The organism is Microbacterium sp. KNMS, from assembly GCF_053851835.1.
This window is the reverse complement of record NZ_JBSQBP010000001.1, coordinates 113355-170664: the sequence shown is the minus strand read 5'-3', so window position 1 is coordinate 170664 and position 57310 is coordinate 113355. Positions and strand designations below refer to the sequence as shown.

Genomic DNA, 57310 nt, shown 5'->3' with positions numbered 1-57310 from the left:
CGAGCTCGAGGATGAGATCGGCCGCCTGCTTCTCGCCCTCAGCGAGCGCCGCGCCGAGCTCGTCGATCGCGGTGCCGAGGCGCCGCGCCTGGGCGATCGCCTGCTCGGCATCGCGGATGGCGACGGCGGCCTCGCCGCCCTCGCCCGAGCCGATCGCGCGCTGCGCGACGGCGAGCTGCTCGTCGGCGAACGCCAGCCGTGCCTGAGCCTGCTCGGGGTTGTCGGCCACGGTCGTGAGCGCCTCGGGCGCGTACCGGGCGCCCAGCGCCTCGAGCGCGCGGCGCGCCTCGTCGGACACGGACGCCGCCTGCGCGCGCTTCTCCTGCACCTGCGTGAGCGCCTCCGGCGCGTTCTGCTCGAGCTGGCGCAGCTGCGCGAATCCCTGCGCCTTCTCCTCGAGCGACGCCGCCGCCTGCTCGCAGAGGGCGACGATCTCGGTGTTCCACGCGCGCACGTCGGCCTCGGTGTCCTCCGTGGCGTCGTCGAGCCGCTGCTTGAGCTCGAACGCGCGCGCGAGCGACGCGCGCGCATCCGACAGCGCGGTGCGGAACTCGCCGGTCGCTTCCTCGCCGAACTGCGCGACCGCGAAGCCGAGCTCCTGCTCGCTCGAGCGGATGGCGTCGTCGGTCGCGATGAGGGCGGAGGCCGCCCGGCGCTGCAGCTCGGCGGTCGGGACCTCGGGCTCGGCGGGGGTGTCACCGGCCCCTGCCCTCTCCGCGGGGCTGCGCTTGCGCGAGAGCAGCACGACGACGATCACGATGCCCGCGATCACGACGAGGCCGATGATCCACGGCCATGCGCTGGCGCCGCCCTGTCCGCCGCCCTCGAACCCGTCGGCGGCGACGTCGACCGCGCTCGCCCAGTCGTCGTCCGCGAGGGCGTCGAAGAGGTCCTGCTCGATCGCCGCGAGACGGTCCTCGCTCACGGGGCCGTCCGCGGCGGAGGAGATGTAGAGCTGACGGCCCTCGGTCGCGATCGCGAGGAGGTACTGCGTGCTGCCGAGGTGGTTCCGGTCCGCCGTCGCGTCGGCCCACTCGATGGCGTCGGAGGGGTTCTCGAAATCGTCGACGTAGACGACCCAGAGCGAGACGTCGGTGTCGGCGACGAGCTGAGCGAGGCGCTCGTCGGCGGCGCGCTCCTCGCTCGGGGTCAGCACATCCGAGCCGTCGTAGACGTACGCGTCGCCGAGCTCGACCGGGCTCTCCGCCGAGGCCGCCATCGGGGCGCCCCCGAGGAACAGCGTCAGGCCGGCGCACAGCGCCACGGTCCACCTTGCCCGCATGGCGACTTCCCCTCCGCGGGCGCCATGGGCCCGCGAGACCGATCCTATGCACGCGGCGGCATGCGGCGGAAGACGAGGCCGCCGCGCACAGGAGATTCATCGACCGCGTCGAGCGCGCGCCGCTCCGCGACGGGTCGGCGGCCCGTGGTGGGATGGAGGGCGGGAGGACCCTCATGGACGACAGATACGGCACCGACGTGCTCGCGGCGGGATGGCGCGAGAAGGGCAGGAAGACGTCGAAGCCGGTCCCCGCGGAGCTCGACCTCGTCGTCGAGGTCGCGGGAGACGGGTACTGCGGCGCGATCACGCGCGTCGAGAACGGCAGCGTCGAGCTCGAGGACTGGAAGGGGCGCACGCGCGTCTTCCCGCTCGGCGCGGGCTTCCTCATCGACGGCGAGCCGGTCGCCCTCGTCCCGCCGAAGGCGGCACCGCAGGGCCGCCGCCGCACGGCATCCGGATCGTTCGCGGTCGAGGATCAGCGGGCGCGGGTCGCGCTGCCGAGTCGCATCCTCGTGGAGGGGAAGCACGACGCCGAGCTCGTGGAGAAGGTCTGGGGCGCCGATCTGCGCGTCGAGGGCGTGGCGGTCGAGTTCCTCCAGGGCATCGACCTCCTGCATGAGCTCCTCGAGGAGGAGCCGCCGTCGGCAAAGCGCCGCTACGGCGTGCTCGTCGACCACCTCGTCCCGGGGTCCAAGGAGTCGCGCATCGCCGAGCAGATCGCGCGCGGGCGCCACGGTGCGCACGTCCGCATCGTCGGCCATCCGTTCGTCGACGTGTGGCAGTGCGTCAAGCCGCAGGCGGTCGGCATCGCGCGCTGGCCCGTCGTGCCGCGAGGCACCGACTGGAAGACCGGCATCTGCCGCGGCCTCGGCTGGCCCGCCGAGACCAAGGAGGACCTCGGCCTCGCGTGGCAGCGCATCCTCTCGCGCGTGACGACGTACCGCGACCTCGAGCCCGAGCTGCTCGGCAGGGTCGAGGAGCTCATCGACTTCGTCACGGCCCCGTGACCCGCGGCGCCTGACCCACGGGGAGGGCACGGCGGCGGAAAGTACCCTGGAGGCATGCCCGAGCCCCGCACCTTCCGCGACCATCCCGTCTCGTTCGTCCGCCGCAGCGGGCGCATGTCGGAGGCGCAGGAGCGCGCGTGGGCCGAGCTCGCGCCGACGTACTTCTTCGACGTGCCGCGGGCGATCGCGTCGACATCGGTCCACCCCGACGCGCGGTTCGTCCCCGCGCAGGAGTACGGCCGCGTGGCGCCGCTCATCGTCGAGATCGGGTCGGGGCAGGGGCACGCGATCGTGCACGCCGCGTCGACCCGGCCCGACGTCGACTTCCTCGCCGTCGAGGTGTTCCGCGCGGGGCTCGCGCGGACGATGCTCGACGCCGACGCCGCCGGCGTGCGCAACCTCCGTCTCATCGAGGCGAACGCGCCCGAGGTGCTCGAGACGCTCCTGCCGGAGGGCGGCGCCGACGAGGTCTGGATCTTCTTCTCCGACCCGTGGCACAAGAAGCGGCACACGAAGCGTCGGATGATCCGCCCCGGGTTCGGCGCCACGGCGGGCCGAGCCCTGCGCGACGGCGGCCTCCTGCGCCTCGCGACGGACTGGGAGGACTACGCCCTGCAGATGCGCGAGGTGCTCGACGACGCGCCCGAGTTCGAGCGCGCGTTCGACGGGGACTGGGCCGACCGCTTCGACGGACGGGTGATGACGGCCTTCGAGCGCAAGGGCATCGAGAAGGGGCGCGAGATCCGCGATCTCGTCTACCGCCGCGTCGCGCGGAGCTGACGGGTGGCCGTGCCCGGTGCGCGCGCCGTCGCGCCGCTCCCGCTCGCCGCCGCGCTTCTCACGTGCCTCGCGGCTCCGGCGTTCTTCGTGCTGCTCGTGCCGTGGCTCGGATGGCTGCTGCTCGCGGCCGGCATCGCCCTCGCGATCGCGGCGGACCGGTCGCGCGGTGTCGCGCCCTGGGCCCTCGCGCCATCCGCGCCATCCGCGCCCGGGCCATCCGCGCCCATGCCCTCCCTCGCGCGGGATCTGTCGCTCATCGCGATCGGGCTGCTCATCGTGAGCGCCATCCCGCTCGCGGCCGAGCTCGACGACGCCGCGATGATCCGCTTCACGATCGCGCTCGGCGGCGCGGTCGCCGTGCCGTACGCGGTCTCGCGGTTCGTCTACCGCGACCGCGCGATCGCGTTCCCGTGGCGGACGGGCCGGCGCTGGACGCGCCTGCAGTGGGGGTGGCTCGTCGCGGTGCTCGCGCTCGGATGGCTGATCCTGCCGTTCTACTTCATCACGTCGGGCGTGTACCGCAACTGGCCGGTGGTCGACACCGCCGACCTCATCGCGCGGCTCTTCGTGGGCGTGGGCGCCGTGGGCATCTGGGACGAGCTCTTCTTCGTGTGCACGGTGTTCGCGCTGCTGCTGCGGCACTTCCCGACGACGGCCGCCAACGCGCTCCAGGCGATCGTGTTCGTGTCGTTCCTGTGGGAGCTCGGCTACCGCGCGTGGGGTCCCGTGCTGACGATCCCGTTCGCGCTGCTGCAGGGGTGGATCTTCCTGCGCACGCACTCGCTGGCCTACGTCGTGACCGTGCACCTGCTCTTCGACGCCGTCGTGTTCCTCGTGCTCGTGCACGCGCACAACCCCGGAGCCGTCCCGTTCTTCCTGGTGTGAGGAGACCCGCATGACCGATCGGATGGACGTCGAGACCGTCGTCGTCGGAGGCGGCGTCGTCGGCGCCGCGACCGCGTGGGCGCTCGCCCGCGAAGGGCGCGAGGTCGTGCTGCTCGAGGCGCACGAGGCCGCCCACGCGCTCGGCGCCTCACACGCGTCGACCCGCAACTTCAACCCGTCGTACGCGGAGCCCGCGTACCTGCGGCTGCTCACGCGTGCGCTGCCCCTGTGGCGCGAGCTCGAGGCGGAGTCGGGCGAGACCATCCTCGAGCAGACCGGCATCGTGAACCGCGGGCCCGTTCCCGATGCCGAGCGCCTGCGCGAGAACGCGCCGCGCGCCGGGTTCGCCGTGGAGACGGTTCCCGCGGGCGAGGCCGCGCGCCGCTGGCCGGGGATGCGGTTCGCGAGCGACGCGCTCTTCCTGCCGGACGGCGGGCGGATCTGGGCCGAGCGCGCCGTCCGCGCGTTCCACGCCCTCGCTGCGCGCTTCGGCGGAGACATCCGACACGGCGTGCGCGTCGACGGGATCCGCGTCCTCGGCGACGGGACGGCCGAGGTGCGCGCCGGCGATCTCGTCGTCCGCGCGCGCCGTGCGGTCGTCGCGGCGGGCGCGTGGTCGTCGGAGCTGCTCGCGGGCGTCGTCGGCCTGCCGCGCCTGCGGGTCACGGAGGAGCATCCCGCCCACTTCGCGCTCGCCGCGGGCGACGACGGCGCGGGCTGGCCGAGCGTCAACCACTTCGCCGAGCCGTCCGGGTTCGGATGGCTCGGGCCGATCTACGGGCTCGTGTCGCCGGGCGAGGGCCTCAAGGTCGGATGGCACGGCGCGGGCCCCGAGGTCACACCCGCGACGCGCACGTTCGCGCCCGAGGAGCACGTCGTCGCCGCACTGCGCGCGTATGTGCGCGAGTGGATGCCCGGCGCGGACCCCGATCGGCTGGAGCCGATCAGCTGCACGTACACGTCGCGCGAGGGCGAGGACTTCATCCTCGACGCGGCGGGGCCGATCATCGTCGCCGCGGGCTTCGCGGGGCACGGGTTCAAGTTCGCCCCCGCGCTCGGCGAGCACCTGGCTTCCCTCGCGACCGGCGCGGGCCATCCGGATCCGTTCTTCGCCCTGCGACGGTGATCCGTGCGCCGATCCCGCGACGTGAGCGGGGTTGGCCCGGTGTCCTCGTGTGCGTGTCTCGGTGTGGGTGGGTATGGGCGCCGGTTAGCCGCGCGTGGTGAGACATGCGGGTCCGGTGGGGCGAGAGGTGCGTCCGACCTGCCGGGTCGGCGCGGGAGGACCAGGCCGGCTGTCGGATGCCCGTGCGAGGCTGGGAGCATGAGCGACGACACCCTGCGGACCTCCGCGCTCGCGGCCCTCCGGAAGCTCGTGGGGCGGGATGACGCCGACTTCCACGAGGGGCAGTTCGAGGCGATCGAGGCGCTCGTGGGCGGACGCCGCCGCGCGCTCGTCGTGCAGCGGACCGGGTGGGGCAAGTCGGCCGTGTACTTCGTGGCGACGAGGCTGCTCCGAGACGCGGGAGCCGGGCCGACGGTGCTCGTGTCGCCCCTCATCGCCCTCATGCGCGACCAGATCGCAGCCGCGCAGCGGGCCGGCGTCCGCGCCGTGGCGATCAACTCGACGAACGCGCACGAGTGGACCGACGTCCTCGCGCAGCTCGACGCCGACGAGGTCGACGTGCTGCTCGTGTCTCCTGAGCGGCTCAACAACCCGACGTTCCGCGACGAGCAGCTGCCCGCCCTCGTGCGGCGGATCGGCATGCTCGTCGTCGACGAGGCCCACTGCATCAGCGACTGGGGTCACGACTTCCGCCCCGACTACCGGCGCCTGCGCGACCTCATCGCGCAGATGCCGCCGTCCGTCCCTGTGCTCGCGACGACGGCCACCGCGAACAGCCGCGTGGTCGCCGACGTCGTCGAGCAGCTGGGTGCGGAGGGCGTGACGACGATCCGCGGCCCGCTCGCACGCGCGTCTCTGCGCCTCGGCGTGCTGCGGCTCCCCGACGCGACGGCGCGTCTCGCGTGGCTGCTCAGCCACCTCGATGAGCTGCCGGGGTCGGGCATCATCTACACGCTCACGGTCGCCGCCGCGAACGACACCGCCCGGCTCCTGCGCGATCACGGCCACGCCGTGCGCGCGTACACCGGGCAGAGCGACGCCGACGAGCGCGCGGAGTCGGAGGCGATGCTCAAGCGGAACGAGGTCAAGGCGCTCGTCGCGACGAGTGCGCTCGGCATGGGCTTCGACAAGCCCGACCTCGGCTTCGTGCTCCATCTGGGTGCCCCGTCGTCGCCCGTGGCGTACTACCAGCAGGTCGGCCGTGCGGGCCGCGCGACGGCGTCCGCGGATGTCGTGCTGCTTCCGGGCCCCGAGGACCGCGACATCTGGCACTACTTCGCGACCGCGTCGATGCCCGACCAGGAGCGCGCCGAGCGCGTGCTGTCGGCCCTCGGAGCGGCCGATCGTCCGCTGTCGACGGCTGCGCTCGAGGCGGTCGTCGACATCCGGCGCACGCCCCTCGAGCTGCTCCTCAAGGTGCTCGACGTCGACGGCGCGGTGCGGCGCGAGAAGGGCGGATGGGCCGCGACCGGCATCCCGTGGACGTACGACGCCGAGCGGTACAGCCGCATCGCCGCCGAGCGTCGCATCGAGCAGGAGCACATGCTCGAGTACGAGACGACCACCGGGTGCCGCATGGAGTTCCTGCAGCGCCGTCTCGACGACGACACCGCGGCGCCGTGCGGGCGCTGCGACAACTGCGCGGGACCGTGGCTCTCCGCCGAGATCGGCCAGGGCGTCTCGGCGTCCGCCGCCTCCGCCCTCGACCGCGTCGGCGTGCCCATCGAGCCGCGGCGCCAGTGGCCGTCCGGTCTCGATCGGCTCGGCGTGCCCCTCAAGGGCCGCATCCCGGCCGAGGAGCAGGCGGCCGAGGGTCGCGCGCTCGCCCGCCTGACCGATCTCGGCTGGGGCGGTGCCCTGCGCGAGATCTTCGCCGCGGGCGCGCCCGACCAGCCCGTGCCCCCGCGCCTGCTCGACGCCTGCGTGCGCGTGCTCGCCGACTGGGGCTGGGACGAGCGCCCCGTCGCCGTCGTCTCCGTGACCTCGCGCTCCCACCCGCAGCTCGTCGCCTCGACCGCCCAGGGGCTCGCGCGGGTCGGGCGCCTGCCCTACCTCGGCGAGCTGGCCCTCGATCCCACCGCGCCGGTCGGCCGCCCCGGCGGCAACAGCGCGTTCCGCGTCGCCGACCTGCACGGTCGCCTCGACGCGTCCCCGCTCGCGGTGCCGGCGGGGCCGATCCTGCTCGTCGACGACCTCGCCGACAGCCGGTGGACGCTCACGCTCGCCGCGCGCGAGCTCCGCAGGGCCGGCGCCACGGCCGTCCTGCCGTTCGCCCTCGCTCTCCGGAGCTGAGCGGCGCCGAGCAGGCTCAGCGCCCCGCGTCGAGTGCGCCCGGCGCCGACAGCGGGCTCAGCGCCCGGCCGCGCGGTTCGTCTTCGCGGTCGCGGGCGCCGTCCACGGATCCTCCGGCCACGGATGGCGCGGGTAGCGCCCGCGCATCTCCCTGCGCACCTGCTGGTACGGGCCGTTCCAGAAGGACGCGAGGTCGTCGGTCACGGCGAGAGGACGCCGCGCGGGGGAGAGCAGATGGAAGAGCACGGGCACGCGCCCCTCGACCAGGCGCGGCGTCTGCGCGAGGCCGAAGACCTCCTGCAGCTTCACGGCGACGACGGGCCGTGCATCCACATCGCCGGCGTAGTCGATGCGCACGCGCGACCCGGATGGCACGGCGAGCCGCTCGGGCACGAGCTCGTCGAGGCGCGCGGCCTCCGGCCAAGGGAGCAGGCGCCGCAGCGCCGCCTCGACGTCGATCCCGTGCAGGGACGCGTCGGCGCGCAGGCGGGAGAGGTCGGGCCCCAGCCAGTCGTCGATGCGCGCGAGCAGGGAGGCATCGTCGACCGCGGGCCACGGGCGGCCGATCTCCCGGTGCACGAGCGCGAGGCGCGCGCGCAGGGCGAGCGCCTCGGGACGCCACGCGAGCGCGTCGATGCCTCTCTCGCGGACGTGCGCGGCGAAGGCGGGGCCGACGTCCTCGGGGGTCGCCGCGATGGGCGTCTCGGCGAGCAGGATGGCGCCGAGGCGGCGGGTGCGGCGGACGCGCACGCGACCGCCCTCGATGCGTGCGGCGCGCTCGTCGCTCGTGAGCCCCGCCCCGATCGCGAGCGCGTCCTCCTCGGCGAGCGCGGCGGCCATCCGGATGACGGCGCCGGTGCCCTCGGCAGCGCGGCCCTCTGCGCGCTGGACCTCCCAGACCGCGAGCCACTCCGACGCGCTCAGCGCACTGCCCGGGGGAAGCGCGGCGCGCGTGCCGCTCGCGAGGAGGTACGTCCGGTCGTGCGGGCCCGTGCGCCGAGCGATCCAGTCGGGCCGCGCGAGGGCGACGACGGCTCCCGGCGCGGATGCTCCCGGCGCGGATGGCCCGGGATCGGACCCGCCCGGCGCGGATGGCCCGGAACCGGACCCGCGGGGCGCCGCGTCGGATGCCGCGATCCGGGCGAGCCGGGTCGTCTCGCGCCGCCAGCGCGCGGCGCCCGGGCCGCGGCCATCCCTGAGCTCGCGGAGCATCCGCCCGAGGTCGGCGTCGGCATCGCGGTGGTCGTCGGAGATCGCCGCGACGACCTCGGCGGCCGCGCGCGCATCGCCGAGCATCGCGGCGCCCTCGAGGAGGGCCCGCGCCTCGCGAGCGCCGACGGGAAGCGGTGCGATGCGGCGCCCGAGATCCGTCGGCCGTCCGCTCGCGTCGGTCAGCTCGAGCGCGTGCAGCACGGAGAGCGCCTGAGCGACCGCGGCGCGCGGGGGAGGGGTGAGGAGGGCGAGGCCCTCGCCGCCCGGCGTGCCCCACGCTCCCGCGAGGAGCATGGCGTCGACGAGGTCGGCCGAGGCGATCTCGGGTGCAGCGGCAGCCGGCATCCGCGCGAAGTCGACCTCCGCGTAGGCGCGCACCGCTCGGCCGGGGCCCTGCCGTGCCGCGCGCCCGGCTCGCTGGTCCGCGCTCGCTCGCGACGAGCTGACCGTCACGAGGCCCGTCATGTCGCGGCCGCGGTCTCGGCGCACCTCGCGCGAGAGGCCCGCGTCGACGACGAGCCGCACACCGGGCACCGTGAGCGAGCTCTCGGCGAGCGCCGTGCTCACGACGATGCGGGGCGGCTCCCCGGCGCGGCGCCCCTGCGTGGCGCGATCCTGCTCGCGGGCGGGCAGCCGGCCGTGCAGGGGGAGGACCTCGATGTCCGCCGCGCGGTCGCGGATGAGCCGCACGAGCTCGTCGACATCGCGCGCCGAGGGCACGAAGACGAGGGCATCGCAGCCGTCCTCGCGCTGTGCGGACGTCGCGACGCGGGCGAGGTGCGCGAGGTGCGCGCGCGTGACGCCGCGCTCGTCGAGGCGCGGTGCATCTCCCGGCGCGTACTCGATCGCGAGCGGATGGAGGGGCGACGGCACGTCGACGACGGGCGCGGGATGATCGGCGCCGCCGAGCAGGCGGGCGACGGCGTCCGCATCGAGGGTCGCCGACATGGCCGTCACGACGAGGTCGTCGCGGAGCGCGCGTGCCTCGGCGAGCATCCCGAGGAGGAGGTCGCCGTCGAGCGAGCGCTCGTGCACCTCGTCGAGGATGACCGCGTCGACGCCGTCGAGACCGGGATCGGCGAGCAGTCGGCGCAGCAGCACGCCGGGGGTGAGGACCTCGATGCGCGTGCGCGGGCCGACCTCGCGCTCGCCGCGGACGCTGAAGCCGACCGGGCCGCCGAGCTCCGACCCGTCCAGCTGCGCGATGCGGCGGGCGGCCGCGCGCACGGCGACCCGCCGCGGCTGCGTCACGAGCACGCGGCCCTCGACCGCGTTCGCGAGCAGCGGTGGCACGAACGTGGTCTTGCCCGTTCCGGGCGGCGCCGTCACGACGAACGCGCCGTGCCGGGCTGCCGAAAGCAGCGCGTCGCGCGCCGTCGACACCGTGAGCCCCGCGCCGAGCGCGGCGAGGTCGAAGCGGTGCGGGTCGGCCATCGTCCGATTCTCTCAGGGGGCGGGAACGGCGAAGGCCCCGCTCGCAGACGAGCGGGGCCTTCGCACCGGGTGCCCCCGGAGGGATTCGAACCCCCGACCTTCGGTACCGGAAACCGGCGCTCTATCCCCTGAGCTACGGAGGCGTGCTGATCGAGCTTATCAGCGCGGCGAGGGTGTCTCGTACACGTCGGGCGCCGCCGGGAGCGCCGGCTCGGGCTGGTTCTCCGCGGCCTCGACCTGCACGGGGGCCGTGATCTCCGCGATGGCCGCGACGAGGCGCTCCGCGAGATGGGCGTGTCCGGCGTCGGAGGGGTGCCGCGCGCCGCGCTCCGACGTGTCGATGAGCCGCAGGTAGTCGGCGGCCGTGATCCACTCGTCCTGCACGGGCGAGATGTACGGCCATCCGCGGTCCGTCGCGAGCGCCGAGAGCCTGCGGTCGAGCTCCGCCGTCGTGTCCTCGACCGGAAGGATGTGCGGCGCGGGGCCGAGGATGACGATCGCGGCGTCGGGGTAGAGCTCCGCGAGCGCGTCCCATGCCGCATTCACCGCGCCCGCGTAGCGCGACAGGTCCTGTCGGCGGTCGTTGATCGAGCCCTGGACGATGACGAGATCCGGATCGAGCGCGGGATCGAGCGCGGCGATGCGCTCGCCGAAGGCCGGGCCGTCGATCCCCGGCTTGAGGTACCCGCTGCCCCGCACGCCGTCGACGACGGTCTCCCAGCCCTCGAGCTCCCCGAAGCGGTACGCGTACCCGCCCGTCGGGGTCGTCGCCGCCGAGCCGTAGGTCCACGAATCGCCGAAGACGAGCACCGTCGGGTCGTCGGGCAGCGCGATCGTCGCGGTGCTCTCGGCGGAAGCCGCCTCGCGATCGGACGCGCCCGCCGCGTCGGGCACGGGAAGCGGCGCCCAGGGCCGCCAGACCCCGAGCACGAGGGCGGCGGCGAGCAGGAGGAAGCCGATCGCCGCGGCGAGCACGACGGGCCGGCGGGTCGGGTGCGCCGCGGTCATGCGAACGAGGATAAGCACTCGGCGTGGCCACACCGTGCGTCGTCATAAACTTGTGACGCTATGAACCCGGATTCCCTCGCCGCCGCCCTGCTCGCCGTCCTCTCTCCGATCGCCGAGCGTCGCCGCCCCGAGGAGTCCCTCGACCTGGCCGCCGCCGACGTCGTCTTCGAGCGCCCGAAGAACCGCGATCACGGCGACTGGGCCACGAACATCGCCATGAAGCTCGCCAAGCGCCTCGGCGCGAACCCGCGCGAGCTCGCGCAGGAGATCGCCGACGCCCTCGGCTCGGTCGACGGCATCGCGTCGGTCGAGGTCGCGGGCCCCGGCTTCATCAACATCCGCCTCGACGCCGCCGCGGCTGGGGCCCTCGCGAAGACGATCGTCGACGCGGGCGCGGCATACGGGCGCAACGAGACGCAGGTCGGCAACACGATCAACCTCGAGTTCGTGAGCGCGAACCCCACGGGCCCGCTCCACATCGGCCACACGCGCTGGGCCGCGCTCGGCGACTCGATCGCGCGCGTGCTCAAGGCGAGCGGCGCCGACCTCGTCAGCGAGTACTACATCAACGACGCGGGCGCGCAGATGGACAAGTTCGGCGCGAGCGTGCTCGCGGCGGCCAAGGGGGAGCCGACGCCGGAGGGCGGCTACCCGGGCCAGTACATCGCCGATCTCGCTGCGCACGTCCTCGAGCAGCGCCCCGATCTGCTCGAGCTCGACGACGACGCGCAGCTCGCCGTCGCCCGCGAGCTCGGCTATGCGCGCCAGCTCGAGGAGATCAAGCAGTCCCTCGAGACGTTCAACGTGCACTTCGACGTCTTCTTCAGCGAGCGCACGCTGCACGAGAAGGGCGCCGAGGGCGCCAGCGCGATCGACCAGGCCATCGACCGCCTGGCCGAGCAGGGACACGTGTTCGAGGACGGCGGTGCCGTCTGGGTGCGCACGACCGCGTTCGGCGACGACAAGGACCGCGTCGTCCGCCGCTCCGACAGCGAGATCTACACGTACTTCGCTGCCGACGCGGCGTACTACCTCTCGAAGTCCGACCGCGGCTATCAGCACAAGATCTACCTGCTGGGCGCCGACCACCACGGCTACGTCCACCGTCTCAAGGCCCTCGCGGGCGCGGCGGGCGACGACCCCCAGAAGGACATCGAGGTGCTCATCGGGCAGCTCGTCTCGGTGAACGGGGCGCGCCTGTCCAAGCGCGCGGGCAACATCATCGAGATGGACGACCTCATCTCGTGGATCGGGACGGACGCGCTGCGGTACTCGCTCGCGCGGTATCCCGCCGACTCGCCGCTCGCGCTCGACCCCGAGCAGCTGCGCAGGCGCACGAACGACAACCCGGTCTTCTACGTGCAGTACGCGCACGCGCGCACGGTGAACGTCGCGCGCAACGCCGTGGACGCGGGAGTCGACCGCTCGACGTTCGCGCCCGAGCTGCTCGACCACGAGACCGAGAGCGCGCTGCTCGGCGCCCTCCAGGAGTTCCCCCGCGTCGTGGCGTTCGCCGCCGAGCTGCGCGAGCCGCACCGCATCGCGCGCTACCTCGAGGAGCTCGCCGGCCTGTACCACCGCTGGTACGACAGCTGCCGCGTCACGCCCAAGGGCGACGAGTCCGTCGAGCCCGTGCACGGCACGCGCCTGTGGCTCAACGACGCGACCGGCCAGGTGCTCCGCAACGGGCTCGACCTCCTCGGTGTGAGCGCGCCCGAGCGGATGTGACGTGGCGCGCCGCCGTCGTCCGCTGCGGGCGCTCGTCGCCGTCGGCGTGATCGTCGCGGTCGCGGTCGCGGCGTTCCTCGTCGGCGAGGCGGTCGCGCGCGAGCTCGTGAAGCAGCAGGTGCGCGACGTGATCGTGTCGGAGCTCGCGCTGCCGGCCGACCAGCCCATCGAGGTCGGGGTCGGCGGGCTCGTCATCCCGCAGCTCATCGCGGGCCGGCTCGACGACCTCGCCGTCGCGAGCGACGACGTCGCGGTCGGCGGGCTGTCCGGCGACGTCGCGGTGCGCGCGCACGGGGTGCCTGTGCGGGGAGACGACCTGAGCGCGCTCGGCGGCACCGCCGCCATCCGGATGGACGCGGCGGATGTCGACGCGCTGCTCGCCGCGGTCGGCGGCAGCTGGGCGACGTGGGGGGATGCCGCCGTGCAGCTCCCCGGGCCCGCCGCGCGCCTGTCGACGCACGTGAGCCTGCTGGGCGCGGACATCCCGCTGTCGTTCACCGCCGTGCCGAGCGTGTCGGACGGCGACGTCGTGCTCACCCCCGAGGCGATCTCGATCGGCGACCTCGAGCTGACCGCGGACACGCTCGCGCAGGCGCCGGTCGACCTCAGCGCCCTCGCGCGGCCGTTCACACTGTGCCGCGTCGACGCGCTCCCCGACGGCCTCGAGGTGACCGCGGCCGACATCGACGATGAGCATCTCGTCGTCCGCCTCGCGTTCGCCGACGGCGTCCTCTCTGACCCCGACGCCCTCGCCGCGGCGAGCTGCGGCTGATGCGTCGTCGTGCGTCGTCCCGCGGCACGGGTCGCGCGCGGCGTGCCATAGACTCTCAGTCACCGCGGCGACGTGACCATCCCGCGCCGCGGCGAACCCCCATCCACTGATTGGTGCCCCGTGTCCTCGTCCGCCCTCGCGCCCGAATGGCTCACGTCTCCCGCTGACCCGAACGACCTCGCGCCCGGTGTCTGGCCGGCATCGGCGTCGCGCGACGCGAACGGGGTGCTCGTCATCGGCGGGGTGCCCGCCACGGCGCTCGCGCGCGAGTTCGGGACCCCGGTCGTCGTGATCGACGAGGACGAGGCGCGCTTGCGCGCCGTGCGCACGCGCGAGGCGTTCGCGTCCGCTGCGGCTCGCCGCGGCGGCGACGCGCGCGTCTACTACGCCGGCAAGGCGTTCCTGAGCGCCGAGATCGCGCGGTGGATGGTCGACGCGGGCCTGCGGATCGACGTCTGCTCGGGCGGCGAGCTCGCGGTCGCCCTGGCCGCCGGCGTGGCGCCATCGCACATCGGCTTCCACGGCAACAACAAGCAGGTGTGGGAGCTCGAGCGCGCCGTCACCGCCGGCGTGGGCACGATCATCGTCGACTCGCTCATCGAGATCGAGCGCCTCGCGGCGATCACGGAGCGCCTCGATGTCACGCAGAGCGTGCTCGTGCGCGTCAACAGCGGTGTGCACGCCGAGACGCACAGCTTCCTCGCGACGGCGCACGAGGACCAGAAGTTCGGGTTCCCGCTCAGCGCGGCCGAGGAGGCGGTGGCCCGCATCCGCGAGCTGCCGCACGTGCGCTTCGCCGGCCTGCACTGCCACATCGGCTCGCAGATCTTCGGCGTCGCCGGCTTCCGCGAGTCGGCCTCGCGGCTCGTCGAGCTGCACGAGCGCCTCCTCGCGGGCGGGGAGATCCCGCTGCTCAACCTCGGCGGGGGCTTCGGGATCGCCTACACGCGAGCCGACGATCCCTCGCCCATCGAGGAGCTCGCGGAGGGCATCGTCGGGGCCGTCGCGGACGAGTGCGACGCGCGCGGCATCCCGCTGCCGACCCTCGCCTTCGAGCCGGGCCGCAGCATCATCGGCACCGCGGGCGTCACGCTCTACGAGGTCGGCACCGTGAAGCCGGTCCGCGTGCAGACGCCCGACGGAGAGCGCGACCGCCTCTACGTGAGCGTCGACGGCGGCATGAGCGACAACGCGCGCGGCGCGCTGTACGGCGCTCAGTACTCGGCGCGGCTCGCGTCGCGCGAGGGGATGGACGCTCCCGCGCTCGTGCGCGTCGTCGGCATGCACTGCGAGTCGGGCGACATCGTCGTCGACCACGAGTACCTTCCGGGCGACGTCACGCCCGGCGACCTGCTCGCCGTCCCCGCGACGGGCGCGTACACCGTGCCGCTCGCGAGCAACTACAACCACGTCCCGCGTCCGCCCGTCGTGGCGGTCCGCGGGGGGAGCGCCCGCGTGATCGTGCGCGGCGAGACGATCGACGATCTGCTCGCCCGCGACGCCGGGCTCGACACCGAGACCGGCCTCGCGGCCGGAGAGGGAGAAGGATGATCGACCACCGCACGCTGAGGGTCGCCCTGCTGGGCGCCGGTTCCGTCGGCTCGCAGGTCGCGCGCCTGCTTCTCGAGCACGGCGACGACCTCGCCGAGCGCAGCGGCGCGAGCCTCGAGCTCTCGGGCATCCTCGTCCGCGACCTCGACGCCCCTCGCGACGTCGAGCTCCCGCGCGAGCTGCTCACGACCGACGCCGAGAACCTCATCGTCGGCGCCGACATCGTCATCGAGCTCATGGGCGGCATCGAGCCCGCCCGCACCCACATCCTCACCGCCCTGAACTCGGGCGCCGACGTCGTGACGGGCAACAAGGCCCTCCTCGCCGCTCACGGCGCCGAGATCTTCGACGCCGCCGACCAGGTCGGCGCGTCCGTCTCGTACGAGGCCGCCGTCGCAGGCGCGATCCCGATCATCCGCCCCCTGAAGGACTCGCTCGCAGGCGACCGGATCGTCCGCATCTTCGGCATCGTCAACGGCTCGACGAACTTCATCCTCGACAAGATGGACCGCGAGGGGCTCTCCGCCGAGGAGGCGCAGCGCATCGCGACGGACCTCGGCTACCTCGAGGCCGACCCGACCCTCGACCTCGAGGGATACGACGCGGCCCAGAAGGCGGCCATCCTCGCGAGCCTCGCGTTCCACACCGAGGTCGCGATGGAGCACGTGCACCGCGAGGGCATCGAGTCGATCACGGCCGACATGATCGAGGGCGCGCGCCGCGCGGGCTTCGTCATCAAGCTCCTCGCCGTGTGCGAGCGCCTGCCCGGCGCCGAAGGGGAGGACGAGTCGATCTCGGTGCGCGTGTATCCCGCGCTCATCAGCCGCGACCATCCCCTCGCGACGGTGCACGGCGGCAACAACGCCGTGTTCGTCGAGGCCGAGGCGGCGGGCCCCCTCATGTTCTACGGCGCGGGAGCGGGCGGCGTGCAGACCGCGTCGGCCGTGCTCGGCGACGTCGTCTCGGCCGCCCGCCGCCACATCGCCGGCGGCGTGGGCGTGGGGGAGTCGGCGCGCCAGAGCCTGCCGACCGCCGAGATCGGGCGCATCACGACGCGCTACCAGATCACCCTCGAGGTGTCGGACGAGCAGGGCGTGCTCGCGACGATCGCGGGCATCCTCAACGACGGCGGCGTCTCCGCGGCGACCGTCGAGCAGACCGTCGATGACGAGGGCACCGCCCGCATCGTGATCGGAACCCACAGGGCTCGGGAGCAGGCGCTCAGCGACACCGTCGCCCGCCTCGCTCAGAGCGATGTCGTCGAGCGCGTGGCCTCGGTGCTGCGCGTGGAAGGAGAATGACCATGGCCCACGTCTGGCGCGGAGTGATGCGCGAGTACGCCGACCGTCTGGGCGTCACCGACGCCTCGACCGTCGTGACCCTCGGCGAGGGCGGCACGCCGCTCATCCCGGCACCCGCCCTGTCGCAGCGCACGGGCGCGGATGTCTGGATCAAGTTCGAGGGCATGAACCCGACCGGCTCGTTCAAGGACCGCGGCATGACCGTCGCGCTCTCGCGCGCCGTCGAGCACGGCGCGAAGGCCGTCATCTGCGCGTCGACCGGCAACACGTCGGCCTCGGCCGCGGCGTACGCCGCACACGCGGGGATCACCGCGGCGGTCCTCGTGCCCGAGGGCAAGATCGCCATGGGCAAGCTCAGCCAGGCCGTCATCCACGGCGGCCAGCTCATCCAGATCCGCGGCAACTTCGACGACTGCCTCGAGATCGCGCGCGAGCTCAGCGAGAGCTACCCCGTGCACCTCGTGAACTCGGTCAACCCCGACCGCATCGAGGGCCAGAAGACCGCGGCGTACGAGATCGTCTCGCAGCTCGGCGACGCCCCCGACTTCCACTTCATCCCGATCGGCAACGCCGGCAACTACACCGCCTACTCGCGCGGGTACGTCGAGGACGCCGAGGCCGGCACGTCGACGCGCGTGCCGCGCATGTTCGGCTTCCAGGCCGAGGGCTCGGCGCCGATCGTCCGCGGCGAGGTCGTGAAGAACCCGGAGACGATCGCCACGGCCATCCGCATCGGCAACCCCGCCTCGTGGGAGCTCGCCCTCGCGGCGCGCGAGAAGACCGACGGGTACTTCGGCGCGGTCTCCGACTCGGCCATCCTCGCCGCGCAGCGGCTCCTCGCGAGCACGGCCGGCGTGTTCGTCGAGCCGGCGTCCGCGATCGGCGTCGCCGGTCTCCTCGAGCGCGCCGAGGCGGGCGCGATCCCCGCGGGCTCGCGCGTCGCGATCACCGTCACGGGGCACGGGCTCAAGGATCCGCAGTGGGCGCTCAAGCAGGAGGACGGCTCGGAGGTGACCCCGACGGTCGTCGACGCCTCGACCTCCGACGTCGCCGACGTGCTCGGGCTCGCTCCCGTCGGAGCGCCCGCGTGACGCCAGCCCGGCGCTCGGTGCACGTCCGCGTGCCGGCCACGAGCGCCAACCTGGGCCCCGGGTTCGACACCCTCGGCCTCGCGCTGTCGGCGTACGACGAGCTCACCGTGACGGCCCTGCCGGAGGGCGAGCTCGAGATCGAGGTGACCGGCTCGGGCGCGGAGGAGATCCCCCGCGACGAGTCGCACCTCATCGTGCGCGCCATCCGCCACGTCTTCGCCGATGCGGGGCGCCCCGCGCCGGGCCTGCGGCTCGTCGCGCACAACGGCGTCCCGCACGGGCGCGGACTCGGCTCCTCGGGCGCCGCCGTCTCGGCCGGCGTGCTCGCCGCGAAGGGGCTCCTCGAGGGCGACGTCGAGCTCTCCGAGAACGACCTCCTCCGCCTCGCGACCGAGCTCGAAGGACACCCGGACAACGTCGCACCCGCCCTCTTCGGCGGGCTCACGATCGCGTGGGTCGACGAGCGGGGCCCGCAGCACAAGAAGCTCCTCGTGCATCGCGGCGTCGCGCCCGTCGTCTTCGTGCCGGAGACGACCATGTCGACGTCCCTCGCACGCAGCCTGCAGCCCCTGCAGGTGCCGCGCGAGGACGCCGTGTTCAACGTCTCGCGCTCGGCGCTCCTCATCGCAGCGCTCACGCAGAGCCCCGAGCTGCTGCTCGCCGCGACAGAGGACAAGCTCCACCAGAACTACCGCGCCGAGGCGATGCCCGAGACGCACCGGCTCGTGCAGGCGCTGCGCGCGGCGGGCTTCGCGGCCGTCGTCTCGGGCGCGGGCCCGAGCGTCCTCGTCCTCGCCGACGGCCCCGGCCGCCGCGTCGAGGCAGCCGAGCTCGTCGCCCGCGTCGCGGACACCCCGTGGGACGCCCTCATGCTCGCCGTCGATTTCAAAGGTGGTACAGTGAGGGACATCCCGGTGGGTGCTGAATAGCACGTTCGAAGCCACCGTCGCAATTCTGCGAAGCCCCCGCACGATCCCCGCCGTCTCCGAGACCGGCCGAGATCCACGCGCGTCGTGGCGCGCGTCACGCGAATCCCGCCAGTGCGGTTCGGGTCATGCCACGCAATACCGACAGGAGTACTCGTGGAGCCGATCTCCGAGATCCAGAACGACGCCGTCGGCGGAGAAGAGACCCTCTTCGACGCGCAGCCCGAGGCGCAGGCGACCGAGACGTCGCCCGCCGAGAGCCCGCAGGCCGACGCCCAGCCCGCCGCAGATGCGGCACCCGCCGAGGAGGCGCCCGCCAAGCCCGTGCGCAAGCGCGCGCCGCGCCGCGTGAAGTCGGCCGGCACGGCCGACGCGGCCGTCGAGGCGCCCGGCGAGGAGGCCCCCGCGGCCGAGGAGGCACCCGCCGCTGACGAGGCGCCCGCGGCTGAGGAGGCGCCCGCGAAGCCGGTGCGCAAGCGCGCGCCGCGCCGCACGAAGAAGGCCGACCCCGTCGTCGAGACGCCGGCAGAGGAGGCCCCGCAGGCCGACGCGGCGGCATCCGCCGACGCCGCGGAGGTCGTCGAGGTCGCCGAGCAGGCGGTCGAGACCGCTCCCTCGCCCGAGGCCATGGACGAGGCGCCGACCGCGGAGGAGACCCCCGCCGACGAGGCGACGTCCGCTGAGGGGACGCCGGCCGCCGACGAGACGGCCGCTGACGAGACGGCCGCCGCGGAGGACGCCGTCGAGGTGCCCGCCGAGGACGCCGAGAAGCCCGCCGAGCAGGCCGACGCCGCCCCGGCGGAGCAGGCCGAGGGCGAGCAGGCCGAGGGCGGCCGTGGCCGTGGCCGCAACCGCCGTCCGGTCCGCAAGGCCGAGCCGGCCGCCGAGGAGGCGCCCGCCGACGCGCAGGGCGACGCCGACGAGGCGTCCGACGCCGCACGCGCCGAGGGCGGCCGCGAGAGCGAGCGCTCGGAGGAGAGCACCGGCCGCCGAGGCCGCAACCGCAACCGCCGAGGCCGCAACAAGGGCAACGGCGAGGCACAGGGCGACGACGCCCGCGCGACGCAGGACGACGCCAACGACGAGGGCGACCGCGGGGACCGCGGCGGTCAGCGCCAGGGGCGCGGCCAGGCACAGGCCCAGGCGCAGAACGAGGGCCGTGGTCGCGCGCGCAACAAGCGCCGGGGCGGCGCCGACGACGAGTTCGACACCGAGATCGGCGAGGACGACGTCCTCATCCCGATCGCGGGCGTTCTGGATGTGCTCGACAACTACGCGTTCGTCCGCACCACGGGCTACCTCCCGGGGCACCAGGACGTCTACGTCTCGCTCGGCCAGGTGAAGAAGTACCACCTCCGCAAGGGCGACGCGATCGTCGGCGCGATCAAGCAGCCGCGCGAGGGCGAGTCGACGGGCCGGCAGAAGTACAACGCGCTCGTCAAGGTCGACTCGATCAACGGCCTGTCCGTCGAGGACGCCGCGAACCGCGTCGAGTTCGGCGACCTCACGCCGCTCTACCCGCAGGAGCGCCTCCGCCTCGAGACCGCGCCCGAGAAGCTCACGCAGCGCATCATCGACCTCGTCGCGCCGATCGGGAAGGGCCAGCGCGGCCTCATCGTCGCGCCGCCCAAGGCCGGCAAGACGATCGTCCTCCAGCAGATCGCGAACGCGATCTCGCAGAACAACCCCGAGGCCCACCTCATGGTCGTGCTCGTCGACGAGCGCCCCGAGGAGGTCACCGACATGCAGCGGTCGGTCAAGGGCGAGGTCATCGCCTCGACGTTCGACCGTCCCGCGGAGGACCACACGACGGTCGCCGAGCTCGCGATCGAGCGGGCGAAGCGCCTCGTCGAGCTGGGCCGCGACGTCGTCGTGCTGCTCGACTCGATCACGCGCCTCGGACGCGCGTACAACATCTCGGCCCCGACCTCGGGCCGCGTGCTCACGGGCGGCGTCGACGCGTCGGCGCTCTACCCGCCCAAGCGCTTCTTCGGCGCCGCGCGCAACATCGAGAACGGCGGCTCGCTGACCATCCTCGCCACGGCGCTCGTCGAGACCGGATCGAAGATGGACGAGGTGATCTTCGAGGAGTTCAAGGGCACCGGCAACATGGAGCTGCGCCTCTCGCGTCAGCTCGCCGACAAGCGGATCTTCCCGGCGGTCGACGTCAACGCGTCGTCCACGCGCCGTGAGGAGATGCTCCTGTCGCCCGACGAGGTGAAGATCACGTGGAAGCTGCGTCGCGCCCTCGCGGGCCTCGACCAGCAGCACGCGCTCGGCGTCATCCTCGACAAGCTCAAGGAGACGCAGTCGAACGTCGAGTTCCTCGTGCAGATGCAGAAGTCGATCCCGGCGACGGGCGGCCGCGGCTCGGGCCACGAGAACGACATCCGCTGACGCGGGCGGGGGAGCACGCGTGTTCGAGTCCGTCCAGGCGCTGATCGACGAGCACCGGCGGGTGCAGGAGGAGCTCTCCGACCCCGCCGTGCACGCCGACGCGGCGCGCGCCAAGCGGGTCAACCGGCGCTACGCCGAGCTCAGCCGCATCGTGCGCGCGCACGAGGAGTGGATCGCCGCGGGGGAGGACCTCGAGGCCGCTCGCGAGCTCGCGAAGGAGGACGACGCCTTCGCCGAGGAGGTGCCGGCACTCGAGGAGCACCTCGCGCAGGCGCAGGAGCGGCTGCGGCGTCTCCTCATCCCGCGCGACCCGGATGACGCGCGCGACGTGATCATGGAGATCAAGGCCGGCGAGGGCGGCGCCGAGAGCGCCCTCTTCGCGGCCGATCTCCTGCGCATGTACATGCAGTACGCGGCGTCGAAGGGGTGGAAGACCGAGCTCCTCGAGCGCGACGAGTCCGACCTCGGCGGCTACAAGAACGTGCAGGTCGCCATCAAGGGGTCCTCGAACGACCCCGCGCAGGGCGTGTGGGCGCATCTCAAGTACGAGGGCGGCGTGCACCGCGTGCAGCGCGTCCCCGCGACCGAGTCGCAGGGGCGCATCCACACCTCGACGACCGGCGTGCTCGTCTTCCCCGAGGTGGACGAGCCCGAGGAGATCCACATCGACCCGAACGACCTGAAGATCGATGTCTTCCGGTCGTCCGGACCCGGCGGCCAGTCGGTCAACACGACCGACTCGGCGGTGCGCATCACGCACGTGCCGACCGGCATCGTCGTGTCGATGCAGAACGAGAAGTCGCAGCTGCAGAACCGCGAGGCGGGCATGCGCGTCCTCCGCGCGCGTCTGCTCGCCAAGCAGCAGGAGGAGCTCGCGGCCGTCGCGGCCGATGCGCGCAAGTCGCAGATCCGCGGCATGGACCGCTCGGAGCGCATCCGCACCTACAACTTCCCCGAGAACCGCATCGCGGACCACCGCACGGGATACAAGGCGTACAACCTCGACCAGGTGATGGACGGCGCGCTCGAGCCCGTCGTGCAGTCCTGCATCGAGGCCGACGAGGCCGAGCGCCTCGCGTCGCTCGGGGAGTGATCTCGGCCGGCTGACGCCATCCGTCGCCCCGTTGGGCGGGGTGTCGCCCCGTTCGGGTCGCGGTTTCCGTCCGTATTGGTCGGTTGGGGGCCGCGAAGTGCGACCTGGGCGGGTGTCGCCGTGTCGGGGTCGCGGTTTCCGGCCGTATTGGTCGGGTTGAGGCCGCCAAGTGCGACCTGGGCGGGGTGGCGCCCCGTTCGGGTCGCGGTTTCCGTCCGTATTGGTCGGTTGGGGGCCGCGAAGTGCGACCTGGGCGGGTGTCGCCCTGTCGGGGTCGCGGTTTCCGTCCGTATTGGTCGGTTGGGGGCCGCGAAGTGCGACCTGGGCGATCACCGCCGTGGACGAAGGCGGTGCGGCGATCGTGCGGGAGGATGGTCGGATGGACATCCACGAGCTGAGCGCCGTCGAGCTCGCGGCGGCACTCCAGCGCGGCGAGGTCGCGCCGCGCGAGGTCGCGACGCACTTCCTCGACCGGATCGCCCGACTCGACGACGGCCTCGGGGCCTTCACCGAGGTGACGGCCGCGCGGGCCCTCGCGGCCGCGGATCGGCTCGGACGGCCCGACCCGACGCGCCCCCTGTGGGGCCTGCCTCTCGCAGACAAGGACCTCACCGCGCGCGCCGGAGTGCCGACCCGCTACGGATCGCGAGCGTTCGCCGCGTACGTGCCCGTGGCATCCGACCCGCTCGCGGTCGCGCTCGACGAGCTCGGAGCCGTGAGCCTCGGGAAGACCAGCACCCCCGAGTTCGGCATGACCGGCTACACCGAGTCGCGCGTCGCCCCGCCCACGCGGAACCCGTGGGACCCGGCGACGGGCGCCGGCGGGTCGAGCGGCGGGGCGGCCGTCGCGGTCTCGGCCGGCCTGCTGCCCGCAGCTCCCGCCTCGGACGGCGGCGGGTCCATCCGCATCCCCGCCGCGACAGTGGGGGTCGTCGGGATCAAGCCGTCGCGCGGCCGCCTGCCGATCGGATCGGGGCTCGATGCGCCGGGCGGGCTTTCGGTCGCCGGCCCGATCGCCCGCACCGTCGAGGACGCGGCGTTCCTGCTCGACGCGCTCGCGGCATCCGCTCCCTACACCTACGCGACGCGCGCACCCGGACGCGGCCCGTTCGCCGCGGCCGCCCGGTGCGACCCTGGCCGACTCCGCGTGGGCATCACGACCGTCACGCCGTGGGACGGATGGACCGACACGGCGCTCGATCCCGCCGCGCGCGCGGCGCTCGACCGCGGGATCGAGCTCCTCGAAGCCGCGGGGCACGATGTCTCGGATGCGAACTGGCAGCCGCGCGGGTACCCCGAGCTCTTCACGACGATCTGGCGCGCCTCCGCTGCGCGGATCCCCGTGGCCGACGATCGCCTGGACCTCGACCTCGAGCCCCTCACGGCGTGGCTCGTTCGCGAGGGGAGGGCGCTCGCGGCTGAGCGCGTGCTGGCCGCATATGCCGCCGCGACCGTGTTCGAGCGGGAGACGATCGCGGCGTTCGCGCCGTTCGACGTCGTCCTGACGCCCGCGCTCGCGCAGTCGCCGCGCCCCGTGGGATGGTACGACCAGGACGATCCCGAGCGGAACTTCGCGCAGCAGTGCTCCTATGCGCCGCACACGAGCTTCGTGAACGTGAGCGGGCTGCCCGCGCTCACGGTGCCGCTGCTGCCCGACGCGTCAGGGCGCCCCGTGAGTGTGCAGCTCATCGGACGCCCAGGCGGCGAGGGCACCATCATCGCCGTTGCGGCGCAGCTCGAGGCCGCGCGCGGGCCCCTGCCGCGCCCGCCGGTCGCGGCCTGACGGCCATCCGCTCGCGTGGTTCGCCGCATTTCGCGACGAAACGCGGCGCCTCGCGGAGGCCGGCGTCGAGCAGCGGTCAGATGCTGTACTCGGGCGCCATGAGGATGAGGCGCGCGTCCTCGCCGGACCGGCGGGCCCGCGCCTTCGCGGGGATGCCGACGAGAACCGTGTCGGCCGGAGCGCTGCGGGTGACCACGGCGTTCGCGCCGATCATCGAGCGGTCGCCGATCACGACGGGTCCGAGGACCTTGGCTCCCGCACCGACGGCGACGCCGTCGCCCAGCGTGGGGTGGCGCTTGCCGCCGTCGTGGGTGCGGCCACCGAGCGTGACGCCGTGGTAGAGCATGACGTCGTCGCCGATCTCGGCGGTCTCGCCGATCACGACGCCCATGCCGTGGTCGATGAAGAACCGGCGGCCGATCACGGCGCCGGGATGGATCTCGATGCCGGTCAGCCAGCGCGTGAGCTGCGAGCCCGCGCGCGCGACGAACCGGAGGCCCCGGATCCACAGGCCATGCCAGAGACGATGCGCCCAGATGGCGTGGAGGCCGGGGTAGAGGAGGGCGATCTCGAGCGCGGAACGCGCCGCGGGATCCCGACGCCGGGCGGCATCGAGATCCTCGCGGACGCGACTCCAGAACGACATCGGGCGGTCAGTCCTCGCGCAGGTCCTCGAACAGGGCCGTCGAGAGGTAGCGCTCGCCCGTGTCGGGGATGATCACGACGATCTTCTTGCCGGCGTTCTCGGGGCGCTTGGCGACCTCGATCGCGGCCCAGGCGGCCGCGCCCGACGAGATGCCGACGAGCAGGCCCTCGTTCGCGGCGAGCGCGCGCGAGGTGGCGATCGCGTCGTCGAACTCGACCGTGACGACCTCGTCGAACACCTCGGTGTCGAGGATCGGGGGCACGAAGTTCGGGCCGATGCCCTGGATCTTCGCCGGGCCGGGGGTGCCCTGCGACAGCAGCGGCGAGGCGCTCGGCTCGACCGCGACGACCTTCAGGTCGGGGTTGCGCTCCTTGAGCACCTGCCCGACGCCCGTGATCGTGCCGCCCGTGCCGATGCCGGCGACGAAGATGTCGACCTGGCCGTCGGTGTCGCGCCAGATCTCCTCGGCCGTGGTCTTGCGGTGGATGGCGGGGTTCGCCTCGTTCGCGAACTGCTTCGCGAGGATGGCGCCGGGCGTCTCGGACGCGATGCGCTCGGCCTCCGCGACGGCGGCCTTCATGCCGCCGGCGGGGTCGGTGAGCACGAGCTCGGCGCCGAACGCCTTGAGGAGCACGCGGCGCTCCTTCGACATCGAGGCCGGCATCGTCAGGATGACCTTGTAGCCGCGGGCGGCGCCGACGAGCGAGAGGGCGATGCCCGTGTTGCCGCTCGTCGCCTCGACGATCGTGCCTCCGGGCTTGAGCTCGCCCGACTCCTCCGCCGCGTTGATGATCGCGATGCCGAGGCGGTCCTTGACGCTCGAACCGGGGTTGAAGTACTCGAGCTTGGCGTACACCTCGGCGCCCGCGCCCTCGACGACGCGGTTGAGGCGGACGAGCGGGGTGTTGCCGAACGCGGTGGTGACGTCTGCGTGGATACCGGTCATGACGGCCTTTCTGCGGAGGAGATCCTGCGATCGGCTTCACATTAGGGCACAACGCCCGGGGCGCCGCGCGACGGCGTAACCGAGTTACGCCGTCCGTAGACTGGACGGGCCATGACGCCCCCTGCCCCTCGGCCTGCCGCCGCCTCCGTCCGCTCCGCTCTGTCGGAGGCCGCCCGGATCCTCGCCGACGCGGGGGTGCCCGACCCCGACGTCGACGCCGAGCTCCTGCTCGCGCACGTGCGCGGCGAGAGCCGCGGGGGAGTGCAGGCCGCGGTGATCCGCGGCGATGCGCTCGCCCCCGAGCACGCGGCGGCGTTCGAGGCCCTCGTCGAGCGCCGCGCCGCGCGCGTGCCGCTGCAGCACATCACGGGCGTCGCGCACTTCCGGCACCTCGACCTCGCGGTCGGCCCCGGGGTGTTCGTCCCCCGTCCCGAGACCGAGATGGTGGCCCAGCTGGCGATCGACGCGCTCCGCGCCGACCCCTCGCCCGAGCCCGTCGCCGTCGACCTCGGCACGGGCAGCGGTGCCATCGCGCTCGCGCTCGCGACCGAGGTGCCGCACGCGCGCGTGCACGCCGTGGAGAAGTCACCCGACGCGCACGCGTGGACCCTGCGCAACGCCGAGCGGATCGGCGCCGAGAACCTCCGCATCGTCCTCGGCGACCTCGCCGACGCGCTCCCCGAGCTCGACGGCACCGTCGCGGTCGTCGCCTCCAATCCGCCGTACGTCCCCGACGACGCCATCCCGCGCGACCCGGAGGTGCGCCTGCACGACCCTGCCGCGGCGCTCTACGGCGGGCCGGACGGCCTCGACGTCGTGCGGGTCCTGAGCCGGACGGCCGCGCGCCTCCTGCGCCCCGGGGGCGTCCTCGTCATCGAGCACGGCGAGTGGCAGGGCGCGCCCATCCGCGATCTCCTCACGGCCGACGGATGGCGCGGAGCCGCGACCCATCCGGATCTCACGATGCGCGACCGCGCGACCACGGCCATCCGCGGCTGACCGCCTGCCGCACCCGTTCGGGCGCCGCCGCGGCGTCGCGACCGGCGTTCCCAGCGGCGTCGCCGTAGACTTGACCCGCTATGTCCCCCCTCTTCGATCTGCGCGACGAGACGCAGCTCCTCCCCGGCATGCGCCAGGCCCGTCAGGCGATTGCCCGCGGCGAGCTCGTCGTCCTCCCGACCGACACCGTGTACGGCGTCGCGGCCGACGCGTTCAGCCCCGAGGCCGTGCAGCGTCTGCTCGACGCGAAGGGGAGGGGGCGCCAGCAGCCGCCGCCCGTGCTCGTGGCGGGCGAGGACGCGATGCGCGCTCTCGTCGAGGAGGTGCCCGAGGCCGTCCAGCGCCTCGTCTCGCGCTTCTGGCCCGGCGGCCTCACGATCGTGCTCCCTGCCCAGCCGTCCCTCAGCTGGGACCTCGGCGAGACGCACGGCACCGTGGCGGTGCGCATGCCCGACCACCGGCTCACCCTGGAGCTGCTGACCGAGACCGGTCCGCTCGCCGTCTCGAGCGCGAACCTCACGGGGCGCCCCGCCGCCGTGACGATCGACTCCGCGATCGGCATGCTCGGCGAGAGCGTCGCGGTCTACCTCGACGCGGGCGCCTCCGCGACGGGCATCGCGTCGACGATCATCGACGCGACCTCGCTCGTGGGCGGAGTCGCCGACCCGGTCGTCCGCGTGCTGCGCGACGGCGCCGTCACGCGCGCGGAGCTGCGCGACGTGCTCGGCGACCTCCTCGAGCCCGACCCCGAGACCGAGGCCGAGCCCGAGGCAGCGAGCGGCCCGTGAGACAGTACGTCTTCATCATCGTCCTGACGGCCGCGGTCACCTACGGCCTCTCGTGGACGGTGTGGAAGCTCGCGATGCGGTACAAGCTGTACCCCGGCATCCGCGAGCGCGACGTGCACAAGACGCCCACGCCCCGGCTGGGCGGCGTGGCGATGTTCCTCGGCATCGCGACCGCGTTCGCGGTCTCGGCGGCGAACCCGTACTTCGGGATCTTCTGGGACGAGCCGCAGCGCGTGTGGTCGATCCTCGCCGCCGTGACGCTCATCATGCTCGTCGGCGTCGCCGACGACCTGTGGGACCTCGACTGGATGATCAAGCTCGCGGCGCAGTTCCTCGCGGCGGGCATCATCGCCGTGGGCGGCCAGCTGCAGATCTTCTTCCTCCCGTTCGGCGGCATCACGGTGTGGGGGAGCTGGTTCAGCATCGGCGTCACGATCCTCTCGATCGTCATCGCCATGAACGCCGTGAACTTCATCGACGGCCTCGACGGGCTCGTCGCCGGCGTCTGCCTCATCTCGAACGCCGTGTTCTTCGTGTACTCGTACCTGCTCATCCGCGACATCGGCGCGACGAGCTACTTCAACTTCGCGACCTTCATCGCGGCGGTCCTCATCGGCGCCTGCATCGGCTTCCTGCCGATGAACTGGAGCCCCGCGAAGCTCTTCATGGGCGACTCCGGCGCGCTCGTGCTGGGCCTGCTCATGGCCACGAGCGCGGTCGCGATCACGGGTCAGCTGCCTCCGTCGATCGTCGGGCGCGAGGACTTCGACTCGCAGCTCCTCGGAGCGTTCATCCCGATCATCCTGCCGATCATCGTCGTCGCGCTCCCGCTGGCCGACTTCGGCCTCGCCGTCATCCGCCGCATGGGCGCGGGCAAGTCGCCGTTCTCGCCCGATCGCAAGCACCTGCACCACCGGATGCTCGACATGGGCCACAGCGACCGCGACTCGACCCTCATCTTCTACGCGTGGACGTCGATCTGCTCGCTCGCGGTGCTGCTCATGTACATCGCGACGCAGAACGGATGGCCCGGCGACTGGTGGATCGGCATCGCGTTCGGCGGCGTCGGCATCATCGCGTGCCTCGTCGTCACGCTCACCCCCTCGCGCCGCGCGCCGCGCGGCGACGGCGCGGACACCCCCGCCGGCGCACTGACCCCACAGGAGGCCTGATGTCGCCCTCTCCCGTCTCGAGCACGCCCGTCCTGCGCGCGGCCATCCGGTGGAGCGTCATCGCGACGCTCGTCATCGCGATCGTCGGAGGAGCGATCGGCTTCCTCGTCGCGGGGGCGGACGGGCTGTGGTCGGCGCTCGCAGGCGCCCTCGTGGCCGCGGTGTTCCTCATCCTGACGAGCGTGAGCGTGCTCGTGGCGAACCGCTGGTTCGGCGACCCCCTCTACGTGCAGATCTTCTTCGGCATCGTCCTGGGCGGATGGTTCCTCAAGCTCATCGTCTTCATCGGCGCGCTCTTCCTCCTGCGCGGGCAGCCGTGGCTCGAGCCGGTCGTGTTCTTCGTCGCGATCGTCGCCAGCGTCGTCGCGTCGCTCGTCGTCGACGTCATCGTCGTGCGGACCATGCGCATCCCGCACGTGTCCGACGTCGCGCTGCCGGGGGAGGACGCCCCCGACGCCGACGCGCGCTGACGGGCGCCCGCCCGGATTTCTACAGAGCGTCAAAACCTGGGTTCGACCTTTGATAGGCTGGACTCACCTGCGGCCGGTGTGCGGCGCGATGAACGCGACGAGGCCCCGCAGACCCGCTCTCTCATGACAATTCACCGTGCTGGGCACTGCTCCGCGCGAGAAGCTGGAGCCACAGGTTGACTCAGGCAGCGAACCTCATCGCCAAGATCGCTGACGGCGAGGAATTCCACCCGCCGTCGATCGCGGACTTCTTCCCCGAGGGGCTGCTCTTCGTCGGCACGCCGTTCGAGATCACGCGCATCAACCTCGCGCAGTTCCTCGCCACCGCGGTCCTCGTCCTCATCCTCGTGCTCGGCACGCGCCGGATGACCGTGGTCCCCGGCCGCTTCCAGAGCATCGTCGAGATGGGCATGCTGTTCGTGCGCGACACCTTCGCGCACAACATCCTCGGGCGCAAGGACGGCGACCGCTTCCTGCCGCTGCTCATGACGATGTTCTTCATGATCCTGTTCATGAACCTGACGGGCATCATCCCCGGCATCAACATCGCCGGCACGAGCGTCATCGCGGTCCCGCTGCTGCTCGCGGTGGTCGCGTACGTGGCCTTCATCTACGCGGGCATCAAGAAGAGCCCGGCCGGGTTCTTCCGGAACGCGCTCTTCCCGCCCGGGGTCCCGCCGTTCCTCTACATCATCGTCACGCCGCTCGAGTTCCTCTCGACGTTCATCATCCGTCCCGTCACGCTGACGCTGCGACTTCTGATGAACATGATCGTCGGGCACCTCATGCTCGTGCTGTTCTTCTCGGCGACGCAGTTCTTCCTCATCTCGATGGGCGGATGGTGGTCGCTGCTGAGCGTGGGAACGCTCGCGTTCGGCTTCGCCTTCACCCTGTTCGAGGTCCTGGTCGCCGTGCTCCAGGCCTACGTCTTCACGATCCTCACCGCGGTCTACATCCAGCTCGCGGTTGCGGAAGAGCACTGACGGACGACCACACGGTCATCCGCCTTACCGAAAGGAAAAACCCGTGGACGCTACCACGATTCTGGCCGAGGTCAACGGTTCGATCGCGACGGTCGGCTACGGCCTCGCCGCCATCGGCCCCGCGATCGGCGTGGGCATCGTCGTCGGCAAGACGATCGAGTCGACCGCCCGCCAGCCCGAGCTCGCCGGCCGCCTCCAGACGCTGATGTGGATCGGTATCGCCTTCACCGAGGCCCTCGCCTTCATCGGCATCGCCACCGGCTTCATCTTCGGCTACAACTGATCCCTCGCCAGACATTTAAGGAGGCAGGATGCTGAACGCTCTTGTCACTGTCGCCGCCGAGGAAGCCGAGCACAACCCGCTCCTCCCGGCGATGTACGACATCGTCTGGTCCGCGGTGTGCTTCATCATCATCCTCGCGGTGGTGATCTTCGTCGCCATCCCGCGCCTGACGAAGATGCTCGACGAGCGCTCTGCCGCCATCGAGGGCAACATCGCGAAGGCGGACGAGGCCCAGAAGCAGGCCGAGGCCGCCCTCGAGGAGTACACCAAGCAGCTCGCCGAGGCCCGCAAGGAAGCCGGCGACATCCGCGAGGCCGCCCGCGAGGACGGCAAGAAGATCGTCGCCGAGGCCAAGGACACCGCGGTGGCCGAGGCCGAGCGCATCCAGGCGACCGCGCACGCGCAGATCGAAGCCGAGCGCCAGGCGGCGCTCGTGTCGCTCCGCGGCGAGGTGGGCACACTCGCCCTCGACCTCGCTTCGGGCGTCATCGGCGAGACCCTCACGGAGGACCAGAAGGCCCAGGCCGTGGTCGACCGCTTCCTCGCCGACCTCGAGGCATCCGAGAAGGCGGCGAAGTAATGGGCAGCGCGACCACTCAGGCGCTCGCGGTCGGCGCGGAAGCGCTCGACGCGGCGCAGGTCGACCTCGACACGGCGCGCGAGCTGTTCGCCGCGTCGCGTGCCGTCGCCGGCTCGTCCGCGCTGAGCGGCGCGCTCGCAGATCGCGCGGCGACCCCCGAGGCGCGCGGCGCGCTCGTCGCCAGGGCCTTCGGGTCGCTGTCGCCGGCCGCCCAGGGTCTGCTCCAGCAGACCGTCGCGCAGCGCTGGTCGTCGGGCGACGACCTCGTCCTCGGTCTCGAGGAGCTCGCCATCCGCGCGGCCGCCAAGGCCGAGCAGAGCGACGTCGAGGCCGAGCTCTTCCAGGTCGCCCGCATCGTCTCGGCGAACCCGGAGCTCGAGCTCGCGCTCGGCAGCCGGCTCGGCGACGACGCCAAGAAGGGGGAGCTCATCGCCTCCCTCCTCCAGGGACGCGCCAGCGAGGGCACGACGCTCATCGTCTCGTCACTCGTGCAGCAGCCGCGGAACCGTCGCGTGCGCGCGATCCTCTCGCGCGCCATGAAGATCGCCGCCGCGCAGCGCGGCCGCACGGTCGCGACCGTCTACACCGCCGTGCCGCTCTCGGCCGCGCAGAGCGAGCGCCTTGCCGCCGCGCTGTCGAAGCAGTACGGAGGCGCGGTCGCGCTGAACCCGGTGATCGACCCGACGGTCGTCGGCGGCATCCGCATCCAGGTCGCCGACGACGTCATCGACGGCAGCATCTCGTCCCGCCTCGCCGATCTCCGGCAGAGGCTCGCAGGCTGAAAGCTCTCCCGCCCCGGCGGACGGCTCAGGGGTCGCCATCGGCCCCACAACACTAAGGAAGACAATGGCAGACATCACCATCAGCCCCGACGTCATCCGTGACGCGCTGAAGGACTTCGTCGCCGCCTACGAGCCCACCGGTTCCGCGGCGAACGAGGTCGGCACGGTCACCGACGCGGCAGACGGCATCGCCCACGTCGAGGGCCTCCCGGGCGTCATGGCGAACGAGCTCGTCCGCTTCGCGGACGGCACGCTGGGCCTGGCCCAGAACCTCGACGAGCACGAGATCGGCGTCGTCGTCCTCGGCGAGTTCACCGGCATCGAAGAGGGCCAGACGGTCACCCGCACGGGCGAGGTCCTCTCGGTCCCCGTCGGCGAGGGCTACCTCGGCCGCGTCGTCGACCCGCTCGGCAACCCGATCGACGGCCTCGGCGAGATCACCGGCGTCGAGGGACGCCGCGCGCTCGAGCTCCAGGCCGCCGGCGTCATGCAGCGCAAGAGCGTCCACGAGCCGATGCAGACGGGCATCAAGGCCATCGACGCCATGATCCCGGTCGGCCGCGGTCAGCGTCAGCTCATCATCGGCGACCGCCAGACGGGCAAGACCGCGATCGCGATCGACACGATCATCAACCAGAAGGCGAACTGGGAGTCGGGCGACCCGACCAAGCAGGTCCGCTGCATCTACGTCGCGATCGGCCAGAAGGGGTCGACCATCGCCTCGGTGAAGGGCGCCCTCGAGGACGCCGGCGCCATGGAGTACACGACGATCGTCGCGGCTCCCGCCTCGGACCCGGCGGGCTTCAAGTACCTCGCCCCCTACACCGGCTCGGCCATCGGCCAGCACTGGATGTACCAGGGCAAGCACGTCCTCATCGTGTTCGACGACCTGTCGAAGCAGGCCGAGGCCTACCGCGCCGTGTCGCTCCTGCTGCGTCGTCCGCCGGGGCGCGAGGCGTACCCCGGTGACGTCTTCTACCTGCACTCGCGTCTGCTCGAGCGCTGCGCGAAGCTCTCCGACGAGCTCGGCGCCGGCTCGATGACGGGTCTGCCGATCATCGAGACGAAGGCGAACGACGTCTCGGCGTACATCCCGACCAACGTGATCTCGATCACCGACGGCCAGATCTTCCTCCAGTCCGACCTCTTCAACGCGAACCAGCGTCCTGCGGTCGACGTGGGCATCTCGGTCTCGCGAGTCGGCGGCGACGCGCAGCTGAAGCACATCAAGAAGGTCTCCGGCACGCTCAAGCTCGAGCTCGCGCAGTACCGCTCGCTCGAGGCCTTCGCGATGTTCGCGAGCGACCTCGACGCGGCGTCGCGCCGTCAGCTCGCGCGCGGTGCGCGTCTGACCGAGCTGCTGAAGCAGCCGCAGTACACCCCGTACCCCGTCGAGGAGCAGGTCGTCTCGATCTGGGCCGGAACGAACGGCAAGCTCGACACGATCGAGGTGGAGGACGTCCTCCGCTTCGAGCGCGAGCTGCTCGACTACCTCCGCCGCAACACGTCGATCCTCGACACGCTGCGCGACTCGGGCAAGCTCGAGGACGACACGGTGGCCGAGCTCGAGAAGCAGGTCGACAAGTTCGTGCTCGAGTTCAAGCAGGGCGACGGCAAGCACCTCACGGACGCAGGACGCGAGGAGTTCGCGCCGGCCGCCGCCGAGGACGTGAACCAGGAGCGGATCGTCAAGGGCCGCAAGGCGTAACGCCTTCCGGAGAAGACGCATCATGGGCGCACAACTCAGGGAGTACAAGCAGAAGATCTCTTCTGCTCAGACGACCAAGAAGATCACGAAGGCGATGGAGCTCATCGCGGCTTCGCGCATCCAGAAGGCGATGGCGCGCGTGCGCGCGTCATCGCCCTTCGCCCGCGCGGTGACGCGAGCGGTCTCGGCCGTGGCCACGCACACGTCGATCGACCATCCGCTCACGCGCGAGCCGGAGACGGTGCGGCGTTCGGCGGTCGTCATCATCAGCGCGGACCGCGGCCTCGCGGGCGCGTTCAACTCGCAGGTGATCCGCGAGGGCCTGGAGCTGGCGGAGCTGCTGAAGTCCGAGGGCAAGGAGATCGACTTCTACCTCTTCGGACGCAAGGCGGTGGGCTACTTCCAGTTCCGTCGTGTCGCGGCGAAGGCGGAGTGGGTCGGCGACGCCGACACGCCCCACTTCGACACGGCCGAGGAGATCGCCCAGGCACTCATCGAGGCGTACGAGCTCGACGCGAGCGAGGGCGGGGTGGACGAGATCCACGTCGTGTACAACCGCTTCGTCAGCATGATGACGCAGACGCCGGAGTCGGTGCGCCTGCTCCCGCTCGAGGTCGTCGACGCGGATGACACGGCCCCGGCCGACGTCTACCCGCTCTACGAGTTCGAGCCGGAGCCCATGCAGGTGCTCGACCGCCTGCTGCCGGTGTACATCCAGAGCCGCATCTTCAACGCGCTCCTGCAGTCGGCGGCCGCCAAGCAGGCCGCGACGCAGAAGGCGATGAAGTCGGCGAGCGACAACGCCGACAAGCTGATCACCGACTACACGCGCCTGCGCAACAACGCGCGACAGGCAGAGATCACTCAGCAGATCGCCGAGATCGTCGGCGGCGCCGACGCGCTGGCGTCCTGAGCTGCAGACCCACCAGGAAAGAGACGAAAGTATGACTGCCAACGCCACGGCTGAGACCACTGCGGTGGTCGGGCGCGTCGCACGCGTCACGGGCCCCGTCGTCGACATCGAGTTCCCGCACGACGCCATCCCCGACGTCTACAACGCGCTGAAGACGACGATCACGATCGGCGAGGAGTCGACCGAGATCACGCTCGAGGTCGCGCAGCACCTCGGCGACGACATGATCCGCGCCATCTCGCTGAAGCCGACGGACGGCATGGTCCGCGGCCAGGAGGTGCGCGACACCGGCGAGGCCATCTCGGTGCCCGTCGGCGACATCACCAAGGGCAAGGTCTTCAACGTGACCGGCGACGTGCTCAACCTCGGCGAGGGCGAGACGCTCGAGGTCACGGAGCGCTGGCCGATCCACCGCAAGGCGCCGAACTTCGACCAGCTCGAGTCGAAGACGCAGATGTTCGAGACCGGCATCAAGTCGATCGACCTCCTCACCCCCTACGTGCAGGGTGGGAAGATCGGCCTCTTCGGCGGTGCGGGCGTCGGCAAGACCGTCCTCATCCAGGAGATGATCCAGCGCGTCGCGCAGGACCACGGCGGTGTGTCGGTGTTCGCGGGCGTCGGCGAGCGCACGCGTGAGGGCAACGACCTCATCCACGAGATGGAGGACGCGGGCGTCTTCGACAAGACCGCGCTCGTCTTCGGCCAGATGGACGAGCCGCCGGGGACGCGTCTGCGCGTCGCCCTCTCTGCTCTGACGATGGCGGAGTACTTCCGCGACGTGCAGAAGCAGGACGTGCTCCTCTTCATCGACAACATCTTCCGCTTCACGCAGGCGGGCTCCGAGGTGTCGACCCTTCTGGGCCGCATGCCCTCGGCCGTGGGCTACCAGCCCAACCTCGCCGACGAGATGGGTGTGCTCCAGGAGCGCATCACCTCGACGCGCGGTCACTCGATCACCTCGATGCAGGCGATCTACGTGCCGGCCGACGACTACACCGACCCGGCTCCCGCCACGACGTTCGCGCACCTCGACGCGACGACCGAGCTCTCGCGTGAGATCGCGTCGAAGGGTCTGTACCCCGCGATCGACCCGCTGACCTCGACGAGCCGCATCATGGACCCGCGCTACCTCGGCGCGGACCACTACCGCGTCGCGACGTCGGTCAAGCAGATCCTCCAGAAGAACAAGGAGCTGCAGGAGATCATCGCGATCCTCGGTGTCGACGAGCTCTCGGAAGAGGACAAGATCGTCGTGTCGCGCGCGCGCCGCATCCAGCAGTTCCTCTCGCAGAACACCTACATGGCGAAGAAGTTCACCGGTGTCGAGGGCTCGACCGTTCCGCTCAAGGAGACGATCGAGTCGTTCGACGCGATCGTCAAGGGCGAGTTCGACCACGTCGCTGAGCAGGCGTTCTTCAACGTCGGCGGCATCAGCGACGTCGAGGCGCAGTGGGCGAAGATCCAGAAGGAGAACGCCTGATCATGGCGCTCAACGTCACCCTCGTCTCCGCTGAGGCGGAGGTTTGGACGGGCGAGGCGAGCCTCGTGGTCGCCAAGACCACCGAGGGTGAGATCGGCTTCATGCAGGGGCACGAGCCCGTGCTGTCGATCCTCTCTCAGGGGCAGGTCCGCATCACGCAGGCGGATGGCACGAAGATCGTCGCGGACGCCCGCGACGGGTTCGTGTCGATGGAGGGCGACGTGCTCACCATCGTCGCCGGCCACGCCCAGCTCGTCGACTGACGCAGCTCACCTTCCCGCCAGGGCGGAGGATCCTCGGATCCTCCGCCCTGGCGCTTTCGTCTGCGCACCATCCGTGCGGAAGGGACCATCCGTGCTCCTCCTCCTTCCCCCGTCCGAGACCAAGCGGCCCGGCGGCGACCGGCCCCCGATCGACCTCGGGGGCCTGCGTCTGCCCTCGCTGCGGCGCCACCGCGAGGACATCGCCGAGGCCCTCGTCGCGCTCTCGGCCGACGTCGACCGTGCGGCGCGCGTGCTGAAGCTCAGCGAGCGCCAGCGCGGCGAGATCGCGCACAACGCCGCGCTGCTGACGGCGCCGACGATGCCCGCCATGGACCGCTACACGGGCGTGCTGTTCGACGCGCTCGACGCGGCGTCGCTGTCGGCTGCCGCGCGCGGCTGGCTCGCACGGCACGCGCTCATCCAGACGGCGCCGTTCGGCCCGATCGGCGCGGGCGACCTCGTGCCCGCGTATCGGCTGGCCGCGGGCACCTCGCTGCCGGGCGTTCCCGCGCTCCGCCGCCACTGGGCGGGCCCGACAGGGGAGGCGCTGCGGGAGGCGGCCGACGGGCTCGTCGTCGACCTGCGCTCGAAGGCGTATGTCGACCTCGGCCCGGTGCCCGACGACGTCGCGTCGGTCTACGTGTCCGTCGTCGCCGAGGGCGCGGACGGAGCGGTGCGCGCCCTCAACCACTTCAACAAGAAGGCGAAGGGCCTGTTCGTGCGCGCCCTCGCGGAGTCGCGTCCGACGTGGCGGACGGCGGATGGGCTCCTCGCGTGGGCGGCGGATGCCGGTCTGGACCTGCGGCCGGGGGAGAGCTCGCGCGAGGTGCTGCTCTTCGCACGGGAGTAGCGGGGGATACCGCGCTTCTGGCATCGTGTGAGCTGCGGCTGACGGCAGCTGCAGACAGAGGGGAACTTCCATGTATGACGACGTGTACGGTCCCGACAGCAGCGCGATTCTCGCGCTCGCGGGACTCTTCGCCTTCTTCGGACTCCTGATCGGCGTTGTCTTCTACGTCCTGGGCTCGTGGTTCCTGATGAAGATCTTCGACAAGGCGGGCGTGCAGGGGCGCTGGCGCGCCTGGGTGCCGGTCTACAACATGATGGTGTTCTTCAAGCTCGGCGACCTCAGCCCCTGGCTCGTCCTGTACGGCCTCGGCGGCGCGCTGCTGCTGAGCTGGATCGGCATCGGGTATGTCTTCAGCCTCGCCATCGCGGTCCTGTCCGCGATGGCGGCCTACCGCGTCGGGCTCAAGCTCCAGAAGGAGGGCGCGTGGGTCGTCCTCTACGTGTTCCTGTCGCTCGTGTGGCTCGGCATCAACGCCTTCGACAAGTCGCGCTGGAACCCCAACGTCGCTCCCGCCTCGTGGGCCGGCAACGGATTCCTCGGCGACCGCACCGTGTGGGACGGCGTGCCGACCCAGCCCGCTGCCGCGCCCGGCTATGGCCAGGCCGCCCCGGCCTACGGCCAGCCCGCGGCCGGTCAGCCCGGCGCGTACCCGCCGCCGCCCGCCCCGGGTGCATACCCGCCGCCGGCCGACGCGACCGGCGCCTTCCCGCCCGCGGGCGACGCGCCCGGAGCGTACCCGCCGCCTCCCGGCGGTACCACGCCGCCCGCCCCGCCGGCGGGAGACGACCGTCCGCCGGCCCCGCCCGCGCCTCCCGCGCAGCCGTGACGCGCTGACGACCCCGCGGAGGGCTCGCACCGGCACCGGTGCGGGCCCTCCGCCGTGCGGCCGACGCAGCCGGGTCGCACGGCTCGACTAAGATGTGATGACCCGCGCTCGCTCGCACGAGCGCTCCACGACACCCGGAGGCCGATCCGTGCCAGACGCACCCGTGACGACGCAGTCGACGATCGTGCGACGATCCGGAGGCGACGTCACCGTCTCGTGGGCGGCCGTGACGGACCGCGGTCGCAAGCGCGAGATCAACCAGGACGCGGTGCTCGCGCAGTTCCCGCTCTTCGTCGTGGCCGACGGCATGGGCGGCCACATCGGCGGCGAGATCGCGAGCGCCAGCACGATCGCGCAGCTGCAGCGCGTGGTCGAGCACGGCGACATCACTCCCGAGGCGATCGAGGAGGCTCTCCAGCGCGCCGTCGGCGACATCGGCGATCACCCCGAGACGACCGACGAGGGCACCGGCACGACGGTCACCGGCATCTACCTCCACGCGGACGGCGAGGAGGACGCCTGGATCGTCCTGAACATCGGCGACTCGCGCGTCTACCTCGACCGCGATGACGCGATCGCCCAGATCACGGTCGACCACTCGCTCGTGCAGGAGCTCGTCGCCTCGGGTCGGCTCAGCCCCGAGGAGGCCGAGAACCACCCGTACGGCAACGTCATCACGCGCGCCGTGGGGCCGAGCGAGAGCGTGATCCCCGACTACGTGCGGCTCGACGTGCGCGCGGGCGACCGCTTCGTGATCTGCTCGGACGGGCTCACCAAGGAGCTCACCGACTACGGCATCCTCCATTTCCTCCGGCAGAACCCCGACCCTGCCGCGGCCATCGAGGCCATGCTCGCCGCGGCGCTCGAGAACGGCGGGCGCGACAACATCTCGATCATCGTCGTCGACGTCACCGAGCCCGGCGCTCCGGCCCCTGCGTCCGCCGATGACGCCGCGACCGCGCAGCTGCCGACCGTCGACGCCGCCGAGACGGCAGGCGCCTCGCCTTCGGGACGGGACGCGGGCCCGGACTCGTCCGAGACGGCGGGCCCGGCCGCGTAGCGCGTCCTGACGTCGGCGCGGGCCGGTCCGCGCCGCGGGCACGGGCCCTCGCGCCGGATCAGCCCACGCCGGATCGGCCGACGCGCGCGAGCGTCACCGGATTCGGATCGGCGGGGCGGGTGAGCACTCCTGGGACAGACACGCGCACAGGAGCCCCGGCCATCCGATTCCGGGCACCACAGCGCGGCCCGCGCCGCGTGCACAGGCCAGCGCGCCCGGCGCGCCTGTCCACAGGGGAGCAGTCGCCGGCCATCCGACTCGTCATCCGCGGTGACATGGGAGCATGACGAGTCCCCTCGCGGCGCGCATCGACGAGCCGCTCTCTCTGCCGTCGCCCGCCCCGCCGCCGCGGCCTGCACGCTGGCCGCTGTTCGCGGCGCTCGTGCCCGTCGTCGGCGGCGTCGCCATGTGGTTCGTCACGGGGTCGCTGCTGTCTCTCTGCTTCGCCGCCCTCGGCCCGCTCATGGCCGTCGCCGCCGCGGTCGATGCGCGACGCAGCTCCCGACGGGAGCGTCGGCGCGCTGACGCCGCCTACGCCGAGGCGTGTGCGCGCATCGAGCGCGAGATCGAGCAGCGCCACGATCGCGAGCGGGTCGAGCTGAACCGCCGACTCGTCGATCTCGGCGTGCTGCTCGCCGATGAGCGCGCGGTGTGGCGCGCGCCCTCCGACGAGCTCGTGGTCGGCCGCGGGGAGGCATCGAGTCGGGTCCGCGTGTCAGGCGGCGAGGGCGAGCGCGCAGACGCCCTGCGCCGCCGCGCGGGCGTCCTTCCCGATGCCCCGATCTCCATCGCACCGGGCGAAGGCGTGTGCGTGCGGGGAGCGCCGGTCGTGGCCCAGGCGGTGGCGCGCGCCCTCGCGCTCCAGGTCTGCCTGCGGATGGCTCCCGAGGCTCTCGGCGTCGCGGCGGCTCCTCCCGGGGAGGAGTGGATGGAGGCGCTGCCGCATCGGCAGACCTCGGCGCCGTCGCGGCGTCTGGCGCTCTCCGGCGAGGGACCGCCGCCGGACGCGGACATCGTGATCGCGGTCCGCGCGCCGGATGCCGCTCCGCCCGAGGCCTGCGGGGCGGTCATCGACGTCTGCGAGGGCCTGCAGGGGCGGCTCATCCGCGGCACGCACGAGGAGGACGTCGCCCTCGAGGCCGTCTCCCGCGCGCAGGCGCAGGCCGTGGTCGAGGGGCTCGCGGGCCGCGGAGCCGAGCGCAGCGGCCGCGGCGGGCCCGATGCCGCGCTGACCCTCGGCGAGCTCGAGCCCGTCGCATCCGGGGGTCGCGCGGGTCTGCCGGCGGTCGTGGGGCGGGCGGACGGCGAGCCGGCCGTGATCGACATCGTCGCCGACGGTCCGCACGCGGTCGTCGTGGGGACGACGGGAGCGGGCAAGAGCGAGCTGCTCGTCACGTGGGTCGCCTCGCTCGCGAGGACCTACACCGCCGACCGCGTGGTGTTCCTCCTCGCGGACTTCAAGGGCGGAACCGCGTTCGATGCGCTCTCCGAGCTGCCGCACGTGACCGGGGTCATCACCGACCTCGATGGGGCGGCATCGCGGCGGGCGGTCGAGAGCCTGCGCGCCGAGGTGCGCCGGCGCGAAGCACGGCTCGCTGCGTGCGGGGCGCGAGATGTCGGCGCGCCCGGCGTCGAGCTGCCTCGCCTCGTCATCGTCGTCGACGAGTTCGCGGCCATGCTGCAGGAGCACCCGGATCTCCACGCCGTCTTCGCCGACGTCGCCGCACGCGGCCGGGCGCTGGGCATGCATCTCATCCTGGGCACGCAGCGCTCGACGGGCGTGCTCCGCGATGCCCTGGTCGCCAACTGCCCCCTGCGCATCGCCCTGCGCGTCGCCGAGCCGTCCGAGAGCCGCGGCGTGATCGGCGTCGATCTCGCCGCGACGCTGCCGGGCGGCGCCGACGGGCGCGGCCTCGCGTACATCCGCCGAGCGGCCGACGCGGCGCCACGGCTCACGCGCATCGCGCTCACCACCCCGCGCGAGCTCGCGCCGATCGGCGCCGAGGGGGCGCCGCGCGCACAGGGCCCGTGGCTGCCGCCACTGCCGTCCGAGCTGCCCCTCGCCGCGGTGCGCGGCCGCGAGCCGGATGCCTCCGCCGTCGTGCTCGGCATCGCCGACGATCCGGAGCGGCAGCGCCAGCCGGTGGTGACCCTCCGCCCCGGTGTCGAGCGCGGGCTCGTCGTCGTCGGCGGATCGGGGAGCGGCACCTCGAACGTCGTGCGTCTCGTCCGTGCGCAGCGCCCCGATGCCATCGTCGTCCCCCGCGACGCGGAGGGAGCCTGGGATGCCGTCGAGCGCGCCGAGCACGCCGTCGACGGGCTGCTCCTCATCGACGATCTCGACGCTCTGCTCGCGCGATTCCCCCACGACTACGCGCACGCCATCGCCGAGCGCATCGAGAACGTCGTCCGCGATGCGGGGGAGAGGCGGATGACCGTCGTCGCGACGACCGCGCGCGTCACCGGCGCGGTCGCGCGGATCATCGATCTCCTTCCGCGGCGGGCGCTCCTGGCGCTCGCGTCGCGCGCCGACCACGCCGCGGCGGGCGGCGACGCGACGACGTTCGACCCGCGGCGGCCGCCCGGGCGCGGGGTCCTCGACGGGCAGGAGGTGCAGTTCGCTCTCGCTCCCGGCCCAGCGCGCGACGAGGCTGAGCCGGCCACGCCCGTCGCCTGGCGCCCGGGCGCTCCCGTCACCGCGCTGGTCGTGAAAGCGGCACGTCGACGCTGCGCCGCGCTCGCCGACGGATGGGGCGACGGCGTGCGGATCCTCGCCCTGGACGAGCTCCCGCCGGGATCCTCTCTCGAGAGCCTCGCTCTCGCGGACGCGCCGGTCGTCGTCGCGGGGGAGCCTGAGTCGTGGCAGCGCCAGTGGGCGCTTCTTCAGGAGGCGCGCGGCGGCCATCCGCTGGTCGTGGGCGCCGAGTGCGCGACCGAGCTGCGCGCGCTCACCGGGGAGCGGGAGCTGCCGCCGTTCGCACGCACGCGCGCCTCGCGGGCGTGGCTGTGCGCCGACGGGCTCGCGCCGCGACGGATCGTCCTGCCATGATCCGACGCGGCTCGGCCGGGCTCGGCGTCACACGGTCGCGCGGATGCGACCCACCTCGACGCCGCCGCCCCGGATCGACAGCAGCGGGTGGCTGCGGGCGAAGGAGTCGACCGCCTCCGCCGAGAGAGCGCCCGCCCGTGCGAGCAGGGTGAGCGCCACGACGAGCCCCGCGCGCGTCGAGCCGTCGAGGATCTTGAGTGCCACGGTCGTCCCGTCGGGAGCGATCATCGTCTGCACGCCCTCCGCGCCGAACTTCGAGTAGACCCCGAACGTCTCGATCGCGACCGTGTCCGGGCGGCCCGGCCCGTCGACCGTCCAGGGGTGCTCGCGCACCGCCCGGACGAGCGCGCCTGCGACGCGGTGCATCGCGAACGGCGACCGCTCCGACGAGTTGCCCGCGCGGTGCACGGCGCGCGCCAGCCCCGCGAGCGTGATCGCGTGCACGGGCGCGCCGCAGCCGTCCACGACCGTGGCGCCGACGCGCTCGCCCGACAGTCGCTCGACGACCTCGCGGATGTGCAGCTGCAGCGGGTGCGCGGGGTCGAGATACGTCGCGGTGTCCCAGCCGCTCGCGACGCACGCCATGAGCATCGCGGCGTGCTTGCCCGAGCAGTTCATCCGGAGGCGGGACGGCTCGAAGTGGTCGCGCACCATCGCGTCGCGGGTCGTCGAGTCGCTCGGCCACTGCGCGGGGCATCCGAGGGCGTCCTCGCTGAGGCCGACCGATCCGAGCATGTCCCGCACCACCGAGGCGTGACGGTCGGTGCCCGCATGGCTCGCGGTGGCGAGCGCGAGTCGCTCGCCCTCGAGGGGCGCGCCCGCGGTGACCGATCCGATGGCCTGCAGCGGCTTGAGCGCCGAGCGGGGGAGCACGAGCGCGTCGGTGCGGCCGAGCGCCGTGACCACCTCGCCGTCGGGCGACAGCACGAGCGCGGCGCCGACGTGGCGGGACTCCACGAACCCTCCTCGATCGACGACGGCGAGCTCGACGGCATCCGGGGCGGTGAAGGTCTCTGGGGTCACCTCACAACCCTAACGAAGCGCCGCTGGCCCTCCGCCGGCGTCCGCGGTGCGACACTGGGGGCATGCTCGGCGAACACCACTACGCGCTCACCGCCACCTGGACCGGCAACCGGGGCACCGGGACATCCGGATACCGCGACTACGACAGGTCCGTGTCCTTGAGGATCGAGGGCAAGCCCGAGGTGCTCGCATCCGCCGACGTCCCGTTCCGCGGAGACGGTGCGCGCTGGAACCCCGAGGACCTGCTCCTCGCGGCGCTGTCGGAGTGTCATCTGCTCTCCTACCTGCACGCGTGCGTCGTGCGCGGCGTCGTCGTCACGTCGTACGTCGACGAGGCGGTCGGAACCATGCGCCAGCAGGGCAACGGCGGGCGGTATGAGAGCGTGACGCTGCGCCCGCGGGTCACGGTCGCCGACGCGTCGATGGTCGAGGACGCGCGCGCGGCGCACGACGACGCCCACGAGTGGTGCTTCATCGCCAACTCGGTGAACTTCCCCGTGCACCACGAGGCGGAGGTCTCCGTCGGCTGACGGCTACAGGCGCTCGTGGGGCAGGGCGCGCTTGATCTTCTCGAGCGTGCTGCTCGCCGGAAGCTCGTTGTAGACCCCGGCGAGCTCCTGGCCGGACAGCTCGTGGATGGCCGCCATGATCTGATCCGTGGCCGCGCGGCGCGCCTTGCCCGAGGACGCCGGTCCGTGCACGGACACATCGATCGGCGCGCCGAAGCGCACCGTCACCCGGTCGCGGAGCGACGGCATGCGAGCGCCCACCGGCATCACCTTGTCCGTGCCGATGAGCCCGATCGGCACCACCGGGGCGCCGCTCTCGAGCGCGAGGTACGCGACGCCCGTCCGGCCCTTGTACAGGCGCCCGTCGCGCGAGCGCGTGCCCTCCGGGTGGAGCGCCACGGCCGCGCCCGTCGCGAGGATGTCCTTCTGCCGGTCGAGCGCGTCGAGCGCGGCCTGCCCGGCGGCGCGGTCGACCGGGATCGCGCCGACGGCCGTGAAGAAGGTCCGCGAGAACCAGCCCTTGAACCCGGTGCCGGTGAAGTAGTCCGACTTCGCGAGGAAGTGGACAGGGCGCGGTGCCGCCGCGATCGGGATGACGATCGAGTCGATGAACGACAGGTGATTGCTCGCGAGGATGACCGCCCCCTCGGCGGGGATGTTCTCCCTGCCCTCGACACGAGGGCGGTAGACGGCGCGTGCGAGAGGAGCGAGGACGACGCGCCCCAGCGTGTAGACCCAGCTGGGGCGGACGGGTGAGCCGTCGGACTCGGCCGGGTTCTGCACGTCGTCGGTCATCCCTCCAGGGTACTGCCGACGTATGCCGCCGCCGGAATCCTGCGGATCGCCGGTGCGACCGCGGCGTTCAGCGCATGCGGAGCGGAAATCGGGGAGGATGGGACGCGATCCCCCGATGAATGAGGTTTCCGTGCGTGCTCGCTCCCTTGGCCTGATGTCCACCGCCGTCGTCGCGGCTCTCGCCCTCGCGGGCTGCGCGCCCTCGGGAGAGGCGGAGCCGGAGGCGTCGCCCACGGGCACGCCCGCCGACCTCTGCGCGGCCGCCGCCCCCACGGGCGAGGCCGTGGAGTCGGTGACGGTGGACGGCGAGCTCGGCGAGCCGTCGACGGCCACCTTCGAGAAGCCGATCGAGGTCCCCGAGGCCCAGCGCCTCGTCCTCGAGGAGGGCGACGGCGAGCCGGTCCAGAGCGGCGACTACCTCAACTACGCGCTCACCGCCTACGACGCCGTGAGCGGCGAGAAGGTCGGGGAGCTCGGCTACAACGAGGGCGAGTTGCTCCCCGCGCTCGTGTCGCCCGAGTCGCTCGGCCAGTTCACGGGGTGCGAGAACGTCGGCTCGCGTCTCGTGCTCGCGCTTCCGTCGGGCACCGACCAGGCCGGCACCGCGACGAACGCGCAGATCTACGTCTTCGACCTCCTGAGCGTGACGCCGACCGCGGCGTGGGGCGAGGAGCAGGAGCCGACCGAGGGCATGCCCACGGTCGAGCTCGCCGAGGACGGCGCTCCGACCGTCACGATCCCCGAGGGCGCCGAGGCGCCGGAGACGACCGAGCTGTCGACCCTCAAGGCCGGCGACGGCGCCACGGTCGAGGCGGGGGACATGGTCCTCGTCCAGTACACGGGCGTGAAGCTCTCCGACGGTTCCGTGTTCGACTCGAGCTGGGACCGCGGCACGCCCGCGCAGTTCGAGACGACGGGCGTGGTGACGGGCTTCAAGAAGGCCCTCGAGGGCCAGAAGGTCGGCTCGCAGGTGCTCGCGGTCATCCCGCCCGCCGAGGGCTACGGCGCGAGCGAGGGCAACGAGCTCCAGGAGGAGACGCTCGTCTTCGTCGTCGACATCCTCGCGACCCAGCACCCGGCGCCCGCCGCAGAAGAGGCTCCGGCGGAGTGACCCGCGTGCGGCGCGTCATCGTCCTGGGGTCGAGCGGGTCCATCGGCACGCAGGCCCTCGAGGTCATCCGCGCGCACCGCGACCGGTTCGAGCTGGTCGGCCTCTCGACGGGATCCAACGCGGACCTGCTCCGCGCGCAGGCGGCCGAGTTCGGCGTCGAGCACACGGCCCTCGGCGCGGAGGGCTCGGCTCAGCTCGTGCGGGACGTGGACGCCGACATCGTGCTCAACGGCATCACGGGCTCCGTCGGCCTCGGCCCCACGCTCGCCGCGCTCGAGGCCGGGCGCACGCTCGCCCTCGCGAACAAGGAGTCGCTCATCGTCGGCGGTGAGCTCGTCAAGGGGCTCGCCCGCCCGGGGCAGATCGTCCCGGTCGACTCGGAGCATTCGGCGATCGCCCAGGCCCTGCGGGCCGGGGAGCGCGGGGAGGTGCGCCGCCTCGTCGTGACCGCGTCGGGCGGGCCGTTCCGCGGATGGTCGCGCTCCGCGCTCGAGGACGTCACGCCCGCTCAGGCGCTCAAGCACCCGAACTTCTCGATGGGGCGCGTCATCACGACGAACTCGGCGACGCTCGTGAACAAGGGCCTCGAGGTGATCGAGGCGCACCTGCTGTTCGACGTGCCGTACGACCGGATCGAGGTGGTCGTGCACCCGCAGCAGCTCATCCACTCGATGGTGGAGTTCCACGACGGCTCGACGATCGCGCAGGCCGGACCGCCGCGCATGCTCGTCCCGATCGCGCTCGGCCTCTCCTGGCCCGAGCGTCTCGTCGACGTCGACGTGCCGATCGACTGGACCGCGGCGCAGACGTGGGAGTTCTCGCCGCTCGACGACGACGCATTCCCGTCGGTGCGGCTCGCGCGACGTGCGGGTGAGGCCGGTGGCACGCATCCCGCCGTCTACAACGCCGCCAACGAGCAGGCGGTCGAGGCGTTCCACGACGGGCGGCTGTCGTTCCCCGGCATCGTCGACACGATCGCCGCCGTGCTCGACCGACACGAGGCTCCGGCCGAGCTCACGCTCGAGACCCTCGCCGACGCGGAGGCCTGGGCGCGCGGCAGCGCTGACGAGCTCATCGCCGCACGCGGCTGACGGCGCGCCCGCCCGTGGGCGTGCTTGCCGCGTGCGGCCGCCATCCGCGGATCTGACCGGCCGCACGGGGCAAGCGCCAGGGCTCGGGGGCAAGCGCCATGGCTTGGGTGCGTGCGCGGCTCAGTCCCCGCGCGGCTCAGTCCTCGTAGGGGACGGGCCAGGCCGGGTCCGGCACGGGCCAGCCGGCGTCGCGCAGCGCGCGCCGTGCGAGCTCGCGCGCTGAGTACGGCGTGCGAACGCCCTTGATGTCGCGGTAGTCCTGGTGACCCGGGCCCGCCCAGAGGATCGCGTCGCCCGGTCCGACGAGCTTGACCGCCTCGACGATCGCGGTCTCGGGCGGCGAGAACTCGTAGATCGGGTGGTCCGGGTTCGCCGCGCGTGCGCCCTCGAGGAGGGTCGCGCGGATGGCCGCGGGGTCCTCGTGACGCGGGTGGTGGTCGGTGATGACGACGATGTCGCTGCCCTCGACCGCCGTGCGGCCCATGTCGCGGCGCTTCGTCTTGTCGCGGTCTCCATCGGCGCCGAAGAGCATGAGCACCTTGCCGGGAGTCACGCGGCGGACGGCCGCCAGCGTCTTCTCGAACGCATCGGGCGTGTGGCCGAAGTCGACGTAGACCGCCGGGCCCTCCGGTCCCGAGACGAGCTGCGTGCGCCCGGGCAGGTAGGCGCGGATGCCGCCGTCGCGCTCGAGCGCCTCGACGATGCGCTCCCACGCGAAGCCGGCCTCGAGCAGCATGACGATGGCGGTGCCGGCGTTCGACGCCATGTGCGGGCCGATGACCGGCACGACCGACGTGAGCGCGCGGCCATCCGGTCCGGTCAGCGTGAACCGCGTGCCCTCCTGGCGCTCGTCGTCGATCGTGACGATCCAGTCCGCCTGGGCGGCCGCATCGGGGTCGGCCGCGATCGACGGGGTGGCGACGGTGACCACGGGCACGGTCGCGCGCGCGACGTACTCGGCACCGGGAGCCGAGTCGAGGGAGATGACCGCGCGGCGCGAGCGCTCGGGCGTGAAGAACGACGCCTTCGCCTCGAAGTACTCGCGCATGTCGGCGTAGTCGTCGAGGTGGTCGTGCGTGAGATTCGTGAACGCCGCGACGTCGAAGACCAGGCCGTCGACGCGATGGCGGGTCAGCGCCTGCGCGCTGACCTCGACCGCGACGGCCTCGACGCCCCGCTCGCGCATGAGGGCGAGCAGCGCGTGGAACTCGCTCGCCTCGGGGGTCGTCAGACGCGACACGATGACCTCGCCCGCGATGTGGCGCTCGGCGGTAGAGGAGAGCCCCGTCACCACGCCCATCTGGGTGAGGATGCCGTCGAGAAGGTGCGTGATCGAGGTCTTGCCGTTCGTGCCGGTCGTCCCGAGGAGCAGCGGCAGGTCGCGGTCGGTGCCGTAGACCCACGCCGACAGATCGCCGAGCACGGCGCGCGGGTCGGAGACGACGACGATCGGCAGACCGGCCGACGCCGCGATCTCGGCGCCCTCCGTGTCCGTCACGACCGCGACGGCGCCCTTCTCGGCCGCGGCCGCCGCGAACTCCGCACCGTGGCGGTTGACGCCGCGGATCGCGACGAACGCCTCGCCCGCGCGCAGGTCTGCGGTCGCGAGCGTGACGCCGGTGAGCTCGACGCCCGTCGCCTCCCCGCGCAGCTCGCCGCCGAAGCGCTCGGCGAGCTCGGTGAGGGAGCGTCGCGGCGGGTTCTCCGGTCGCAGGACGGGGGGCAGGTTCGACGGTGTCGCGGACATCCTCTCCATCGTCTCACGCGCGATCCGAGGAGAGCATGCGAGGCGCCGACGGGGTGTCGGCGCCTCGCATCGTCTCAGCGACGCGCGGTGCGGCGATACGCGAGGACGCTCACGGCGAGAGCGGCGATCCCGGCAGCGAGACCGCCCGCACCGAGCGCGATCGGCACCGCGCCGCTGTCGGCCTCGGCCGCGTCCGTCTCCGTCGTCGCGTCGTCCGCAGCGTGGCCGTCGTCTTCCGCCGCCGGCGCGAGCGTCACGACCGGCGCCGGAGCCTCGAGGTCGTGCGGGTCTTCGCCGTCCTCGGCGATCTCGGACCACGAGGTCGACCCGTCGACGCACAGCTGCTCGACGGGGAATGCGAGCGTGTCGGGAGCGTCGGCGGCGTAGGCGACCGAGAGCTCCACGGCGGCGCGCATCGCGTTCGGCACGGGCTCGTCCGCCGTGTACGTGATCGACTGCACGAGACCGGTCGACGCGTCGCGCTCGACGTCGATCGACCATCCGGCCTGGACGGTCGGGACGACCGAGTCGATGCCGTCGGCGGGCGGCGTGATGACGAGGGCGGTCGTGGGGGAGTCGTCGCATCCGTGCGAGAACGCGAACGTCAGCACGTCGTACCCGCCCGCGACGGGAGCGTCGGGCGTCACGGTGACGTGCGCGTGCGCCGCGAGCGGTGCGGCCACGAGGGCGGCGGCGAGCGCGCCGGACGCGGCGAGGCGGATGCCGCGACGGCGGATGGCGGGACGACGGGCAGGGGCGATGGGAGTCATGGCTGTTCCTTCGGGGTCTTCGATTCGCTCCGGCGCAGCGCGGCCCGGCTGCGAGGCAGGCCGGAGGGCGCGCGGGGGTGCCGGATGGCGCGGATGCGCCGGACGTCGCGCGCGGCGATCGCGGAGCGCGACGGGTGCCCGGGGTGGGCGATGTCAGGCGAAGGAAGCCGAAGGCGGTCCGCGCTGCAGGCGGATGTCGTGGAAGCGCCGGCTCGCCCGCTCGCTGCGGCGGTCTGCACGCAGGGGAAGCCGACGACGGATGCGCGCGAGCGGGAGCGCGGCCGCGCGCACGAGGCGCGCGATCGCCCACGCGGCGATCGCGCGGACGAGCTGCTCGCCGCGCCAGAGGAGCGCCGTCGTGACGAGCACGGCGACCGCGTGCGCCGCGAGCATGGGGGCATCGGCCGCCGTCGCGAGGACGGCCGTCTCGACGAGGGCCGGATGCGCGTGCGCCTCGGCGTGCAGATGCCCCGCGTGCGCGCTCTCGGAGATGCGCGTCGCGACCGGCGACCCGAGCGCGAGGAATGCGAGGTGGAACGCCGCCTGGGTCGTGACGACGGCGGCGAGCACGCGGGACAGACGCGGACGCGGGCCGACGACGAGGATGGCCGGCAGAGCGAGCACTGCGGCCATCGCGACGACGAGGAGCGGAGCGGGAGCGGCTCCGCCGCCGACCGTGTGCGAGACGGCGGCGAGCACGGTCGCGACCGTCGACGCAGACGCCCCGCGGAGGGCGCGCAGCTGCCGGTCGGTCACGCCCCCCAGGATAGGCGCTCGCCGCGTGCGTCCGTGCCGTGCGGGGAACTCCGAGGCGTGGCCGCTAGCGTGGCGGCGTGGATGTCCTCGCGTTCGTGATCGGTGTGCTGGTCATGGTGGTCGGCCTCGCGGTCTCGATCGCGCTGCACGAGATCGGGCATCTCGTGCCCGCCAAGCGCTTCGGCGTGCGGGTCGGGCAGTACATGATCGGCATGGGCCCGACGCTGTGGTCGACGCGCCGCGGCGAGACCGAGTACGGCGTCAAGGCGCTCCCGATCGGCGGCTACATCTCGATGGCGGGCATGTACCCGCCGGCGAAGGACGAGCCGACGACCGCGGCCGACTCGGCCGCGGTCTCCGCGCGCACCGCCCGTCGCCGCGGCATCTACGCGACGCTCGTGCAGGACGCGCAGGCGGCGAACGCCGAGACGCTCGAGGGCGTCGACGACGCGCGCACCTTCCATCGGCTGCCGGTGTGGAAGCGCGTCGTCATCATGCTCGGCGGCCCGATCATGAACCTCGTGCTCGCGGTCGTCCTGTTCGCGGTGCTCTTCAGCGGCATCGGCATGCAGCAGGCGACGACGACGGTCGCCGCCGTGTCCGAGTGCGTCCTTCCTCCCGGTTCGACAGCCACCGAATGCGCGGCCGACGATCCCGAGGCGCCGGCGCACGCGGCCGGCATCCTCCCCGGCGACCGTCTCGTCGAGCTCGACGGAACCCCCGTGGAGACGTTCGCCGAGGCATCCGAGATCATCCGCGCGCACCCCGGCACGGCCATCCCCGTCGTCGTGGAGCGCGACGGCGCCCGTGTCCCGCTGACGCTCACGCCCGTCGAGAACGAGGTCGAGGTCACCGCGGACGACGGCACGACGTCGGTCGAGACCGTCGGCTACGCCGGCATCAGCTCGTCGGTCGAGCGCGTGCGCGAGCCGATCTGGGCGGGTCCGCAGGCGGCAGCAGACAACGTCGCGGCGGTCGTGGGGATCGTCGTCGACCTTCCCGCTCGGCTGTACGACACCGCCTACGACCTCTTCACCGGCGGGGAGCGCGACGCGGACGGCCCGATGAGCGTCGTCGGCGTGGGGCGTCTCGCGGGTGAGGTGGCCGCGACCGACGCGCCGATCCTCGACCGCGTCGCCGTGATGACGAGCCTCCTGGCGTCGCTCAACGTCGCGCTGTTCGTCTTCAACCTCGTGCCGCTGCTGCCGCTCGACGGCGGCCACATCCTCGTCGCCCTGTGGGACGGCGCGCGCCGGGCGGTCGCCAAGCTCCTCGGCCGCCCGGAGCCGGCGCCCACCGACGCCACGCGCCTCGTGCCCCTCACGCTCGTCGTGGTGGTGCTCCTCATCGGCATGGGCGCGCTGCTGTTCGCGGCCGACATCTTCAACCCCGTGCAGCTGCTCGGCGGCTGAACGCACGAGGCGGCCGCGGTCTCAGGCGAGCGCGTGCGCGACGAGGCGCTCGAGGGTCCGCATGCCGTCGCGCGACAGGATGGACTCGAGGTGCCCCTGCACCGACGCGAAGCCCGCACCGCGGAGGGCGTAGACGTCGCCCGACGACGGGTCGGCCGCGACCTCGACCTCGCCGACCGCGCCGCACCGCGTCTCGCTCGGCGTGAGCCGCGTGACGCCGGGGGTCACGCGGGCCGTGAAGGTGTTGTAGAAGCCGATCGATGCGCGCTCGCCGAAGAGGTCGACGTCGAGCTGGAGGCCCTGGTGGGGGCTCGCGAGCGTCCCGAGGCCGACGCCGATGCGGTCCGCGAGGATCTGGTGGCTCAGACACACGGCGAGGAGGGGCCGGTGCTGCTCGAGTCGGCGCACGACGACCTCGCGCATCCGGGCGACGCGCGGGCTCTCGTCGTCGCGCGGATCGCCGGGGCCGGGGCCCGAGACCACGAGCTCCGCCGCGTCGAGGCGGGCGCGATCGGCCTCGCTCCAGTGCACGATCTCCACGTCGAGGCCCAGGTGGCGCAGCTGGTGCGCGAGCATCGTCGTGAAGCGGTCCTCGGCATCGACGACGACCGCGCGTCGGCCCGTGAACGGCGCCTGCCGGGCACCCGGCTCCTGCTCCTGCATCCAGAACGGCGCGAGGCGCGCGTTGCGGGAGGCCAGGAGCGTCGCGATGTCGGGGTCGTCGGCGAGACGACGGGCGGGGGCCGGCTCGTCGTCGTCGGGCACGATCGTGATCGCGCGCGGGATGGCGCCGATCGCGCCGAGCACGCCGGCCGCCTTGCCGTGCGTCTCGCTGACCTCCCCGTACGGATCCGAGTGCCGCACGAGGGTCGCGCCGACCGGCACGCGGAGGCGCCCGTCCTCGAGATACGCGGTGCGGATGAGGATCGGGGCGTCGAGGTCATGCCCGCCCTCGGCGTTCGGCGTGAACAGCGCGGCGACACCCGAGTAGTACCCGCGCGGCGACGCCTCGTGGCGGCGGATGACCGCGCACGCGTTCTGCATGGGGGAGCCCGTGACCGTCGGGGCGAACATCGTCTCCCGGAGGATCTCGCGCGGGTCCAGGCGCGAGCGCCCGCGCAGCACGTACTCCGTGTGCGTGAGGCGCGACATCTCCTTGAGATGCGGGCCCGTGATCCGGCCGCCGTCGCTGCAGACGGCGCTCATCATCTTGAGCTCCTCGTCGACGACCATGAAGAGCTCCTCGGTCTCCTTCGTCGACGAGAGGAACTCCGTCAGCGTCTCGACCGTCGCGCCGCCGGCCGGATGGCGGAAGGTGCCCGAGATCGGGTTCATCGTGACCACCCCGTCGCGCGCGCTGACGTGCGCCTCGGGGCTCGCCCCGACGGCCACGTGCCCGGGCGTGATGATCGCGAAGGTCCAGTACGCGCCGCGCTCGTGCTCGAGCAGCGCGCGGAACCAGGTCAGCGCGGCCACGCGCGGGTCGGCGTCGACGCCGGCCACGTAGTCGCGGCGGATGACGAAGTTGGCGCCCTCTCCGCGCCCGATCTCCTCGGAGATGACACGGCGGACGATCGCCGCGTACTCCGCGTCGTCGAGGTCGAAGCCCGCGGACGCGAGCGGGATGTGCTCGGCCGGCAGCGCGGCGACGGCGGCGTCGAGCGGGATGGCCGAGTGCGCGTCGACGGTGAGGCAGCGCAGCGGCGCGTCGTCGTCGTGCGCCTCGAAGCCGCGCTCGCGCACCTGGCGGAACGGCACGAGCGCGAGCACCTCGCGCGGGGTGCCGTCGGGCCCGGTCAGCGGGATGTCCGCGAGCAGCTCGACGTCGACGACCTCGCCCTCGAGCACCTCGACCGCGTCGCCGCCCTCTCGGACGATGAGCGCGAACGAGGCGGCGGGGTCGGCGGCGAGGCGGGCGATGAGGTCGGCCGTGGCGGGGGCAGCGGTCCCGGTCATGCGTGAAACTCCTCCTGGGCGAGGCTGCCCTCAGACAGAAAAGACCGCCCCATCCGGTTGAACTGGGCGGTCGAATTCGAGGTTCGCGAAGCACCGCCTATCGGGCGGGCCACCAGGTGCGGTTCGCGAACATGCGCCTGAAACTACCACAGGCGCGCGGAACCTGCCGCGCGGTGCGTCGCTCCCGCCGCTCCGCTCGCCCGCCATCCAGCCCGCTTCCACCCGTGCGGCGTAACCTGGACCCGTGCCTGCAGTGAACATCGGTATGCCCCGCGTGCCCGAGACCCTCGCCCCGCGCCGCAAGTCGCGTCAGATCCGGGTCGGGAAGGTCCTCGTCGGCGGCGACGCCCCCGTCAGCGTGCAGTCCATGACGACGACGCCGACCACCGACATCAACGCGACGCTGCAGCAGATCGCCGAGCTCACGGCGTCGGGCTGCGAGATCGTCCGCGTCGCGGTGCCGAGCCAGGACGATGCGGATGTCCTCCACATCATCGCGAAGAAGAGCCAGATCCCGGTCATCGCGGACATCCACTTCCAGCCGAAGTACGTGTTCCAGGCGATCGACGCCGGTTGCGCGGCTGTCCGCGTCAACCCCGGCAACATCCGCAAGTTCGACGACCAGGTCGGCGCGATCGCGAAGGCCGCGCAGGCCGCCGGCGTCTCGCTCCGCATCGGCGTGAACGCGGGCTCGCTCGACCGCCGCCTGCTCGAGAAGTACGGCAAGGCGACGCCCGAGGCCCTCGTCGAGTCGGCGGTGTGGGAGGCGAGCCTGTTCGAGGAGCACGACTTCCACGACTTCAAGATCTCGGTCAAGCACAACGACCCGATCGTCATGGTGAAGGCGTACCGTCTGCTCGCCGAGCGCGGCGACTGGCCGCTGCACCTCGGTGTGACCGAGGCGGGCCCCGCCTTCCAGGGCACGATCAAGTCGGCCACGGCGTTCGGCATCCTCCTCGCGGAGGGCATCGGCGACACCATCCGCGTCTCGCTCTCGGCGCCGCCCGCCGAGGAGGTCAAGGTCGGCCACCAGATCCTGCAGTCGCTCAACCTGCGCGAGCGCAAGCTCGAGATCGTGTCCTGCCCGTCGTGCGGACGCGCCCAGGTCGACGTCTACTCGCTCGCCGACAGCGTCACCGAGGGGCTCAAGGACATGACGGTGCCGCTGCGCGTGGCGGTCATGGGGTGTGTCGTGAACGGGCCCGGCGAGGCGCGCGAGGCCGACCTCGGCGTCGCATCGGGCAACGGCAAGGGCCAGATCTTCGTCAAGGGCGAGGTCATCAAGACCGTGCCGGAGGCCGAGATCGTGCAGACGCTCATCGAGGAGGCGAACCGCATCGCCGACGCGATGGGCCCGGACGCCCCGCTCGGCACCGCGCAGGTCGTCACGGCGTAGCGCCGCGCGGCGCCGTGCCAGGATGGCGTCCGTGCCCCTCGACCGCATCGCCCTGATCTCCGACGTCCACGGCAATCTCACGGCGCTCGAGGCCGTGCTCGCCGACATCGCCGCGCGCGGCATCAGGCATATCGTCAACCTCGGCGACACGGCGGGCAAGGGCCCGCGCGGAAGCGCCGCCGTGGCGCGCGTGCAGGAGGCCTGCGCGGTCAACGTGCGGGGCAACTGGGACGACTTCCTCGACACCATCCCGGACGAGGGCCCCGCCGAGATGGTCTGGTGGCGCGACGAGCTCACGGCCGCGCAGCGCCTCTGGCTGCGCACGCTGCCGCTCTGCCACGATCTCGCGCTGAGCGGGCGCCGCATCCGCCTCTTCCACGCGTCGGCGGAGAGCCCGCACGTGCGCGTGCACTTCCACCACACGGCCGAGCAGTTCGACGGGATGTTCCGCGCCACCGAGATGACCGGACCGGGCGCGGCTCCCGACGTCGTCGGCTACGGCGACATTCACGACGCGTACATCGAGTCGGCCGACGGGCGCACGCTCTTCAACGTCGGCAGCGTGGGCAACCCGCTCGACGAGCCCACGCCGTCGTACGTCATCCTCGAGGGCGAGCTCGACGGGGAGCGCGGCGCCCCCTTCGGCGTCCAGTTCGTGCGCGTGCCGTACGACGTCGAAGCCGAGATCGCGGTCGCCCGGGAGCGCGCGATGCCCACGGCGGACGTGTGGGAGATCGAGCTGCGCACCGCCGTCTACCGCGGTCGCCAGACCGCCTGAGCGGCCTCAGCGCACGGCGGCGACGACGAGCTCGGCGAGCCGCTCCGGCTGCGTGAACTGCGGCCAGTGCCCCGAGCCGATGCGCACGACCTCGACGTCGGCGATGGCGCCGAACTCGTCCGCGAACGGCCCCCACTGCGCGAGCTCGGCGCGGAGGGCGTCCTCGTCCATCGACCCCATCAGGAGCGTGACCGGCACGTCGTGCCGTCGCGGATCCGAGAGCGCGATCTCGTCGGTCGGGACCCGGGCCGGCACGCTTCCGGTGAGCGCGGCCGTCCGCTCGCGCGTCTCCGCGTCGAGGTCGGCGGTCTCGGGCGCGTCGAAGAAGTCCCACCCCGGGAACGGCACGACGCCGCCCTCGACGGGGAACTCCGAGATGCCGAAGCCGGGCGCGGGCGGCACCGTGTCCACGAAGACCGCGCGTGCCACGCGATCGGGCCGCGCATCGACCGCGCCCCAGGCCACGTTGCCGCCGCCCGAGTGGCCCACGAGGACCACCGGCTCGGCGGCGGCGTCGATCTCCGCGACGACCGCGTCGATCCAGTCGGCGAGGCCGATGTCGCCGGGATCGGGGTCCCCGACGCCGGGCATGGTGAGGGGGCGAGGGCGATGGCCGGCGGCCGTGAGCGCGTCGACGATCGGCCCCCAGGACCGTGCGTCGAGCCAGAGACCGGGAATGAGGAGGACGTCCATGCCCTCGACGCTAGCGGCGGCCTCCGACATGGCGGAAGGGGCGGCGCCGCGTTCTGCTTCAGGCGGATACGGGGCGGGCGATCAGGGCGCCGGGCGCCTCTCGCGAGACGCGCGCGGCGTCTCGCCGCGCGTCCTCGGCGACCCGCTCCAGCCATCCGCTCCGCCGCTGCGCGTCGGCATGGCGGACGTCGGTGAAGCGAGAGGCGCGCACCCGGCGGATGCCGCAGAAGCGCAGGGTCTGTGCGCGCAGCTGGCGCATCGCGGGGTCGCCCGTCGCCCACAGGAACCAACGCGGTGAGTCGCTCGTCATGATGACCCGGCCCGTGCGCCCGCGGAGGAGCCCCTCGGGGAACCCGTTCGCCCGATATCGGTAGGCGACGCGGGGCAGGAGCACGCGATCCAGGAAGCCCTTGAGGAGTGCGGGCGTCGATGCCCACCAGACCGGGGTCGCGACGACGACGTGGTCGGCGGCGAAGATCGCCTCGAGGGCGCGCTCGAGGTCGGGCTCGAGCGGCTGCTCGGCCCGATAGCCGGCGCGCAGCACGGGATCGAAGTCGAGATCGCGCACCGCGAGCACGACCGCGTCGCCGTGCGCCTCCGCGTAGCGGGAGGCGAGGGCGGACACGAGCGAGTCGGGCGATGGATGGCCGTCGATGACGAGAGCGGGCACGGTTCCTCCTGAGAAGTGGGCCCTGTCCAGAATGTGGACACTGTCAGGATAGCTAGGATCTTGCGTGTGTCAACATCCGTCGGCAGGTACCACCATGGCGACCTCGGTCCCGCGCTGCTCGAGGCGGCGGAAGCGCTCCTGGCGGAGCGCGGTGCGGCGGCGCTGAGCCTCCGTGAGGTCGCACGCCGGGCGGGTGTGAGCCACAACGCGCCGTATCACCACTTCGCCGACCGCCTCGCGCTCCTCAAGCGCCTCTCCGAGCGGCACATGGACGCCCTCCTGGACGCGCAACGCCGCGCGGCGGAGGGGGAGCGCGATGCGCGCGCACGGCTCCGCGCGATCGCGTCGGCCTACGTCGGGTACGCGCGGGAGCATCCGCACGGCTTCGGCATCGTCTTCGACCCCGAGGTGTGCGTGCCCGGCCATCCGTCGGAGGCGATGGCACCGCTCATCCGCGCGAACGAGGAGCTGATCGCCGCGGTCGTCGCACAGGCCGCGCCCGAGCTCGACGATCCGACCCGAGAGGCGGCCGTGGCCGGTGTCTGGGGCCTCGCGCACGGGCTCGCGACGCTCGTCGTCGCGGGGCACATCGACGCGGGGCAGGTCGACGCGGGCATCGACGGCGTCATCGCCCTCGCGAGCGCATCCGCCTGAGCGCCAGGCGTCACGCGACGGAGAGGACGACCTCTCCCGTCGCGATGTCGGTCGACTCGACGTGCACGCGGATGCGCGTGCCCGGCTCGACCGCCTCCCGCACCGTCGCCGTCACGAAGGGGTCGGCGATCTGCACGCGGCGTCCGCCCTTCGTCTCGGCGAGGACGACCGCGTCCACGATGTCGCCGATGCGCGCGTGCAGGACGGCCGCCTCGACGCGGTCGACGGCGCCGGACTCGAGACGAGACGCGAGGGCCGACGACCGGCGCATGATGTCGGGCAGCAGCGGCAGGGTGTCGACATCGGCACGCCCCGTGCAGGCGAGCAGCACGAAGCGATCGACGAGCCGCCGCAGGGGAGCGGTCGCATGCGCGTAGGGCGCGCCGATCGCTGCCTGGCCGGCATCCGCCGGGATCTCGTCGGGAGACGTGAACGCCGCGTAGTCCGCACCGCGGAAGAGCGCGCTCGCGGCCTGCAGGACCG

The 57310-nt window shown here is 72.8% G+C and carries 51 protein-coding genes, 1 tRNA gene and 1 pseudogene (2 of these 53 only partly in view); 37 read left to right on the top strand and 16 right to left on the bottom strand.

The window, feature by feature from the left end; genetic code table 11:
* A protein-coding gene (locus tag ACWXWW_RS00775) for a TPM domain-containing protein (RefSeq protein WP_455968216.1) crosses the window boundary here: on the bottom strand, positions 1 to 1282 show its 5' portion. Its footprint begins 749 nt before the window's first position; only the first 1282 of its 2031 coding nucleotides appear in the window; the start codon lies at positions 1280 to 1282; its stop codon lies beyond the left edge, outside the window.
* Positions 1283 to 1455: 173 nt separating this feature from the next.
* On the opposite strand from ACWXWW_RS00775, the gene ACWXWW_RS00770 reads away from it, so the two are divergent.
* From ACWXWW_RS00770 to ACWXWW_RS00750, 5 genes are all read left to right on the top strand, one after another.
* Positions 1456 to 2289 carry a DUF3097 domain-containing protein gene (locus tag ACWXWW_RS00770; RefSeq protein WP_271172262.1) on the top strand — a complete coding sequence of 278 codons (834 nt, stop codon included), beginning with the start codon at positions 1456 to 1458 and terminating at the stop codon, positions 2287 to 2289.
* 54 nt (positions 2290 to 2343) lie between these two features.
* Positions 2344 to 3069, top strand: a complete 726-nt coding sequence (gene trmB, locus ACWXWW_RS00765) for a tRNA (guanosine(46)-N7)-methyltransferase TrmB (RefSeq protein ID WP_455968215.1) — start codon at positions 2344 to 2346, stop codon at positions 3067 to 3069.
* A gap of 3 nt (positions 3070 to 3072) precedes the next feature.
* Positions 3073 to 3954: a CPBP family intramembrane glutamic endopeptidase gene (locus ACWXWW_RS00760; RefSeq protein ID WP_455968214.1), complete on the top strand. Its 882-nt coding sequence runs from the start codon at positions 3073 to 3075 to the stop codon at positions 3952 to 3954.
* Between the two features lie 10 nt (positions 3955 to 3964).
* Positions 3965 to 5080 (top strand): FAD-dependent oxidoreductase, encoded by a 1116-nt coding sequence (locus ACWXWW_RS00755; RefSeq protein ID WP_455968212.1) that lies wholly within the window; start codon positions 3965 to 3967, stop codon positions 5078 to 5080.
* Between the two features lie 198 nt (positions 5081 to 5278).
* Positions 5279 to 7372, top strand: a complete 2094-nt coding sequence (locus ACWXWW_RS00750) for a RecQ family ATP-dependent DNA helicase (protein ID WP_455968210.1) — start codon at positions 5279 to 5281, stop codon at positions 7370 to 7372.
* 57 nt (positions 7373 to 7429) lie between these two features.
* On the opposite strand, the gene hrpB is transcribed toward ACWXWW_RS00750, so the two are convergent.
* The 3 genes from hrpB to ACWXWW_RS00735 form a co-directional block, all read right to left on the bottom strand.
* A complete protein-coding gene (gene hrpB, locus ACWXWW_RS00745) occupies positions 7430 to 10018 on the bottom strand; it encodes an ATP-dependent helicase HrpB (protein ID WP_455968208.1) in 2589 nt (862 codons plus the stop codon).
* 70 nt (positions 10019 to 10088) lie between these two features.
* Positions 10089 to 10161: transfer RNA gene (locus tag ACWXWW_RS00740), tRNA-Arg, on the bottom strand.
* Positions 10162 to 10177: 16 nt separating this feature from the next.
* Positions 10178 to 11026, bottom strand: a complete 849-nt coding sequence (locus ACWXWW_RS00735; RefSeq protein WP_324012051.1) for an SGNH/GDSL hydrolase family protein — start codon at positions 11024 to 11026, stop codon at positions 10178 to 10180.
* Positions 11027 to 11086: 60 nt separating this feature from the next.
* Here ACWXWW_RS00735 and argS point away from each other — a divergent pair, with 60 nt between their 5' ends.
* The 9 genes from argS to ACWXWW_RS00690 all read left to right on the top strand — a co-directional run bounded on the left by argS (position 11087) and on the right by ACWXWW_RS00690 (position 23668).
* On the top strand, positions 11087 to 12754 hold the full coding sequence (gene argS, locus ACWXWW_RS00730) for an arginine--tRNA ligase (RefSeq protein ID WP_455968207.1): 1668 nt from the start codon (positions 11087 to 11089) through the stop codon (positions 12752 to 12754).
* 1 nt (position 12755) lies between these two features.
* Positions 12756 to 13526 (top strand): LmeA family phospholipid-binding protein, encoded by a 771-nt coding sequence (locus tag ACWXWW_RS00725; RefSeq protein ID WP_455968206.1) that lies wholly within the window; start codon positions 12756 to 12758, stop codon positions 13524 to 13526.
* Positions 13527 to 13646: 120 nt separating this feature from the next.
* Positions 13647 to 15077: a diaminopimelate decarboxylase gene (gene lysA, locus ACWXWW_RS00720; RefSeq protein ID WP_455968204.1), complete on the top strand. Its 1431-nt coding sequence runs from the start codon at positions 13647 to 13649 to the stop codon at positions 15075 to 15077.
* Positions 15074 to 16378, top strand: coding sequence for a homoserine dehydrogenase (locus ACWXWW_RS00715; protein WP_421075622.1), 1305 nt, complete (start codon positions 15074 to 15076; stop codon positions 16376 to 16378). Before lysA ends, ACWXWW_RS00715 begins: the two co-directional genes overlap by 4 nt.
* 2 nt (positions 16379 to 16380) lie before the next feature.
* A complete protein-coding gene (thrC, locus tag ACWXWW_RS00710) occupies positions 16381 to 17469 on the top strand; it encodes a threonine synthase (protein ID WP_455968202.1) in 1089 nt (362 codons plus the stop codon).
* Positions 17466 to 18398: a homoserine kinase gene (gene thrB, locus ACWXWW_RS00705; RefSeq protein ID WP_271172240.1), complete on the top strand. Its 933-nt coding sequence runs from the start codon at positions 17466 to 17468 to the stop codon at positions 18396 to 18398. The genes thrC and thrB overlap by 4 nt, the downstream gene beginning before the upstream one ends.
* Positions 18399 to 18551: 153 nt before the next feature.
* The gene (gene rho, locus ACWXWW_RS00700; protein WP_455968201.1) at positions 18552 to 20792 is read left to right on the top strand and encodes a transcription termination factor Rho; all 2241 of its coding nucleotides are present in this window, start codon (positions 18552 to 18554) and stop codon (positions 20790 to 20792) included.
* Positions 20793 to 20811: 19 nt separating this feature from the next.
* Positions 20812 to 21885, top strand: coding sequence for a peptide chain release factor 1 (gene prfA, locus ACWXWW_RS00695; protein ID WP_324012044.1), 1074 nt, complete (start codon positions 20812 to 20814; stop codon positions 21883 to 21885).
* Positions 21886 to 22264: 379 nt separating this feature from the next.
* On the top strand, positions 22265 to 23668 hold the full coding sequence (locus ACWXWW_RS00690; RefSeq protein ID WP_455968200.1) for an amidase: 1404 nt from the start codon (positions 22265 to 22267) through the stop codon (positions 23666 to 23668).
* A 76-nt stretch (positions 23669 to 23744) separates the two neighbouring features.
* On the opposite strand, the gene epsC is transcribed toward ACWXWW_RS00690, so the two are convergent.
* Positions 23745 to 24314, bottom strand: coding sequence for a serine O-acetyltransferase EpsC (gene epsC, locus ACWXWW_RS00685; RefSeq protein ID WP_455968199.1), 570 nt, complete (start codon positions 24312 to 24314; stop codon positions 23745 to 23747).
* Positions 24315 to 24321: 7 nt separating this feature from the next.
* A complete protein-coding gene (gene cysK, locus ACWXWW_RS00680) occupies positions 24322 to 25260 on the bottom strand; it encodes a cysteine synthase A (protein ID WP_271172236.1) in 939 nt (312 codons plus the stop codon).
* Positions 25261 to 25371: 111 nt separating this feature from the next.
* Between cysK and prmC the strand changes: the two genes are divergently transcribed.
* The 16 genes from prmC (at position 25372) to ACWXWW_RS00600 (ending at position 41466) form a co-directional block, all read left to right on the top strand.
* Complete coding sequence (gene prmC / locus ACWXWW_RS00675) at positions 25372 to 26259, top strand: peptide chain release factor N(5)-glutamine methyltransferase (protein ID WP_455968198.1); 888 nt, start codon at positions 25372 to 25374, stop codon at positions 26257 to 26259.
* Positions 26260 to 26339: 80 nt separating this feature from the next.
* Complete coding sequence (locus ACWXWW_RS00670) at positions 26340 to 27047, top strand: L-threonylcarbamoyladenylate synthase (RefSeq protein WP_271172234.1); 708 nt, start codon at positions 26340 to 26342, stop codon at positions 27045 to 27047.
* A complete protein-coding gene (locus ACWXWW_RS00665) occupies positions 27044 to 28219 on the top strand; it encodes an MraY family glycosyltransferase (protein ID WP_455968197.1) in 1176 nt (391 codons plus the stop codon). The genes ACWXWW_RS00670 and ACWXWW_RS00665 overlap by 4 nt, the downstream gene beginning before the upstream one ends.
* Complete coding sequence (locus tag ACWXWW_RS00660) at positions 28219 to 28689, top strand: hypothetical protein (protein WP_282978113.1); 471 nt, start codon at positions 28219 to 28221, stop codon at positions 28687 to 28689. Before ACWXWW_RS00665 ends, ACWXWW_RS00660 begins: the two co-directional genes overlap by 1 nt.
* 176 nt (positions 28690 to 28865) lie before the next feature.
* Positions 28866 to 29672: a F0F1 ATP synthase subunit A gene (gene atpB, locus ACWXWW_RS00655; RefSeq protein ID WP_271172231.1), complete on the top strand. Its 807-nt coding sequence runs from the start codon at positions 28866 to 28868 to the stop codon at positions 29670 to 29672.
* Positions 29673 to 29715: 43 nt separating this feature from the next.
* The gene (gene atpE / locus ACWXWW_RS00650; protein WP_156241867.1) at positions 29716 to 29955 is read left to right on the top strand and encodes a F0F1 ATP synthase subunit C; all 240 of its coding nucleotides are present in this window, start codon (positions 29716 to 29718) and stop codon (positions 29953 to 29955) included.
* Positions 29956 to 29983: 28 nt separating this feature from the next.
* A complete protein-coding gene (locus ACWXWW_RS00645; protein ID WP_271172230.1) occupies positions 29984 to 30535 on the top strand; it encodes a F0F1 ATP synthase subunit B in 552 nt (183 codons plus the stop codon).
* Complete coding sequence (locus tag ACWXWW_RS00640) at positions 30535 to 31317, top strand: F0F1 ATP synthase subunit delta (protein WP_324012035.1); 783 nt, start codon at positions 30535 to 30537, stop codon at positions 31315 to 31317. Before ACWXWW_RS00645 ends, ACWXWW_RS00640 begins: the two co-directional genes overlap by 1 nt.
* A gap of 64 nt (positions 31318 to 31381) precedes the next feature.
* Positions 31382 to 33025, top strand: a complete 1644-nt coding sequence (atpA, locus tag ACWXWW_RS00635; protein ID WP_271172228.1) for a F0F1 ATP synthase subunit alpha — start codon at positions 31382 to 31384, stop codon at positions 33023 to 33025.
* Positions 33026 to 33047: 22 nt separating this feature from the next.
* Positions 33048 to 33938, top strand: coding sequence for a F0F1 ATP synthase subunit gamma (locus ACWXWW_RS00630; RefSeq protein WP_455968196.1), 891 nt, complete (start codon positions 33048 to 33050; stop codon positions 33936 to 33938).
* Between the two features lie 31 nt (positions 33939 to 33969).
* A complete protein-coding gene (atpD, locus tag ACWXWW_RS00625) occupies positions 33970 to 35418 on the top strand; it encodes a F0F1 ATP synthase subunit beta (protein ID WP_455968195.1) in 1449 nt (482 codons plus the stop codon).
* A gap of 2 nt (positions 35419 to 35420) precedes the next feature.
* Positions 35421 to 35681, top strand: a complete 261-nt coding sequence (locus tag ACWXWW_RS00620; RefSeq protein ID WP_271172225.1) for a F0F1 ATP synthase subunit epsilon — start codon at positions 35421 to 35423, stop codon at positions 35679 to 35681.
* 91 nt (positions 35682 to 35772) lie between these two features.
* Positions 35773 to 36531 (top strand): YaaA family protein, encoded by a 759-nt coding sequence (locus ACWXWW_RS00615; RefSeq protein ID WP_455968194.1) that lies wholly within the window; start codon positions 35773 to 35775, stop codon positions 36529 to 36531.
* A 70-nt stretch (positions 36532 to 36601) separates the two neighbouring features.
* Positions 36602 to 37357 carry a large exoprotein gene (locus ACWXWW_RS00610; protein WP_324012029.1) on the top strand — a complete coding sequence of 252 codons (756 nt, stop codon included), beginning with the start codon at positions 36602 to 36604 and terminating at the stop codon, positions 37355 to 37357.
* Positions 37358 to 37505: 148 nt separating this feature from the next.
* Positions 37506 to 38417, top strand: coding sequence for a PP2C family protein-serine/threonine phosphatase (locus ACWXWW_RS00605; protein ID WP_455968192.1), 912 nt, complete (start codon positions 37506 to 37508; stop codon positions 38415 to 38417).
* A 283-nt stretch (positions 38418 to 38700) separates the two neighbouring features.
* Entirely contained in the window at positions 38701 to 41466 is a 2766-nt protein-coding gene (locus ACWXWW_RS00600; RefSeq protein ID WP_455968191.1) for an FtsK/SpoIIIE domain-containing protein, read from the top strand.
* A 27-nt stretch (positions 41467 to 41493) separates the two neighbouring features.
* Here the strand turns inward: ACWXWW_RS00600 and ACWXWW_RS00595 are convergent, their stop codons facing one another.
* Complete coding sequence (locus ACWXWW_RS00595) at positions 41494 to 42489, bottom strand: asparaginase (protein WP_455968189.1); 996 nt, start codon at positions 42487 to 42489, stop codon at positions 41494 to 41496.
* A 62-nt stretch (positions 42490 to 42551) separates the two neighbouring features.
* Between ACWXWW_RS00595 and ACWXWW_RS00590 the strand changes: the two genes are divergently transcribed.
* Positions 42552 to 43019 carry an OsmC family protein gene (locus tag ACWXWW_RS00590; protein WP_421075635.1) on the top strand — a complete coding sequence of 156 codons (468 nt, stop codon included), beginning with the start codon at positions 42552 to 42554 and terminating at the stop codon, positions 43017 to 43019.
* Positions 43020 to 43022: 3 nt separating this feature from the next.
* Here ACWXWW_RS00590 and ACWXWW_RS00585 read toward each other — a convergent pair whose 3' ends face one another.
* On the bottom strand, positions 43023 to 43793 hold the full coding sequence (locus ACWXWW_RS00585) for a lysophospholipid acyltransferase family protein (RefSeq protein ID WP_282978104.1): 771 nt from the start codon (positions 43791 to 43793) through the stop codon (positions 43023 to 43025).
* A gap of 154 nt (positions 43794 to 43947) precedes the next feature.
* On the opposite strand from ACWXWW_RS00585, the gene ACWXWW_RS00580 reads away from it, so the two are divergent.
* Together ACWXWW_RS00580 and dxr are read left to right on the top strand one after the other, a co-directional pair.
* Entirely contained in the window at positions 43948 to 44904 is a 957-nt protein-coding gene (locus ACWXWW_RS00580; protein ID WP_271172217.1) for an FKBP-type peptidyl-prolyl cis-trans isomerase, read from the top strand.
* Positions 44905 to 44909: 5 nt separating this feature from the next.
* Positions 44910 to 45995 carry a 1-deoxy-D-xylulose-5-phosphate reductoisomerase gene (gene dxr, locus ACWXWW_RS00575; RefSeq protein ID WP_455968308.1) on the top strand — a complete coding sequence of 362 codons (1086 nt, stop codon included), beginning with the start codon at positions 44910 to 44912 and terminating at the stop codon, positions 45993 to 45995.
* A 136-nt stretch (positions 45996 to 46131) separates the two neighbouring features.
* On the opposite strand, the gene ACWXWW_RS00570 is transcribed toward dxr, so the two are convergent.
* From ACWXWW_RS00570 to ACWXWW_RS00560, 3 genes are all read right to left on the bottom strand, one after another.
* Positions 46132 to 47742: a Mur ligase family protein gene (locus ACWXWW_RS00570; protein WP_421075636.1), complete on the bottom strand. Its 1611-nt coding sequence runs from the start codon at positions 47740 to 47742 to the stop codon at positions 46132 to 46134.
* A 74-nt stretch (positions 47743 to 47816) separates the two neighbouring features.
* Positions 47817 to 48512 carry a YcnI family protein gene (locus ACWXWW_RS00565; protein ID WP_455968187.1) on the bottom strand — a complete coding sequence of 232 codons (696 nt, stop codon included), beginning with the start codon at positions 48510 to 48512 and terminating at the stop codon, positions 47817 to 47819.
* A gap of 153 nt (positions 48513 to 48665) precedes the next feature.
* A complete protein-coding gene (locus ACWXWW_RS00560; RefSeq protein ID WP_455968186.1) occupies positions 48666 to 49268 on the bottom strand; it encodes a hypothetical protein in 603 nt (200 codons plus the stop codon).
* 77 nt (positions 49269 to 49345) lie between these two features.
* On the opposite strand from ACWXWW_RS00560, the gene ACWXWW_RS00555 reads away from it, so the two are divergent.
* On the top strand, positions 49346 to 50680 hold the full coding sequence (locus tag ACWXWW_RS00555) for a M50 family metallopeptidase (RefSeq protein WP_421075639.1): 1335 nt from the start codon (positions 49346 to 49348) through the stop codon (positions 50678 to 50680).
* Positions 50681 to 50701: 21 nt separating this feature from the next.
* Here the strand turns inward: ACWXWW_RS00555 and ACWXWW_RS00550 are convergent, their stop codons facing one another.
* Complete coding sequence (locus ACWXWW_RS00550; protein WP_455968185.1) at positions 50702 to 52636, bottom strand: chorismate-binding protein; 1935 nt, start codon at positions 52634 to 52636, stop codon at positions 50702 to 50704.
* A gap of 244 nt (positions 52637 to 52880) precedes the next feature.
* Between ACWXWW_RS00550 and ispG the strand changes: the two genes are divergently transcribed.
* Positions 52881 to 54032, top strand: coding sequence for a flavodoxin-dependent (E)-4-hydroxy-3-methylbut-2-enyl-diphosphate synthase (gene ispG / locus ACWXWW_RS00545; RefSeq protein WP_271172211.1), 1152 nt, complete (start codon positions 52881 to 52883; stop codon positions 54030 to 54032).
* Positions 54033 to 54054: 22 nt separating this feature from the next.
* Positions 54055 to 54810 carry a metallophosphoesterase family protein gene (locus ACWXWW_RS00540; RefSeq protein ID WP_455968184.1) on the top strand — a complete coding sequence of 252 codons (756 nt, stop codon included), beginning with the start codon at positions 54055 to 54057 and terminating at the stop codon, positions 54808 to 54810.
* A 6-nt stretch (positions 54811 to 54816) separates the two neighbouring features.
* On the opposite strand, the gene ACWXWW_RS00535 is transcribed toward ACWXWW_RS00540, so the two are convergent.
* Both ACWXWW_RS00535 and ACWXWW_RS00530 read right to left on the bottom strand, forming a co-directional pair.
* Positions 54817 to 55503, bottom strand: a complete 687-nt coding sequence (locus ACWXWW_RS00535; protein ID WP_455968182.1) for an alpha/beta fold hydrolase — start codon at positions 55501 to 55503, stop codon at positions 54817 to 54819.
* A 58-nt stretch (positions 55504 to 55561) separates the two neighbouring features.
* Entirely contained in the window at positions 55562 to 56173 is a 612-nt protein-coding gene (locus tag ACWXWW_RS00530; RefSeq protein WP_455968180.1) for an NAD(P)H-dependent oxidoreductase, read from the bottom strand.
* A 66-nt stretch (positions 56174 to 56239) separates the two neighbouring features.
* Between ACWXWW_RS00530 and ACWXWW_RS00525 the strand changes: the two genes are divergently transcribed.
* Positions 56240 to 56827 (top strand): TetR/AcrR family transcriptional regulator, encoded by a 588-nt coding sequence (locus ACWXWW_RS00525; RefSeq protein ID WP_455968178.1) that lies wholly within the window; start codon positions 56240 to 56242, stop codon positions 56825 to 56827.
* 10 nt (positions 56828 to 56837) lie between these two features.
* Here ACWXWW_RS00525 and ACWXWW_RS00520 read toward each other — a convergent pair whose 3' ends face one another.
* Positions 56838 to 57098: a hypothetical protein gene (locus ACWXWW_RS00520; RefSeq protein WP_455968306.1), complete on the bottom strand. Its 261-nt coding sequence runs from the start codon at positions 57096 to 57098 to the stop codon at positions 56838 to 56840.
* 117 nt (positions 57099 to 57215) lie between these two features.
* Positions 57216 to 57310: pseudogene (locus ACWXWW_RS00515) on the bottom strand (RNB domain-containing ribonuclease) (its annotated part continues 945 nt past the right edge of the window); the annotation flags it as partial.

Coding starts and splice junctions, on each gene's coding strand:
- ACWXWW_RS00770 (WP_271172262.1), top strand. CDS start 1,456: ATGGACGACAGATACGGCACCGACGTGCTCGCGGCGGGATGGCGCGAG.
- trmB (WP_455968215.1), top strand. CDS start 2,344: ATGCCCGAGCCCCGCACCTTCCGCGACCATCCCGTCTCGTTCGTCCGC.
- ACWXWW_RS00755 (WP_455968212.1), top strand. CDS start 3,965: ATGACCGATCGGATGGACGTCGAGACCGTCGTCGTCGGAGGCGGCGTC.
- ACWXWW_RS00750 (WP_455968210.1), top strand. CDS start 5,279: ATGAGCGACGACACCCTGCGGACCTCCGCGCTCGCGGCCCTCCGGAAG.
- hrpB (WP_455968208.1), bottom strand. CDS start 10,018: ATGGCCGACCCGCACCGCTTCGACCTCGCCGCGCTCGGCGCGGGGCTC.
- ACWXWW_RS00735 (WP_324012051.1), bottom strand. CDS start 11,026: ATGACCGCGGCGCACCCGACCCGCCGGCCCGTCGTGCTCGCCGCGGCG.
- argS (WP_455968207.1), top strand. CDS start 11,087: ATGAACCCGGATTCCCTCGCCGCCGCCCTGCTCGCCGTCCTCTCTCCG.
- ACWXWW_RS00715 (WP_421075622.1), top strand. CDS start 15,074: ATGATCGACCACCGCACGCTGAGGGTCGCCCTGCTGGGCGCCGGTTCC.
- thrC (WP_455968202.1), top strand. CDS start 16,381: ATGGCCCACGTCTGGCGCGGAGTGATGCGCGAGTACGCCGACCGTCTG.
- ACWXWW_RS00690 (WP_455968200.1), top strand. CDS start 22,265: ATGGACATCCACGAGCTGAGCGCCGTCGAGCTCGCGGCGGCACTCCAG.
- epsC (WP_455968199.1), bottom strand. CDS start 24,314: ATGTCGTTCTGGAGTCGCGTCCGCGAGGATCTCGATGCCGCCCGGCGT.
- cysK (WP_271172236.1), bottom strand. CDS start 25,260: ATGACCGGTATCCACGCAGACGTCACCACCGCGTTCGGCAACACCCCG.
- prmC (WP_455968198.1), top strand. CDS start 25,372: ATGACGCCCCCTGCCCCTCGGCCTGCCGCCGCCTCCGTCCGCTCCGCT.
- ACWXWW_RS00670 (WP_271172234.1), top strand. CDS start 26,340: ATGTCCCCCCTCTTCGATCTGCGCGACGAGACGCAGCTCCTCCCCGGC.
- ACWXWW_RS00660 (WP_282978113.1), top strand. CDS start 28,219: ATGTCGCCCTCTCCCGTCTCGAGCACGCCCGTCCTGCGCGCGGCCATC.
- ACWXWW_RS00645 (WP_271172230.1), top strand. CDS start 29,984: ATGCTGAACGCTCTTGTCACTGTCGCCGCCGAGGAAGCCGAGCACAAC.
- ACWXWW_RS00640 (WP_324012035.1), top strand. CDS start 30,535: ATGGGCAGCGCGACCACTCAGGCGCTCGCGGTCGGCGCGGAAGCGCTC.
- atpA (WP_271172228.1), top strand. CDS start 31,382: ATGGCAGACATCACCATCAGCCCCGACGTCATCCGTGACGCGCTGAAG.
- ACWXWW_RS00630 (WP_455968196.1), top strand. CDS start 33,048: ATGGGCGCACAACTCAGGGAGTACAAGCAGAAGATCTCTTCTGCTCAG.
- atpD (WP_455968195.1), top strand. CDS start 33,970: ATGACTGCCAACGCCACGGCTGAGACCACTGCGGTGGTCGGGCGCGTC.
- ACWXWW_RS00620 (WP_271172225.1), top strand. CDS start 35,421: ATGGCGCTCAACGTCACCCTCGTCTCCGCTGAGGCGGAGGTTTGGACG.
- ACWXWW_RS00610 (WP_324012029.1), top strand. CDS start 36,602: ATGTATGACGACGTGTACGGTCCCGACAGCAGCGCGATTCTCGCGCTC.
- ACWXWW_RS00600 (WP_455968191.1), top strand. CDS start 38,701: ATGACGAGTCCCCTCGCGGCGCGCATCGACGAGCCGCTCTCTCTGCCG.
- ACWXWW_RS00590 (WP_421075635.1), top strand. CDS start 42,552: ATGCTCGGCGAACACCACTACGCGCTCACCGCCACCTGGACCGGCAAC.
- ACWXWW_RS00585 (WP_282978104.1), bottom strand. CDS start 43,793: ATGACCGACGACGTGCAGAACCCGGCCGAGTCCGACGGCTCACCCGTC.
- ACWXWW_RS00580 (WP_271172217.1), top strand. CDS start 43,948: ATGTCCACCGCCGTCGTCGCGGCTCTCGCCCTCGCGGGCTGCGCGCCC.
- ACWXWW_RS00570 (WP_421075636.1), bottom strand. CDS start 47,742: ATGTCCGCGACACCGTCGAACCTGCCCCCCGTCCTGCGACCGGAGAAC.
- ACWXWW_RS00565 (WP_455968187.1), bottom strand. CDS start 48,512: ATGACTCCCATCGCCCCTGCCCGTCGTCCCGCCATCCGCCGTCGCGGC.
- ACWXWW_RS00550 (WP_455968185.1), bottom strand. CDS start 52,636: ATGACCGGGACCGCTGCCCCCGCCACGGCCGACCTCATCGCCCGCCTC.
- ACWXWW_RS00540 (WP_455968184.1), top strand. CDS start 54,055: ATGGCGTCCGTGCCCCTCGACCGCATCGCCCTGATCTCCGACGTCCAC.
- ACWXWW_RS00535 (WP_455968182.1), bottom strand. CDS start 55,503: ATGGACGTCCTCCTCATTCCCGGTCTCTGGCTCGACGCACGGTCCTGG.
- ACWXWW_RS00520 (WP_455968306.1), bottom strand. CDS start 57,098: ATGCGCCGGTCGTCGGCCCTCGCGTCTCGTCTCGAGTCCGGCGCCGTC.